Annotated in this window: 47 protein-coding genes, 1 pseudogene and 1 riboswitch; of the genes and pseudogenes, 38 read left to right on the top strand and 10 right to left on the bottom strand. The window is 74.1% G+C overall.

All coding sequences use genetic code 11. From position 1 onward, the window contains the following. Positions 1-421 precede the first annotated feature (421 nt). Positions 422-2,614, top strand: coding sequence for an elongation factor G (fusA, locus tag ACH4TG_RS25450; RefSeq protein ID WP_398244811.1), 2,193 nt, complete (start codon positions 422-424; stop codon positions 2,612-2,614). Between the two features lie 153 nt (positions 2,615-2,767). Here the strand turns inward: fusA and bldD are convergent, their stop codons facing one another. Then, a complete protein-coding gene (gene bldD / locus ACH4TG_RS25445) occupies positions 2,768-3,268 on the bottom strand; it encodes a transcriptional regulator BldD (protein ID WP_398244810.1) in 501 nt (166 codons plus the stop codon). Positions 3,269-3,465: 197 nt separating this feature from the next. Here bldD and pyrR point away from each other — a divergent pair, with 197 nt between their 5' ends. The 14 genes from pyrR (at position 3,466) to ACH4TG_RS25375 (ending at position 20,198) form a co-directional block, all read left to right on the top strand. Continuing rightward, positions 3,466-4,116, top strand: a complete 651-nt coding sequence (gene pyrR, locus ACH4TG_RS25440) for a bifunctional pyr operon transcriptional regulator/uracil phosphoribosyltransferase PyrR (protein WP_398244809.1) — start codon at positions 3,466-3,468, stop codon at positions 4,114-4,116. Between the two features lie 118 nt (positions 4,117-4,234). Then, on the top strand, positions 4,235-5,233 hold the full coding sequence (locus ACH4TG_RS25435; RefSeq protein ID WP_398244808.1) for an aspartate carbamoyltransferase catalytic subunit: 999 nt from the start codon (positions 4,235-4,237) through the stop codon (positions 5,231-5,233). A 2-nt stretch (positions 5,234-5,235) separates the two neighbouring features. Further along, the gene (locus ACH4TG_RS25430; protein WP_398244807.1) at positions 5,236-6,522 is read left to right on the top strand and encodes a dihydroorotase; all 1,287 of its coding nucleotides are present in this window, start codon (positions 5,236-5,238) and stop codon (positions 6,520-6,522) included. Beyond that, a complete protein-coding gene (locus tag ACH4TG_RS25425; protein ID WP_398244806.1) occupies positions 6,519-7,178 on the top strand; it encodes a hypothetical protein in 660 nt (219 codons plus the stop codon). Before ACH4TG_RS25430 ends, ACH4TG_RS25425 begins: the two co-directional genes overlap by 4 nt. Continuing rightward, the gene (gene carA, locus ACH4TG_RS25420; protein WP_398244805.1) at positions 7,175-8,317 is read left to right on the top strand and encodes a glutamine-hydrolyzing carbamoyl-phosphate synthase small subunit; all 1,143 of its coding nucleotides are present in this window, start codon (positions 7,175-7,177) and stop codon (positions 8,315-8,317) included. Before ACH4TG_RS25425 ends, carA begins: the two co-directional genes overlap by 4 nt. Next, positions 8,310-11,630 carry a carbamoyl-phosphate synthase large subunit gene (gene carB, locus ACH4TG_RS25415; protein ID WP_398244804.1) on the top strand — a complete coding sequence of 1,107 codons (3,321 nt, stop codon included), beginning with the start codon at positions 8,310-8,312 and terminating at the stop codon, positions 11,628-11,630. Before carA ends, carB begins: the two co-directional genes overlap by 8 nt. An 8-nt stretch (positions 11,631-11,638) precedes the next feature. Next, positions 11,639-12,751, top strand: coding sequence for a quinone-dependent dihydroorotate dehydrogenase (locus tag ACH4TG_RS25410; RefSeq protein WP_398244802.1), 1,113 nt, complete (start codon positions 11,639-11,641; stop codon positions 12,749-12,751). Further along, positions 12,748-13,581, top strand: a complete 834-nt coding sequence (gene pyrF, locus ACH4TG_RS25405; RefSeq protein WP_398244801.1) for an orotidine-5'-phosphate decarboxylase — start codon at positions 12,748-12,750, stop codon at positions 13,579-13,581. Before ACH4TG_RS25410 ends, pyrF begins: the two co-directional genes overlap by 4 nt. A 279-nt stretch (positions 13,582-13,860) precedes the next feature. Continuing rightward, on the top strand, positions 13,861-14,184 hold the full coding sequence (locus tag ACH4TG_RS25400; protein ID WP_031515413.1) for an integration host factor: 324 nt from the start codon (positions 13,861-13,863) through the stop codon (positions 14,182-14,184). A 38-nt stretch (positions 14,185-14,222) separates the two neighbouring features. After that, a complete protein-coding gene (gene gmk / locus ACH4TG_RS25395) occupies positions 14,223-14,786 on the top strand; it encodes a guanylate kinase (RefSeq protein ID WP_398244800.1) in 564 nt (187 codons plus the stop codon). A gap of 44 nt (positions 14,787-14,830) precedes the next feature. After that, positions 14,831-15,106, top strand: a complete 276-nt coding sequence (gene rpoZ, locus ACH4TG_RS25390) for a DNA-directed RNA polymerase subunit omega (RefSeq protein ID WP_398244799.1) — start codon at positions 14,831-14,833, stop codon at positions 15,104-15,106. Between the two features lie 118 nt (positions 15,107-15,224). Next, positions 15,225-16,460, top strand: a complete 1,236-nt coding sequence (coaBC, locus tag ACH4TG_RS25385; protein ID WP_398244798.1) for a bifunctional phosphopantothenoylcysteine decarboxylase/phosphopantothenate--cysteine ligase CoaBC — start codon at positions 15,225-15,227, stop codon at positions 16,458-16,460. Positions 16,461-16,667: 207 nt separating this feature from the next. Continuing rightward, positions 16,668-17,885, top strand: coding sequence for a methionine adenosyltransferase (gene metK, locus ACH4TG_RS25380; RefSeq protein ID WP_398244797.1), 1,218 nt, complete (start codon positions 16,668-16,670; stop codon positions 17,883-17,885). Between the two features lie 129 nt (positions 17,886-18,014). Next, positions 18,015-20,198: a primosomal protein N' gene (locus ACH4TG_RS25375; RefSeq protein WP_398244796.1), complete on the top strand. Its 2,184-nt coding sequence runs from the start codon at positions 18,015-18,017 to the stop codon at positions 20,196-20,198. A 357-nt stretch (positions 20,199-20,555) separates the two neighbouring features. Here the strand turns inward: ACH4TG_RS25375 and ACH4TG_RS25370 are convergent, their stop codons facing one another. Further along, positions 20,556-21,074, bottom strand: coding sequence for a hypothetical protein (locus ACH4TG_RS25370; protein WP_398244795.1), 519 nt, complete (start codon positions 21,072-21,074; stop codon positions 20,556-20,558). A gap of 226 nt (positions 21,075-21,300) precedes the next feature. Between ACH4TG_RS25370 and def the strand changes: the two genes are divergently transcribed. The 3 genes from def to ACH4TG_RS25355 all read left to right on the top strand — a co-directional run bounded on the left by def (position 21,301) and on the right by ACH4TG_RS25355 (position 24,595). Further along, on the top strand, positions 21,301-21,846 hold the full coding sequence (gene def / locus ACH4TG_RS25365) for a peptide deformylase (RefSeq protein ID WP_398244794.1): 546 nt from the start codon (positions 21,301-21,303) through the stop codon (positions 21,844-21,846). Between the two features lie 85 nt (positions 21,847-21,931). Beyond that, the gene (fmt, locus tag ACH4TG_RS25360) at positions 21,932-22,864 is read left to right on the top strand and encodes a methionyl-tRNA formyltransferase (protein ID WP_398244793.1); all 933 of its coding nucleotides are present in this window, start codon (positions 21,932-21,934) and stop codon (positions 22,862-22,864) included. Between the two features lie 288 nt (positions 22,865-23,152). After that, on the top strand, positions 23,153-24,595 hold the full coding sequence (locus ACH4TG_RS25355; RefSeq protein ID WP_398244792.1) for an RsmB/NOP family class I SAM-dependent RNA methyltransferase: 1,443 nt from the start codon (positions 23,153-23,155) through the stop codon (positions 24,593-24,595). Positions 24,596-24,790: 195 nt separating this feature from the next. Here ACH4TG_RS25355 and ACH4TG_RS25350 read toward each other — a convergent pair whose 3' ends face one another. Beyond that, on the bottom strand, positions 24,791-26,989 hold the full coding sequence (locus ACH4TG_RS25350) for an MMPL family transporter (RefSeq protein ID WP_398244791.1): 2,199 nt from the start codon (positions 26,987-26,989) through the stop codon (positions 24,791-24,793). Positions 26,990-27,281: 292 nt separating this feature from the next. On the opposite strand from ACH4TG_RS25350, the gene rpe reads away from it, so the two are divergent. Continuing rightward, positions 27,282-27,953, top strand: coding sequence for a ribulose-phosphate 3-epimerase (rpe, locus tag ACH4TG_RS25345; RefSeq protein WP_398244790.1), 672 nt, complete (start codon positions 27,282-27,284; stop codon positions 27,951-27,953). 144 nt (positions 27,954-28,097) lie between these two features. Then, positions 28,098-29,111, top strand: a complete 1,014-nt coding sequence (locus ACH4TG_RS25340) for a sugar-binding transcriptional regulator (protein ID WP_398244789.1) — start codon at positions 28,098-28,100, stop codon at positions 29,109-29,111. 97 nt (positions 29,112-29,208) lie between these two features. Here ACH4TG_RS25340 and ACH4TG_RS25335 read toward each other — a convergent pair whose 3' ends face one another. Together ACH4TG_RS25335 and ACH4TG_RS25330 are read right to left on the bottom strand one after the other, a co-directional pair. Further along, the gene (locus tag ACH4TG_RS25335; protein ID WP_398244788.1) at positions 29,209-30,363 is read right to left on the bottom strand and encodes a site-2 protease family protein; all 1,155 of its coding nucleotides are present in this window, start codon (positions 30,361-30,363) and stop codon (positions 29,209-29,211) included. A gap of 124 nt (positions 30,364-30,487) precedes the next feature. Next, on the bottom strand, positions 30,488-31,564 hold the full coding sequence (locus ACH4TG_RS25330) for an alcohol dehydrogenase catalytic domain-containing protein (RefSeq protein WP_398244787.1): 1,077 nt from the start codon (positions 31,562-31,564) through the stop codon (positions 30,488-30,490). 315 nt (positions 31,565-31,879) lie between these two features. Here ACH4TG_RS25330 and ACH4TG_RS25325 point away from each other — a divergent pair, with 315 nt between their 5' ends. The 5 genes from ACH4TG_RS25325 (at position 31,880) to ACH4TG_RS25305 (ending at position 38,019) form a co-directional block, all read left to right on the top strand. After that, positions 31,880-33,319 carry a GuaB1 family IMP dehydrogenase-related protein gene (locus ACH4TG_RS25325; protein ID WP_398244786.1) on the top strand — a complete coding sequence of 480 codons (1,440 nt, stop codon included), beginning with the start codon at positions 31,880-31,882 and terminating at the stop codon, positions 33,317-33,319. 89 nt (positions 33,320-33,408) lie between these two features. Further along, positions 33,409-33,864: an Lrp/AsnC family transcriptional regulator gene (locus ACH4TG_RS25320; RefSeq protein WP_398244785.1), complete on the top strand. Its 456-nt coding sequence runs from the start codon at positions 33,409-33,411 to the stop codon at positions 33,862-33,864. A 172-nt stretch (positions 33,865-34,036) separates the two neighbouring features. Next, on the top strand, positions 34,037-35,119 hold the full coding sequence (locus ACH4TG_RS25315; RefSeq protein ID WP_398244784.1) for a PRC and DUF2382 domain-containing protein: 1,083 nt from the start codon (positions 34,037-34,039) through the stop codon (positions 35,117-35,119). Between the two features lie 303 nt (positions 35,120-35,422). Continuing rightward, entirely contained in the window at positions 35,423-36,229 is an 807-nt protein-coding gene (locus ACH4TG_RS25310) for a carbon-nitrogen hydrolase family protein (RefSeq protein ID WP_398244783.1), read from the top strand. Positions 36,230-36,315: 86 nt separating this feature from the next. Then, on the top strand, positions 36,316-38,019 hold the full coding sequence (locus ACH4TG_RS25305) for a flavin monoamine oxidase family protein (protein WP_398244782.1): 1,704 nt from the start codon (positions 36,316-36,318) through the stop codon (positions 38,017-38,019). Between the two features lie 98 nt (positions 38,020-38,117). Here the strand turns inward: ACH4TG_RS25305 and ACH4TG_RS25300 are convergent. Then, a pseudogene (locus ACH4TG_RS25300) lies at positions 38,118-38,807 on the bottom strand (DUF5995 family protein); the annotation flags it as partial. Positions 38,808-39,015: 208 nt separating this feature from the next. Then, positions 39,016-39,888 carry an NAD-dependent epimerase/dehydratase family protein gene (locus ACH4TG_RS25295; RefSeq protein ID WP_398244781.1) on the bottom strand — a complete coding sequence of 291 codons (873 nt, stop codon included), beginning with the start codon at positions 39,886-39,888 and terminating at the stop codon, positions 39,016-39,018. A 164-nt stretch (positions 39,889-40,052) separates the two neighbouring features. Between ACH4TG_RS25295 and ACH4TG_RS25290 the strand changes: the two genes are divergently transcribed. Then, positions 40,053-40,895: a helix-turn-helix transcriptional regulator gene (locus ACH4TG_RS25290; protein WP_398244780.1), complete on the top strand. Its 843-nt coding sequence runs from the start codon at positions 40,053-40,055 to the stop codon at positions 40,893-40,895. 430 nt (positions 40,896-41,325) lie between these two features. Further along, entirely contained in the window at positions 41,326-42,612 is a 1,287-nt protein-coding gene (locus ACH4TG_RS25285; RefSeq protein WP_398244779.1) for an alginate lyase family protein, read from the top strand. Positions 42,613-42,740: 128 nt separating this feature from the next. On the opposite strand, the gene ACH4TG_RS25280 is transcribed toward ACH4TG_RS25285, so the two are convergent. After that, complete coding sequence (locus ACH4TG_RS25280; RefSeq protein WP_398244778.1) at positions 42,741-43,979, bottom strand: MFS transporter; 1,239 nt, start codon at positions 43,977-43,979, stop codon at positions 42,741-42,743. Positions 43,980-44,109: 130 nt separating this feature from the next. Between ACH4TG_RS25280 and ACH4TG_RS25275 the strand changes: the two genes are divergently transcribed. The 11 genes from ACH4TG_RS25275 to ACH4TG_RS25225 all read left to right on the top strand — a co-directional run bounded on the left by ACH4TG_RS25275 (position 44,110) and on the right by ACH4TG_RS25225 (position 54,553). After that, a complete protein-coding gene (locus tag ACH4TG_RS25275) occupies positions 44,110-45,354 on the top strand; it encodes an ROK family protein (protein ID WP_398244777.1) in 1,245 nt (414 codons plus the stop codon). A 157-nt stretch (positions 45,355-45,511) separates the two neighbouring features. After that, a riboswitch (FMN riboswitch) is annotated at positions 45,512-45,642 on the top strand. Positions 45,643-45,808: 166 nt separating this feature from the next. After that, positions 45,809-46,891 (top strand): bifunctional diaminohydroxyphosphoribosylaminopyrimidine deaminase/5-amino-6-(5-phosphoribosylamino)uracil reductase RibD, encoded by a 1,083-nt coding sequence (gene ribD, locus ACH4TG_RS25270; RefSeq protein WP_398244977.1) that lies wholly within the window; start codon positions 45,809-45,811, stop codon positions 46,889-46,891. Positions 46,892-46,893: 2 nt separating this feature from the next. After that, positions 46,894-47,511: a riboflavin synthase gene (locus tag ACH4TG_RS25265; protein WP_398244776.1), complete on the top strand. Its 618-nt coding sequence runs from the start codon at positions 46,894-46,896 to the stop codon at positions 47,509-47,511. Then, positions 47,508-48,185, top strand: a complete 678-nt coding sequence (locus tag ACH4TG_RS25260) for a nicotinamide riboside transporter PnuC (protein ID WP_398244775.1) — start codon at positions 47,508-47,510, stop codon at positions 48,183-48,185. Before ACH4TG_RS25265 ends, ACH4TG_RS25260 begins: the two co-directional genes overlap by 4 nt. Beyond that, entirely contained in the window at positions 48,182-49,456 is a 1,275-nt protein-coding gene (locus ACH4TG_RS25255; protein ID WP_398244774.1) for a bifunctional 3,4-dihydroxy-2-butanone-4-phosphate synthase/GTP cyclohydrolase II, read from the top strand. Before ACH4TG_RS25260 ends, ACH4TG_RS25255 begins: the two co-directional genes overlap by 4 nt. 101 nt (positions 49,457-49,557) lie before the next feature. After that, positions 49,558-50,043, top strand: a complete 486-nt coding sequence (ribH, locus tag ACH4TG_RS25250) for a 6,7-dimethyl-8-ribityllumazine synthase (RefSeq protein ID WP_398244773.1) — start codon at positions 49,558-49,560, stop codon at positions 50,041-50,043. 33 nt (positions 50,044-50,076) lie between these two features. Further along, positions 50,077-50,349 (top strand): phosphoribosyl-ATP diphosphatase, encoded by a 273-nt coding sequence (locus ACH4TG_RS25245; RefSeq protein WP_398244772.1) that lies wholly within the window; start codon positions 50,077-50,079, stop codon positions 50,347-50,349. Positions 50,350-50,474: 125 nt separating this feature from the next. Next, complete coding sequence (gene hisG, locus ACH4TG_RS25240) at positions 50,475-51,323, top strand: ATP phosphoribosyltransferase (protein WP_398244771.1); 849 nt, start codon at positions 50,475-50,477, stop codon at positions 51,321-51,323. Between the two features lie 65 nt (positions 51,324-51,388). Beyond that, positions 51,389-51,850, top strand: coding sequence for a PH domain-containing protein (locus ACH4TG_RS25235; protein WP_398244976.1), 462 nt, complete (start codon positions 51,389-51,391; stop codon positions 51,848-51,850). Positions 51,851-52,088: 238 nt separating this feature from the next. Beyond that, entirely contained in the window at positions 52,089-53,456 is a 1,368-nt protein-coding gene (locus ACH4TG_RS25230; RefSeq protein ID WP_398244770.1) for a hemolysin family protein, read from the top strand. Beyond that, positions 53,453-54,553: a hemolysin family protein gene (locus ACH4TG_RS25225; RefSeq protein WP_398244769.1), complete on the top strand. Its 1,101-nt coding sequence runs from the start codon at positions 53,453-53,455 to the stop codon at positions 54,551-54,553. Before ACH4TG_RS25230 ends, ACH4TG_RS25225 begins: the two co-directional genes overlap by 4 nt. 42 nt (positions 54,554-54,595) lie before the next feature. Here the strand turns inward: ACH4TG_RS25225 and ACH4TG_RS25220 are convergent, their stop codons facing one another. Together ACH4TG_RS25220 and ACH4TG_RS25215 are read right to left on the bottom strand one after the other, a co-directional pair. Beyond that, a complete protein-coding gene (locus tag ACH4TG_RS25220; RefSeq protein WP_398244768.1) occupies positions 54,596-56,491 on the bottom strand; it encodes an AAA family ATPase in 1,896 nt (631 codons plus the stop codon). 459 nt (positions 56,492-56,950) lie between these two features. Further along, positions 56,951-57,565, bottom strand: coding sequence for a uridine kinase (locus tag ACH4TG_RS25215; protein WP_398244767.1), 615 nt, complete (start codon positions 57,563-57,565; stop codon positions 56,951-56,953). Between the last annotated feature and the right edge of the window lie 106 nt (positions 57,566-57,671).

Here is a 57,671-nt window from a genome sequence, read left to right as displayed (position 1 = left end):
GCCTTCTGGTGAACCCCCCACGTGGTCAAGGCCGTTGAAAACCCGGTGCGGCCCGCGCGCCGCGCTGCCTACACTCGCCGGGTGACCGCGCGCCGCCCGTCAGGCGGCGCGCTCGGACGATCGGACGCGAGAAGGGAGCCGGGCCATGCGTGACCGCGCTCCCGCCGCTGTTCCCTCGTCGCTGCACCGGGTGATCCTGGTGTCCCGGTCCGTCCGGCGCCGGCTGCGCGGCCGGCCCCGGACCCGCTGACGAGTCAACCCCCCTTCCGCACACCCCACTTCGGCGACGGGCCGGCGGCCCGCCGCGGGGCCGAGGTGTGCCCGGAAGGGCCCGCGGGCCGCCGACGGCCCGCCCTCGTCCGGGAATCGCGCCGCCCGCTTTCCAGGATCCGCCGGGATCCCCACCGAAAGGCCACCGGCCGTGCGCAGCACCCTGAGACACCCCGCCGACCATGTCATCGGCACCGTCCGCAACCTGGGCATCCTCGCCCACGTCGACGCGGGCAAGACCACCCTGACCGAACGCGTCCTGTACCTGACCGGCGCGACCCACAAGCGCGGCGAGGTCCACGACGGCACCACCGTCACGGACTTCGACCCCCAGGAGCGCGACCGCGGCATCACCATCTTCGCCGCCGCCGTCAGCTGCGACTGGGCCGGCCACCGGATCAACCTCATCGACACCCCGGGCCACGTCGACTTCGCCGACGAGGTCGAGCGGTCGCTGCACGTCCTCGACGGCGCCGTGGTGGTGTTCGACGCGGTCGCCGGGGTCGAGCCGCAGAGCGAGTCGGTGTGGCGCCAGGCGGACCGGCACGGCGTGCCCCGGATCGCCTTCGTCAACAAGCTGGACCGCCCGGGCGCGGACCTGGACGCCGCGGTGCGCTCGATCCGCACCCGGCTCGGGGCCGTCGCGCTCGCCGTGCAGCTGCCCATCGGGCGCGAGCACGCCTTCACCGGCGTGGTCGACCTGGTCGGCATGCGCGCGCTGGTCTGGGACGGTGCCGAGCCGGGCGCGCCCGGCGCCGGCTGCACCGAGGGCCCGGTGCCGGAGGCGCTGCGGGAGGAGGCGGAACGGCGCCGGCGGGCGCTGGAGGAGGCGGTCGCCGAACTCCACCCCGCGGCCCTGGAGGACTACTGCGCGCACGGACGGCTCACCGCCCCCGTGCTGGCCGCGGCGCTGCGCGACCTGACCCGCGGCGGCGAGGCCGTGGTGGTGCTGTGCGGCTCGGCGTACCGCAACCGCGGGGTCGAGCCGCTGCTCGACGCGGTCGCCGCCTACCTGCCGTCACCGCTGGACGTCCCGCCGGTGCGGGGCGCCGCCGGCGACCGGACCCAGGCGCGGCCGGCCGATCCGGCGGCGCCGTTCGCCGGGCTGGTCTTCAAGGTGACCGCCGCCGCCAGCGGGCGGCTGACCTGCGTACGGGTGTACTCGGGAACGATCGCGAAGGGGGACACGGTGCTCGACGCCGGAACGGGACGCACGGAACGCGTCGCCCGGATCCTGCGGCTCCAGGCGGACCGGCACTTCGAGCTGGACCGCGCGGTGGCCGGCGACATCGTGGCGCTGATCGGGCCCAAGGCGGCCCGTGCGGGGGCGACCCTGTGCACGCCGGCGGCCCCGCTCGTGCTGGAGCCGCCGTCCGTCGCCGCGCCCGTGGTGTCGGTCGCGGTGGAGGCCCGCAGGAACGCCGACACCCAGCGGCTGGTGGAGGCGCTGGCCCGGCTGGCCGAGGAGGAGCCCTCGCTCGCCGTCGGCACCGACGCCGAGACCGGCCAGACCGTGCTGGCCGGCATGGGCGAGCTGCACCTGGAGGTGGCGGTGGAGAAGATCCGCCGGGCGCTGGGGGTGGAGGTCGTCGTCGGCCGGCCGCGGGTCGCCTACCGCGAGACGGTGGTCGGCGGGGTGTCGGGGCTGGTGTACCGGCACGCCAAGCAGGACGGCGGCGCCGGGCAGTTCGCGCAGGTGGTGCTGGACGTGGCGCCGCTCGACGGGGCCGAGGGGGGCTCCGAGGGCGGGCCCGGCGACGGCACCGCGGGCGGCGTGTCCGGTTTCGTCTTCCGGTCCGCCGTCACCGGCGGGCGGGTGCCGCGCGAGTACGTCAGGGCGGTCGAGGACGGCTGCCGGGACGCGCTGGCCGAGGGCCCGCTCGGCGGCCATCCGGTGACCGGCGTGCTGGTGACGCTGACCGACGGCGCCACGCACGTCCGCGACTCCTCGGAGCTCGCGTTCCGGGCCGCCGGACGGCTCGCCCTGCGGCAGGCGCTGCGGGCCGCGCGGATGCAGCTGCTGGAACCGGTGGCCGAGGTCACCGTGACGGTGCCGGACGACGCCGTGGGCGCCGTGCTGGGCGATCTGGCGGCCCGGCGCGGCCGCGTGCACGGTTCCGCCGCCCAGGACGGGACGGCCGCCGGAGCGCCGGCGCAGGGCCAGGGAGCGGGACGTGCGGCCGGGACGGTGGTCACCGCGACGGTGCCGCTGGCCGAGCTGTTCGGCTACGCCACGCGGCTGCGCAGCCGCACCCAGGGCCGGGGCACGTTCACCAGCCGCCCGGCCGGCTACGCCCCGGCCCCGGCCCCGGCCGGGGACCAGGCCCCTGCCGGGCCGCGGTAGCGGCCCGCCCGGGCAGCAGGGGGCCCGGGCAGCAGGCGGTCGCGCGACCGGCCCCGCCAGGCGCGCGGCCGCCCGCCGAACAGAGCCGCCCGGGGCGCCCCCGACGGGGACGCCCCGGGCGGGACGTTTCTGCAGAAGTGGGGCGAACCGCCCTCAGGCCTCTTCGTGCTGGACCGCGCGGCGCGCGTCGGCGTCGAGCACACCCCAGGAGATGAGCTGCTCGGTGAGGACCGAGGGGGACTGGTCGTAGATGACGGCGAGGGTGCGCAGGTCGTCCTGGCGGATCGACAGCACCTTGCCGTTGTAGTCGCCGCGCTGGCTCTGGATGGTCGCGGCGTAACGCTGCAGCGGACCGGCCTTCTCCGGCGGCACCTGGGACAGGCGCTCCAGGTCGAGGACCAGCTTCGGCGGAGGCTCGGCCGCGCCGCCGGGCGTGGTGCCCGGGAGCAGCTCCTGGACCGGCACGCCGTAGAAGTCGGCGAGCTCGGCGAGGCGCTGCACGGTCACGGCACGGTCGCCGCGCTCGTACGAGCCCACGACCACTGCCTTCCAGCGGCCCTGGGACTTCTCCTCGACGCCGTGCAGGGACAGGCCCTGCTGCGTGCGGATGGCCCGGAGTTTGGCTCCGAGCTGCTTGGCGTAATCGCTGGACATATGGCTCCCCGGACGGAAACTCGGTGACTCACTGTGAGGTTACGCAGCGTAATCCGGCGTCGTCAAGCCGAAAGGGGCCGACCGGCTTCTGACCTGGGCGGTCCGGGGCCCCTGACGGCCACCTGATAGGGTCGTCCCGTACCCCTGACGTCCTTTAATGCCCGTCCCGTGAGGCGGGGAAGGAGGTCTGACGACCCATGGTCGACGACCGCACCACCACCGCGCCGGCGGCACCCGCGCCGCCCGCCCGTCCGGTGCTCGAAGCCCCGGACATCGCGCGGGTCCTCACCCGCATCGCCCACGAGATCGTCGAACGCGCCAAGGGCGCCGACGACGTGGTGCTCCTCGGCATTCCCACCCGCGGGGTCTTCCTGGCCCGCCGGCTGGCCGACAAGCTCGCCGAGATCACCGGCCGCAGCACCGCGGTCGGCTCCCTCGACATCACGATGTACCGCGACGACCTGCGGCTGCACCCGCCGCGCGCGCTCGCCCGCACCGAGATCCCCGGTGACGGCGTCGACGGCCGGCTCGTCGTCCTGGTGGACGACGTGCTCTTCTCCGGGCGCACCATCAGGGCCGCACTCGACGCGCTGGGCGACATCGGCCGCCCGCGCGCGGTCCAGCTCGCGGTACTGGTCGACCGCGGCCACCGGGAGCTGCCCATCCGGGCCGACTACGTCGGCAAGAACCTGCCCACCTCGCTGCGCGAGACCGTCAAGGTCCTGCTGACCGAGGAGGACGGCCGCGACAGCGTGCTGCTGGGCCAGCGCCGCACCAACGGCGCCCCCGGCGGCGACAGCACCGAAAGCGCCGACGGCACCGGCACGGCGCCGCCCGCGGACCAGTAGCGTCCCCGCGACCGGACCCGCACCCACCGGGTCCGGCGCTCCCGCGCGCCCTCCTGCCCATCCCCAGGACCGCACCGGCCCGCCCCGAAACGGCCCGCACGCACCACGGAGTGACCCTGTGAAGCGCCATCTCATCTCGGCCGCCGACCTCACCCGCGACGACGCCCTCCTCGTGCTCGACACCGCAGAGGAGATGGCCCGCGTCGCCGACCGGCCCATCAAGAAGCTGCCCACCCTGCGCGGCCGCACCGTCGTGAACCTGTTCTTCGAGGACTCGACGCGCACCCGCATCTCCTTCGAGGCGGCGGCCAAGCGGCTGTCCGCCGACGTCATCAACTTCTCCGCCAAGGGCTCCTCGGTCTCCAAGGGCGAGTCCCTGAAGGACACCGCGCTGACCCTGGAGGCGATGGGCGCCGACGCGGTCGTCGTGCGCCACCACTCCTCCGGCGCGCCGCAGCGCCTGGCCACCTCCGGCTGGATCAACGCCTCGGTGGTCAACGCGGGCGACGGCACCCACGAGCACCCCACGCAGGCGCTGCTCGACGCGTTCACCATGCGCCGCCACCTGTCCGGCGTCGGCCGCGACCTGTCCGGCCGGCGGATCACCATCGTCGGCGACATCCTGCACAGCCGGGTCGCCCGCTCCAACGTCCTGCTGCTCACCACGCTCGGCGCCGAGGTCACCCTGGTCGCGCCGCCCACCCTGCTGCCCATCGGCGTCGAGCAGTGGCCCTGCCAGGTCGCCTACGACCTGGACGCGGTGCTCGCCAAGTCCGACGCGGTGATGCTGCTGCGGGTCCAGCGGGAGCGGATGAACGCCGCGTTCTTCCCCACCGAGCGCGAGTACTCCCGCCGCTACGGCCTGGACGGGACCCGGATGGCCGCGCTGCCCGAGCACGCCATCGTGATGCACCCCGGGCCGATGAACCGGGGCATGGAGATCACCGCCGAGGTCGCCGACTCGCCGCGCTGCACCGCGGTCGAGCAGGTCGCCAACGGCGTCAGCACCCGGATGGCCGTGCTCTACCTGCTGCTCGGCGGCTCCGAGCCGGCCATCGCCACCGCACGATCCGAAGACGCCCGCACCGAGGACGCCCGCACCGAGGAGAGCAAGTAACCATGAGCACGATCCTGATCCGCGGCGCGAAGGTCCTCGGCGGCGAGGTCCGCGACGTCCTGATCGACGGCGAGACGATCACCGCGGTCGGCACCGGCCTGGCCGCCGACGGCGCCCAGGTCGTCGAGGCCGACGGGACGATCCTGCTGCCCGGCCTGGTCGACCTGCACACCCACCTGCGCGAGCCCGGCCGCGAGGACTCCGAGACGGTGCTCACCGGCACCCGCGCCGCCGCGGCCGGCGGCTACACGGCCGTCCACGCGATGGCCAACACCTTCCCCGTCGCGGACACCGCCGGCGTCGTCGAGCAGGTCTGGCGGCTGGGCCGCGAGTACGGCTACTGCGACGTGCAGCCGGTCGGTGCGGTCACCGTCGGCCTGGAGGGCAAGAAGCTCGCCGAGCTGGGCGCCATGGCCGACTCCGCCGCCCAGGTGCGGGTCTTCTCCGACGACGGCAAGTGCGTCGACGACGCGGTGATCATGCGCCGCGCCCTGGAGTACGTGAAGGCGTTCGACGGCGTCGTCGCCCAGCACGCCCAGGAGCCCCGGCTCACCGAGGGCGCGCAGATGAACGAGGGCACCGTCTCCGGCGAGCTGGGCCTGACCGGCTGGCCGGCGGTCGCCGAGGAGTCGATCATCGCCCGCGACGTGCTGCTCGCCGCGCACGTCGGCTCCCGGGTGCACATCTGCCACCTGTCGACCGCGGGCTCGGTGGAGATCGTGCGCTGGGCCAAGTCCAAGGGCTGGGACGTCACCGCCGAGGTGACCCCGCACCACCTGCTGCTCACCGACGAGCTGGTCCGCTCGTACAACCCGGTCTACAAGGTCAACCCGCCGCTGCGCACCGAGGCGGACGTGCTCGCGCTGCGCGAGGCGCTCGCCGACGGCACCATCGACTGCGTGGCCACCGATCACGCGCCGCACCCGCACGAGGACAAGGACTGCGAGTGGGCCGCGGCCGCCATGGGCATGGTGGGCCTGGAGACGGCCCTGTCCGTGGTGCAGCACACCATGGTCGACACCGGGCTGCTGGACTGGGCCGGCGTCGCCGACCGGATGTCCGCCCGACCCGCCGTCATCGGCCGGCTCGCCGGGCACGGCCGGCCGATCGCCGAGGGCGAGCCGGCGAACCTGGTGCTGCTCGATCCCGCATACCGTGGTGTCGTCAATCCCGCGGGCTTCGCCTCGCGCAGCCGCAACACCCCGTACGAGGGCCGCGAACTGCCGGGCCGGGTGATGGCGACCTTCCTGCGGGGCCGCGCCACGGTCATGGACGGGAAGCTCACGTGACGACTCCTCTCACCCTCCTCGCGGTCGTGACCGCGCAGAGCGACCAGCACTCCGCGACGGTCACCCACTGGACCGACCGGATCGGCTGGGTCGTCGGGCTCGCGCTGTTCGTCGGGCTGGTGTACTGGCTGATGCGCCAGGGCTGGCAGTGGCGGCGCACCCTCCAGGGCGGGCTGCCGGAACTGCCGCAGGCCCCGCAGGACGCCGGCGCGCCGCTGCTGGAGGCCGAGGGCCGCTACCACGGCAGCACCACCGCCGGGCAGTGGCTGGACCGGATCGTCGCCCACGGCCTGGGCGTGCGCAGCAAGGCCCGGCTGACCCTGACCGAGCAGGGCCTGGACGTCGACCGCACCGGCGCCCCCGGAATCTTCGTCCCGGTGGACGCGCTCCGCGGCGCCCGGCTCGACCGGGCCATCGCCGGCAAGGTGCTCCCCGAGGGCGGCCTGCTCGTCGTCACCTGGGAGCACGGCGGCACCCTCGTCGACACCGGGTTCCGCTTCGACCACGCCGCCGACCACTCCACGTGGGTGCGGCGGATCAACGACCTCAGCGGTGAGGCGGCCGCCGCCGCCGACCCCCTCGCCGAGGGGGGCCTGCCCGCCCCGCGCGTGCAGCAGCACGCCACCGCACCGCACGACCAGAAAGGCGCACAATGACGACCTCCACCCGGGCGGCCAAAGCGCCCGCCGTGCTCGTCCTGGAGGACGGCCGCACCTTCCGCGGCCGCGCCTACGGGGCGGTGGGGGAGACCTTCGGCGAGGCCGTGTTCTCCACCGGCATGACCGGCTACCAGGAGACGCTGACCGACCCCTCCTACCACCGCCAGGTGGTCGTCATGACCGCCCCGCACGTCGGCAACACCGGCGTCAACGACGAGGACCCGGAGTCGTCCCGCATCTGGGTGTCCGGCTACGTCGTCCGCGACCCCGCCCGCGTCCCCTCCAACTGGCGCTCCCGGCGCTCGCTGGACGACGAGCTGGCCGCCCAGGGCGTCGTCGGCATCAGCGGCATCGACACCCGCGCCCTGACCCGGCACCTGCGCGAGCGCGGCGCGATGCGGGTCGGCATCTTCTCCGGCAACGCGCTCGCCGACGACGGCACGCTGCTCGCCCGGGTGCGCCAGGCGCCGGAGATGACCGGCGCCGACCTGTCCGCCGACGTCGCCACTGCGCAGCCCTACGTCGTGCCGGCGATCGGCACCCGCCGGTTCACCGTGGCCGCCCTGGACCTGGGCATCAAGGGCATGACCCCGCACCGGATGGCCGAGCGCGGCATCGAGGTGCACGTGCTGCCCGCGACCGCCGGCGTCGAGGACGTCTACGCGGTGGATCCGGACGGCGTGTTCCTGTCCAACGGCCCCGGCGACCCCGCCACCGCCGACCTCACGGTCATCAAGGAGGTGCTGGAGCGCGGCACCCCGCTGTTCGGCATCTGCTTCGGCAACCAGCTCCTCGGCCGGGCCCTGGGCTTCGGCACCTACAAGCTCAAGTACGGCCACCGCGGGATCAACCAGCCCGTCCAGGACCGCGCCACCGGCAAGGTCGAGGTGACCGCCCACAACCACGGATTCGCCGTGGACGCCCCGCTCGACGCGGTCAGCGACACCCCCTACGGCCGCGCCGAGGTCAGCCATGTGTGCCTGAACGACAACGTGGTCGAGGGCCTGCGGCTGCTGGACCGCCCGGCCTTCAGCGTGCAGTACCACCCCGAGGCGGCCGCCGGCCCGCACGACGCCGCGTACCTCTTCGACCGCTTCGTCCAGCTCATGGCAGAACAGGGAGCCCAGCGTGCCTAAGCGCACCGATATCCAGTCCGTCCTGGTCATCGGCTCCGGTCCGATCGTCATCGGCCAGGCAGCCGAGTTCGACTACTCCGGCACCCAGGCCTGCCGGGTGCTCAAGGCCGAGGGCCTGCGCGTGGTCCTGGTCAACTCCAACCCGGCCACGATCATGACCGACCCGGAGATCGCCGACGCCACCTACGTCGAGCCGATCACCCCCGAGTTCGTCGAGAAGATCATCGCCAAGGAGCGCCCCGACGCGCTGCTCCCCACTCTGGGCGGCCAGACCGCGCTCAACACCGCGATCGCCCTGCACGAGAACGGTGTGCTGGCCGAGTACGGCGTCGAGCTGATCGGCGCCAACGTCGCCGCCATCCACAAGGGCGAGGACCGCAACCAGTTCAAGACCGTGGTCGAGGCGGTGCGCAGCCGCATCGGGCACGGCGAGTCCGCCCGGTCGGTCATCTGCCACACCATGGACGACGTGCTGGCCGGCGTCGAGACGCTCGGCGGCTACCCGGTCGTGGTCCGCCCGTCGTTCACCATGGGCGGCGCCGGCTCGGGCTTCGCCCACGACGAGGACGAGCTGCGCCGCATCGCCGGCCAGGGCCTGACCCTGTCGCCGACCACCGAGGTGCTCCTGGAGGAGTCCATCCTCGGCTGGAAGGAGTACGAGCTGGAGCTGATGCGCGACAAGCACGACAACGTCGTGGTCGTCTGCTCCATCGAGAACTTCGACCCGATGGGCGTGCACACCGGCGACTCGATCACCGTCGCGCCGGCCATGACGCTCACCGACCGCGAGTACCAGATCCTGCGGGACATCGGCATCGCGGTCATCCGCGAGGTCGGCGTCGACACCGGCGGCTGCAACATCCAGTTCGCCGTCAACCCCGAGGACGGCCGGGTCATCGTCATCGAGATGAACCCGAGGGTCTCCCGGTCCTCGGCGCTGGCGTCCAAGGCCACCGGCTTCCCGATCGCCAAGATCGCCGCGCGGCTGGCCGTCGGCTACACGCTGGACGAGATCCCCAACGACATCACCGAGCAGACCCCGGCGTCCTTCGAGCCGACGCTCGACTACGTCGTGGTCAAGGTGCCGCGGTTCGCCTTCGAGAAGTTCCCGGCCGCCGACGCCACGCTCACCACCACCATGAAGTCGGTCGGCGAGGCCATGGCCATCGGCCGAAACTTCACCGAGGCGCTCAACAAGGCCCTGCGGTCGCTGGAGAAGAAGGGCTCGCAGTTCGACTTCGTCAGCGCCCCCGCCGACTCCGGAACCAAGGAGGAGCTGCTGGCCCGCGCCGCGGTCCCCACCGACGGCCGGATCAACACCGTGATGCTGGCGATCCGCGCCGGCGCCACGCCCGAGGAGATCTTCGAGTCCACCCGGATCGACCCCTGGTTCGTCGACCAGCTCTTCCTGATCAAGGAGATCGCCGACGAGCTGGCCGCCGCCGACCACCTCGCGCCCGACCTGCTGGCCGAGGCCAAGCGGCACGGCTTCTCCGACGCGCAGATCGCCGGCATCCGCGGCCTGCGCGAGGAGGTCGTCCGCGAGGTGCGGCACGCGCTGGACATCCGGCCGGTCTACAAGACGGTGGACACCTGCGCGGCCGAGTTCGCCGCCCGCACGCCGTACTTCTACTCCTCCTACGACGAGGAGAGCGAGGTCGCGCCGCGCACCCGCCCGGCGGTGATCATCCTCGGCTCCGGTCCCAACCGCATCGGGCAGGGCATCGAATTCGACTACTCCTGCGTCCACGCCTCCTTCGCGCTGCACGACGCCGGGTACGAGACCGTGATGGTCAACTGCAACCCGGAGACCGTCTCCACCGACTACGACACCTCCGACCGGCTGTACTTCGAGCCGCTCACCCTGGAGGACGTGCTGGAGATCGTGCACGCCGAGACCCAGGCGGGACCGGTTGCCGGCGTCATCGTGCAGCTCGGCGGCCAGACCCCGCTCGGCCTGGCCCAGGCGCTGAAGGACAACGGCGTGCCGGTCGTCGGCACCTCGCCGGAGGCCATCCACCTCGCCGAGGACCGCGGCGCCTTCGGGCGGGTGCTCGCCGAGGCCGGCCTGCCCGCGCCCAAGCACGGCACCGCCACCTCCTTCCCCGGCGCCAAGGCCATCGCCGACGAGATCGGCTACCCCGTGCTGGTCCGGCCGTCCTACGTGCTCGGCGGGCGCGGCATGGAGATCGTGTACGAGGAGGCCCGCCTCGCCTCGTACATCGCCGAGTCCACCGAGATCAGCGCCGACCGCCCGGTGCTGGTCGACCGGTTCCTCGACGACGCGATCGAGATCGACGTCGACGCCCTCTACGACGGCCACGAGCTGTACCTGGGCGGCGTCATGGAGCACATCGAGGAGGCCGGCATCCACTCCGGCGACTCGGCGTGCGCGCTGCCGCCGATCACCCTCGGCGGCCACGACATCAAGCGGCTGCGCGCCTCCACCGAGGCCATCGCCCGCGGGGTGGGCGTGCGCGGCCTGATCAACATCCAGTTCGCGCTGGCCGGGGACATCCTCTACGTGCTGGAGGCCAACCCGCGCGCCTCCCGGACGGTGCCCTTCACCTCCAAGGCCACCGCGGTGCCGCTCGCCAAGGCCGCCGCCCGGATCTCGCTCGGCGCGACCGTCGCCGAGCTGCGCGCCGAGGGCCTGCTGCCGGCGACCGGCGACGGCGGTGAACTCCCGCTGGACGCGCCGATCTCGGTGAAGGAGGCGGTGCTGCCGTGGAGCCGGTTCCGCGACCCGCAGGGCCGCGGCGTCGACACCGTGCTCGGCCCGGAGATGCGTTCCACCGGCGAGGTCATGGGCATCGACGCCGTGTTCGGCACCGCGTACGCCAAGTCGCAGGCCGGCGCGTACGGAGCGCTGCCCACCAAGGGCCGGGCGTTCATCTCGGTCGCCAACCGCGACAAGCGGGCGCTGATCTTCCCGGCCCGCGCGCTGATCGAGCACGGCTTCGAGCTGCTCGCCACCTCCGGCACCGCCGAGGTGCTCAAGCGCAACGGCATCGAGGCGCGCGTGGTGCGCAAGCAGAGCGAGGGCGTGGGTCCGCACGGCGAGCCGACCGTCGTCACCCTCATCCACGAGGGCGAGGTCGACCTGATCGTCAACACGCCGTTCGGCACCGGTGGCCGGCTCGACGGCTACGACATCCGGACCGCGGCGGTCGCCCGCGGCGTCCCGTGCCTGACCACCGTCCAGGCGCTGGCCGCGGCCGTCCAGGGCATCGACGCCCTGGTCCGCGGCGAGATCTCGGTCGGCTCGCTGCAGGAGCACGCGGAGCACCTGACAGCGGCCCGGGAAGGCTGAGGACCGGCGTGTACACACTGTTCTTCCGCGTGTTCTTCCGGCGGATGGACCCCGAGCGGGCCCACCACCTGGCCTTCCGGTGGATCCGGCTGGCCGCCGCCGTCCCCGGGCTGCGCGCCCTGGCCGCCGCGGTGCTCGCGCCGCAGCGGCCGGCCCTGCACACCGAGGCGTTCGGGCTGCGGATGCCCGGCCCGTTCGGCCTGGCCGCCGGCTTCGACAAGAACGCGGTGGCCGTCGACGGGCTCGCCATGCTCGGCTTCGACCACGTCGAGGTCGGCACGGTCACCGCGCAGGCGCAGCCCGGCAACCCGCCCAAGCGGCTGTTCCGGCTGGTCGCCGACCGCGCGCTGATCAACCGCATGGGCTTCAACAACGACGGCTCGGCGGCGGTCGCCGCCCGGCTGGCCGCCCGCAAGGCGGTCTTCCGCACCACCGTCGGCGTCAACATCGGCAAGACCAAGGTCGTCCCCGAGGAGGAGGCGGTCGCCGACTACGTCCGCTCCGCCGAGCGGCTGGCCGTGCACGCCGACTACCTGGTGGTCAACGTCTCCTCACCGAACACCCCCGGCCTGCGCAACCTCCAGGCGACCGCCGCGCTGCGCCCGCTGCTCACCGCGGTCCGCGAGGCGGCCGACCGCACGGTGCCCGGTCGCCGGGTGCCGCTGCTGGTGAAGATCGCCCCCGACCTTGCCGACGAGGACGTCGACGCGGTCGCCGACCTCGCGGTCGCCCTCGGCCTGGACGGCATCATCGCCACCAACACCACCATCGCCCGCGAGGGCCTGGGCCTGCGCTCCGAGCCGGGCCTGGTGCAGGAGACCGGCGGCCTGTCCGGGGCGCCGCTGAAGGAGCGCTCCCTGGAGGTGCTGCGCCGGCTCTACGCCAGGGTCGGCGACCGGCTCGTGCTGGTCGGCGTCGGCGGCATCGAGGACGCCGAGGACGCCTGGCAGCGGATCCTGGCCGGCGCCACGCTGGTCCAGGGCTACAGCGCCTTCATCTACCAGGGCCCGTTCTGGATGCGGACCGTGCACCAGGGCCTGGCCGCCCGGCTGGCCGCCAGCCCGTACGAGACCCTCGCCGACGCGGTCGGCGCCGACACCCGGAAGGTGACCGCCCGATGACCGAGCCCTTCGGCGCCCGGCTGCGCCGGTCCATGGACGACCGCGGGCCGCTGTGCGTGGGCATCGACCCGCACGCCTCGCTGCTCACCGCGTGGGGCCTGAACGACGACGTGGCCGGCCTGGAGCGGTTCTCGCTGACCGTGGTGGAGGCGCTGGCCGGCACCACCGCCGTCCTCAAGCCGCAGTCCGCGTTCTTCGAGCGCTTCGGCTCGCGCGGCGTCGCCGTGCTGGAGCGCACCGTCGCGCAGGCGCGGGAGGCCGGCGCCCTGGTGCTGATGGACGCCAAGCGCGGCGACATCGGCTCGACGATGGCCGCCTACGCGTCCGCCTTCCTGGACAAGGACTCCCCGCTCTTCTCCGACGCGGTCACCGTCAGCCCCTACCTGGGCTTCGGCTCGCTGCGCCCGGCCCTGGACGCGGCGGAGGCCTCCGGCGCGGGTGTCTTCGTGCTGGCGCTGACCTCCAACCCCGAGGGCGCCGAGGTGCAGCGCGCCACCGCGGCCGGCGGCGGATCCGTCGCGCAGACGATGCTCGACCACATCGCGGCCGAGAACGCCGGGGCGCGGCCGCTGGGCTCGGTCGGCGCGGTGGTCGGCGCCACCCTGGGCGAGGCCGGGGCCGACCTGGCGGTGAACGGCCCGCTGCTGGCGCCCGGTGTCGGTGCCCAGGGCGCGACGCCCGAGGACCTGCCCCGGGTGTTCGGCGCGGCCCTGCCGAACGTGCTGCCGAGCGTCAGCCGGGACGTGCTGCGGCACGGTCCGGACACCGCGGCACTGCGGAATGCCGCCCAGGCATATGCCGACGCGGTGCGGGCCATCCAGACCCGCTGAATACGGTCTGATTAACGGTCGCGAAAACGGCTCAAAAAAGGGCCGGATTCAACAACCGGCCCCATTGACCCCGAATCCTGTTCCGGTTTGCCCCATATATCCCGCTGGATCGAGTCTGACCAGGACTTTTCGTCTGTTCTCGCTGACTTGGGCCGTCGGGACCGCTAGTCTCCGACTGGAGCGAGCCGCACAGTTGCGGTGCTCTTCGCCCTGCAGTTCAGGGCGAGTACGTTCCACACGGTCCATATCCGATTGCTCTACATCCGAGGTGACGTAGGCGTGGCTCTTCCGCCCCTTACCCCTGAACAGCGCGCTGCCGCGCTCGAAAAGGCCGCTGCGGCTCGCCGGGAGCGCGCCGAGGTCAAGAACCGGCTCAAGCACTCCGGCGCTTCCCTGCACGAGGTCATCAAGCAGGGCCAGGAGAACGATGTCATCGGCAAGATGAAGGTCTCCGCCCTGCTCGAGTCGCTTCCCGGCGTCGGCAAGGTGCGCGCCAAGCAGATCATGGAGCGGCTCGGCATCTCCGAGAGTCGCCGCGTCCGTGGTCTCGGCTCGAACCAGATCGCCTCTCTCGAGCGCGAGTTCGGCGGCACGGCCGCCTGACGGTCCCGGCACTGCCGGGAAGCAGGGATAATCACTGCATGAGCCCTGCAGCACAACCGCGGCTGACCGTGCTCTCCGGCCCCTCAGGGGTCGGTAAGAGCACGGTCGTCGCCCATCTGCGCCAGGTACACCCCGAGGTCTGGCTCTCGGTGTCGGCCACCACGCGCAAGCCCCGCCCCGGCGAGCAGCACGGGGTCCAGTACTACTTCGTCGAGGACGACGAGTTCGACAAGCTCGTCGCCAACGGGGAACTCCTGGAGTGGGCCGAGTTCGCGGGCAACCGCTACGGCACCCCGCGCCAGGCGGTCCTGGACAAGCTCGCCGCGGGCGAGCCGGTGCTGCTCGAGATCGACCTGCAGGGTGCACGGCTGGTCCGCGCCTCCATGCCGGAGGCGCGGCTGGTCTTCCTCGCGCCGCCGAGCTGGGACGAGCTGGTCCGCCGGCTCACCGGGCGCGGCACCGAGTCGCCCGACGTGATCGAGAAGCGGCTGGCCGCCGCCCGGGTCGAGCTCGCCGCCGAATCCGAGTTCGACGAGACCCTTGTCAACACCTCCGTCGAGGCGGTAGCGGGCGAGCTGCTAGCCTTGATGCGGATTGCCTGATCCACATCGCAATCTTCCGTCTTCCACGAGTAGGTAGGTAGAGCGTGTCCTCTTCCATCACCACGCCCGAGGGCATCATCAACCCGCCGATCGACGAGCTGCTCGAGGCCACCGACTCGAAGTACAGCCTGGTGATCTACGCGGCCAAGCGTGCCCGCCAGATCAACGCGTACTACTCCCAGCTCGGCGAGGGCCTGCTGGAGTACGTCGGCCCGCTGGTGGACACCCACGTCCACGAGAAGCCGCTGTCGATCGCGCTGCGCGAGATCAACGCCGGACTGCTGACCTCCGAGGCCGTCGAGGCGCCGCCCGCCGCCTGACCGTCACCGGTCGGTGCGCAGGCACACCACGCATCACCACCACGGGCCCGGCGGCACGACCGCCGGGCCCGTGGTGTGTCATGGGGACAGCGGAACCGGACCCGGAGGTGGAGTGACGATGGGCAAGCCACAGGTCGTGCTGGGCGTCAGCGGCGGCATCGCGGCCTACAAGGCGTGCGAGCTGCTGCGCCGGCTCACCGAGTCGGGGCACGACGTGCGCGTGGTGCCCACCGACTCGGCCCTGCACTTCGTCGGCGAGGCCACCTGGGCCGCGCTGTCCGGCCACCCCGTCGCCACCCGGGTCTGGGACGACGTCCACGAGGTCCCGCACGTGCGGATCGGCCAGCACGCCGACCTGGTGGTGGTGGCGCCCGCAACCGCCGACACGCTGGCCAGGGCCGCCCACGGGCTGGCCGACGACCTGCTCACCAACACGCTGCTCACCGCCCGCTGCCCGGTGGTCTTCGCGCCCGCCATGCACACCGAGATGTGGGAGCACCCCGCCACCCAGGAGAACGTCGCCACCCTGCGCCGCCGCGGCGCGGTGGTCATCGAGCCCGCCGTCGGGCGGCTCACCGGCGTGGACACCGGCAAGGGCCGGCTGCCCGACCCGGCCGAGATCTTCGAGGTGTGCCGCGGCGTGCTGGCCCGCGGTGCCGCGGACCGCGACCTGGCGGGCCGCCACGTGGTGATCAGCGCCGGCGGCACCCGCGAACCGCTGGACCCGGTCCGCTTCCTCGGCAACCGCTCGTCGGGCAAGCAGGGCTACGCGCTGGCCCGCACCGCGATCGCCCGCGGCGCCCGGGTCACGCTGGTCGCCGCCAACACCGGCCTGGCCGACCCGGCCGGCGCCGACGTGGTCACCGCCGGCACCGCAGAGCAGCTGCGCGAGCAGGTGGTCAAGGCCGCCGCGGACGCCGACGTGGTGGTGATGGCCGCGGCCGTGGCCGATTTCCGCCCTGCCGCGTACGCCCAGGGCAAGATCAAGAAGAAGGACGGCGAGGAGCCGCCGCCCCTCGCCCTGGTCCGCAACCCCGACATCCTCGCCGAGATCTCCGCGCACCGCGCCCGCCCCGGGCAGCTGGTCGTGGGCTTCGCCGCCGAGACCGACGACGTGCTGGCCCACGGCCGCGCCAAGCTCGCCCGCAAGGGCTGCGACCTGCTGGTCGTCAACGAGGTGGGGGAGGGCAAGGCGTTCGGCACCGAGGAGAACGAGGCCGTGGTGCTCGGCGCCGACGGCAGCGAGACGCACGTCCCGTACGGCCCCAAGGAGGCCCTCGCCGACCGGGTCTGGGACCTGGTCGCCGCCCGACTGGCCCAGGGCCCGCCGTCCGACCCGGAAACCGGCCGGTGACCCCGGGAAACGCCCGGGAACGGCGGGGTGGCCGGATGCCCTGCGTCCGGCCGGCGCCCGGTGCCGCGGGCCCCGTTGCATCCAAAGAGCGAGATCACACGTCCGCGGTCGGTGCGCGAACGTTAAACTGACCTCCGAGGTGCCGGGCGCAGCCCCGTGCGCCTCGACCAGATTCAGCCAGCAGCCGCTGCAACCCCAGGGAGCGATGTGTCCCGCCGCCTGTTCACCTCGGAGTCCGTCACCGAGGGCCACCCCGACAAGATCGCTGACCAGATCAGCGACACGATCCTCGACGCGCTCCTCGCCGCCGACCCCACGTCCCGGGTCGCCGTGGAGACGCTGATCACCACCGGCCAGGTGCACATCGCGGGCGAGGTGACCACCACCGCCTACGCGGACATCGCCACCCTGGTGCGCAACAAGATCCTCGACATCGGGTACGACTCGTCCAAGAAGGGCTTCGACGGCGCCTCCTGCGGCGTGTCGGTGTCCATCGGCTCGCAGTCCCCGGACATCGCGCAGGGCGTCGACACCGCGTACGAGAACCGGGTCCACGGCGCCCACCCGGACGACGACGAGCTGAACAAGCAGGGCGCGGGCGACCAGGGCCTGATGTTCGGCTACGCCTCGGACGAGACGCCCGAGCTGATGCCGCTGCCGATCACGCTGGCGCACCGCTTCTCCCGCCGGCTGACCGAGGTCCGCAAGAACGGGACCATCCCGTACCTGCGCCCGGACGGCAAGACCCAGGTCACCATCGAGTACGACGGCGACAAGGCGGTCCGGCTGGACACCGTCGTGGTGTCCTCGCAGCACGCCTCCGACATCGACCTGGACTCGCTGCTGGCCCCCGACATCCGGGAGTTCGTGGTCGAGGTCGAGCTCAAGGCCCTGCTGGAGGACGGCATCAAGCTGGACACCGAGGGCTACAAGCTGCTGGTGAACCCGACCGGGCGGTTCGAGATCGGCGGCCCGATGGGCGACGCGGGTCTGACCGGGCGGAAGATCATCATCGACACGTACGGCGGCATGGCCCGTCACGGTGGTGGTGCGTTCTCCGGGAAGGACCCGTCCAAGGTGGACCGGTCGGCGGCGTACGCGATGCGCTGGGTGGCCAAGAACGTGGTGGCCGCGGGTCTTGCGGCGCGCTGCGAGGTGCAGGTGGCGTACGCGATCGGCAAGGCCGAGCCGGTGGGTCTGTTCGTGGAGACCTTCGGTACCGCGAACGTGGACGCGGAGAAGATCGAGCAGGCCATCTCGCAGGTGTTCGACCTGCGTCCGGCCGCGATCATCCGGGACCTGGACCTGCTGCGCCCGATCTACGCCCAGACCGCGGCGTACGGCCACTTCGGGCGTGAGCTGGCGGACTTCACCTGGGAGCGCACCGACCGCGTCGACGCCCTCAAGGCCGCCGTCGGCCTCTGACGGCCGGCCTTCGCCGCACAGGCTCCGGAACCCGCGCCCCCACGGGGGCGCGGGTTCCGTGCGTCGTGCGGTGTCGGCGCACGTCGGCGGGGCAGGAGCGGTGTCGGTGCGGTCTGGTAGGAAATGAGCGTGAGCGGCGAGAACGGGCAGGACGAGCAGCACCCGGACGCCCCCGACGGCGGGGCGCAGGGAGGAGAGCAACTCGCCCTGATCCGCGACACCGTGCGCAAGAACCGGGCCAAGCCGCGCACCTGGCGCGGAGCGGCCCTCGCCGAGGGGCTGCCGGTCGCCCGCGTCCTGGTCGACAAGGGACTCGTCCACCTCGACCAGTACTTCGACTACGCGGTGCCCGCCGCCATGGACGAGGAGGCCCGGCCCGGCGTCCGGGTCCGGGTGCGGTTCGGGGCCCGCGTCGTCAAGGGCCGCCGCGAGGGCGGCACCCTGCACGACGGCTTCATCGTCGAGCGCCGGGCCGACACCGACTTCCGCGGCCCGCTGGCCCCGCTCGCCCAGGTACTGTCCGCGGAACCCGTGCTCACCCCGGCCCTGCTCGCGCTCTGCCGCCAGGTCGCCGACCGGTACGCGGGCTCGCTCGCCGACGTCGTCCAGCTCGCCGTACCGCCCCGGATGGCCCGCGCGGAACGCGACGCGTCACCGCCGCCGCGCTCCGACCCGCCGATGCCCGCACCCGGCAGCTGGGAGCGGTACGCCACCGGGCCCGCCTACCTCGCGGCCCTCGCCCGCGGCGACACCCCGCGCGCGGTGTGGCTGGCGCTGCCGGGACCGCACTGGCCCGGCGAGCTCGCCACCGCCATGGCCACCGCGCTGGCCGCGGGCCGCGGCGCGCTCGCAGTACTGCCCGACGGGCGGGCCGCCGCCCGCGTCGACCAGGCCCTCACCGCGCTGCTCGGCGAGGGGCGCCATGTGCTGCTCACCGCCGACGCCGGCCCCGAGGAGCGCTACCGGCGCTGGCTGGCGGTCAGCCGCGGCACGGTGAAGGCGGTCGTCGGCACCCGCGCCGCGATGTTCGCCCCGGTCGCCGACCTCGGACTCGTCGCGCTGTGGGACGACGGCGACTCCAGCCACGCCGAGCAGCACGCGCCGCAGCCGCACGCCCGGGAGGTGCTGCTGCTGCGGGCCCGCGAGGAGCGCACCGCGTTCCTGCTCGGCGGTGTCACCAGCACCGTCGAGGGGGCGCAACTCGTGGAGAGCGGATGGGCGCTGCCGCTCGCCGCCTCGCGCGCGCAGGTACGGGCCGCGGCCCCGCTGATCCGCACCGTCTCCGACGCCGACCAGGCCCGTGACGAGGCGGCCCGCGCCGCGCGGCTGCCGTCGCTCGCCTGGCAGGTCACCCGGGACGCGCTGACCCGCGGCCCGGTGCTGGTCCAGGTGCCGCGCCGCGGCTACCTGCCCAAGCTCGCCTGCGACCGCTGCCGCGAACCCGCCCGGTGCGCGGCCTGCGCGGGGCCGCTGGAACTGCGCGACCAGTCCGGCACACCGGTCTGCGGCTGGTGCGGGCGGCCCGCCGCCGACTGGCACTGCGCCGAGTGCGGCGGCACGCGGCTGCGCGCCCGGGTGGTCGGGGCGCGGCGCACCGCGGAGGAGCTCGGCCGGGTGTTCCCCAGCGTGCCCGTCCGCGCCTCGGGCCGGGACACCGTGCTCGCCTCGGTCGGCGACGCGCCCGCGCTGGTGGTCGCCACCCCCGGAGCGGAACCGGTCGCCGACGGCCCCGGGTACGCGGCCGCGCTGCTGCTGGACGGGTGGGCGCTGCTCAACCGGCCCGACCTGCGGGCGGGCGAGGAGGCGCTGCGGCGCTGGGCGCTGGCCGCCGCCCTCGTGCGGCCCGCCGCGGAGCAGGGCACCGTCGTGGTGCTGGCCGAGCCGACGCTGCGGCCGGTGCAGGCGCTGGTGCGGTGGGATCCGGCCGGGCACGCGCTGCGGGAGCTCTCCGAGCGGGCCGAGCTGAGGTTCCCGCCGGTGGCGCGGATGGCGTCGGTCATCGGGTCGCCGGCCGCGATCGCCGACGTCGTCGACACGCTGCGGCTGCCGCCGGGGGCGGATCTGCTGGGGCCCGTGCCGTTGCCCTCCGGGCCGGGGGCGCGGGAGCGGCGCGGCCGCGGCGGCGGGCAGGGCGAGCGCGGCGGCGCTCCTGCGCAGGGGGACCGGGAGCCGCGGGAGCGGCTGCTCATCCGGGTGCCGCCCGGGTCGGGGGCGGCGCTGGCCGCCGCGCTCAAGGAGGCGCGGGTGGCGCGGGCCGCGCGGGGGGCGGCGGAGCCGGCGCTCATGCGGATGGATCCGCTGGACATCGGCTAGCAACGTCCGTTGCGGGGTGGCTGGCGCCGCCTGGGGGGCTCGGGCTGGGGTGCCCTGGGCGCTCGGGCTGGGGTGCGTCGCCGGGTGCACGTCCGTGCGGGGTGGCTGGCGCCGCCTGGGGGGCTCGGGCTGTGGTGCGTCGGCGGGGTGCACCTCCGTGCGGGGTTGCGCGCGCCTGCGGCGCGCTGGTGTTCCCACCCGCACCACCCGATCTGTCTCGATCCCGGGTGGTGGTGGCCCCTGCCGTGGCTGAGGGCCGTCGGCGGCTGCCGGTGGGTGGTCCGGGTCCGCGCCGTCGGCGGCTGCGCGGTGTCGGCATGACGGGCAGACGCCGAGGGCGGGGGAGGTGGGGGAGGGTCAGCCGTTGCGCGGGGAGGGGAGGGCGGCGCTCTGGACGGGCTCCTCGCGGAGCGGCCCGGGCATCGAGCGGGCCGCGGGCACGGACGCCTGGCGGACCAGTGCCGGCTCGTCGGCGATGCCGGTGGACGTCCCCGGCGCGGAGCCGGAGCCGGACACCGTGGGGGCGGGCGCCCGCCGGCCGCCGTAGCGGCGGTGCACCGCCTGCTTGGTGACGCCGAGCGCCGAGCCCACCGCGTCCCAGGAGAAGCCCAGCGAGCGGTCGAAGTCCACCGCCGCGGTGACCAGCGACTCCACGCTGTCGCGCAGCTCCTGCGCCAGCCGCACCGTCGGCGCGGGCGCCCGCCCGTAGACGACGAATCCGGCGCTGGGGCCGCTGCGGCGCGGGCGGTACACGTTGCCCAGTTGGGCGGTCAGCGTCCGCAGCGCGTCCACCTGGCGGCGAACCCTCTCGATGTCGCGCACCAGCAGGTGCAGGGTGGCCCGTGCCTGGGCGTCAGGAGTTGCGTGGTCGGGCATCAACAAGCCTCTCCAACCGGCGTTGCATGGAACGGGCCGTGCGGTGTCGTGTGCATTGACCCGATTTCGGTCAAACTCTCTTGACCAACGCGCCACCTCCCCCAGGGGTCACGCCCGCAGGGGCGCAGCCGTCGCGCCGGGGGGCGCGCGGCCAGGCGTGCACCCCCGGCACGCGCCGAACTAGACTTGGCCCCTCACCCGTGCCCTCGCACCAGGAGACCCGCCCGTGTCCGTCAAGCCCATCCGCCTGTTCGGCGATCCGGTGCTGCGCATGACGGCGCAGCCCGTGACCACCTTCGACCGCGAACTGCGCACCCTGGTCAAGGACTTGACGGACACCATGAGGGACGCCCCGGGCGCCGGCCTGGCCGCGCCCCAACTCGGCGTCTCCCTGAGGGTGTTCACGTACCTCGTGGAGGGCGAGCTGGGCCACCTGATCAATCCGGACCTCAGCCTCAGCGAGGAGGAGCAGGACGGCCCGGAGGGCTGCCTGTCCCTGCCCGGGCTGACCTACGACTGCCGGCGGGCGTACGGGGTGGTCGCCCGGGGCTTCAACATGTACGGCGATCCGGTGACCGTCGAGGGCACGGAGCGTCTCGCCCGCTGCATCCAGCACGAGACCGACCACCTCGACGGCGTCATCTTCATCGACCGGCTCGACACCGAGCAGCGCAAGGCCGCGCTGAAGGCGATCCGCGAGGCCGAGTGGGCGGACGGTGCCGCCCCGCCGGTCAAGGTCTCCCCGCACAGCACCTTCGGCCGGGCGCTGTAACCGGGTACGGCCGCCCGCGCCGCCGGGCGGCCCGCACCCGCGCCCGGCTCCTCCACCGCGTCAACCGAGAGGCACACCCCGCACGATGAGGCTCGTCTTCGCCGGCACCCCCGAGGTCGCCGTTCCCGCCCTGGACGCCCTGCTCGCCTCGCCGCGGCACGAGGTCGTCGCCGTCGTCACCCGACCCGACGCGACCGCGGGCCGCGGGCGCCGGATGGTGGCCAGCCCGGTCGCGCAGCGCGCCGAGGAGGCCGGCATCGAGGTGCTCAAGCCGCAGCGGCCGCGGGACGAGGACTTCCTGGACCGGCTGCGGGCCATCGCCCCGGACTGCTGCCCGGTCGTGGCCTACGGCGCGCTGCTGCCCAAGGCCGCGCTGGAGGTCCCGGCCAGGGGCTGGGTGAACCTGCACTTCTCGCTGCTGCCCGCCTGGCGCGGCGCCGCCCCCGTGCAGCACGCGGTGATGGCCGGCGACGAGGTCACCGGCGCCTCCACCTTCCTGATCGAGCAGGGCCTCGACTCCGGCCCGGTGTACGGGGTGATCACCGAGGGGATCCGCCCCACCGACACCAGCGGCGACCTGCTCACCCGCCTCGCGCACAGCGGCGCCGGCCTGCTGGCGGCCACCATGGACGGCATCGAGAGCGGCGAGCTGGTGGCGCGGCCGCAGCCGGCCGACGGCATCACCGTCGCCCCGAAGATCACCGTGGAGGACGCGGCCGTCGACTGGACCGCGCCGGCCCTGCGCGTCGACCGCCTGATCCGCGGCTGCACCCCGGCGCCCGGCGCGTGGACGCTGAGCGAGGGCGAGCGCCTCAAGCTCGGACCGGTCACCCTCGCGCCGGACGTCACCGACCTGGCGCCCGGCGAGATCGCCGTCGCCAAGAACGCCCTCCACGTGGGCACCGGGAGCCACGCGGTGCGGCTCGGAGAGGTGCAGGCCGTCGGCAAGAAGCGGATGGCCGCCGCCGACTGGGCCCGCGGCACCCGCATCGCCTCCGGCGCCCGCCTGGGCGTCTGAGCCCGCGGGCCCGGCGGCCCGCAGCGACCGAGCCATCAGACCCGCAGGCCGGAAGGCCCGCAGCGACCGAGCCATCAGGCCCGAAGGCCCGAAGGCCCGCAGGCCCGTGCAGGCCACCGGGCCTTCAGGCCACCGAGCCGGCAGGCCGGCGGGCCGTCGCGCCCGCGGGCCCCACACCCCGTCCCGCCGGTCCCGCGGTGCCGGCCGCCCTCCGCCGGGGGCGCAACCGCGGGCACCCCGTACGCTGGACGGCGACCGCGCACCACGGACATCCGGAGCACCTTTCACGTGAACGACCAGCCGCGCCGCCCGCAGGGCAAGCCGTACCGGCGACCGCAGCGCGACCCCGTCAGGATCCTGGCGTTCGAGGCGCTGCGCGCGGTGGGGGAGCGGGACGCCTACGCCAACCTCGTGCTGCCGGCGCTGCTGCGCAACGCCGAGGAGGAGGCCGCGCGCAAGGGCCGCGTCTTCGACCGCAGGGACGCCGCGCTGGCGACCGAGCTGGTCTACGGCACCCTGCGCCACCAGGGCACCTACGACGCGATCATCGCCGCCTGCGTGGACCGGCCGCTGCGCGACGTCGACCCGCCGGTGCTCGACGTGCTCGCGCTCGGCGCGCACCAGCTGCTCGCCACCCGCATCCCCCCGCACGCCGCCGTCTCGGCGACCGTCGAGCTGGCCCGGGTGGTGCTCGGCGACGGCCGGGCGAAGTTCGTCAACGCCGTGCTGCGCCGGATCAGCGCCCACGATCTCGACGCGTGGCTGGAGCAGGTCGCGCCGCCGTACGACGAGGACCCCGAGGACCACCTCGCCGTGGTCCACGCCCACCCCCGGTGGATCGTCGGGGCGCTCTGGGACGCGCTGGGCGGCAGCCGGGCCGGCATCGAGGACCTGCTCGAGGCCGACAACGCGCGGCCCGAGGTGACGCTGGTGGCCCGGCCCGGCCGTTCCACGCCGGACGAGATCGCCGGGGCGCTGCCGGAGGGCGCGACCGAGCCCGGCCGCTGGTCGCCGTACGCGCTGCGGCTCGCGGAGGGCGGCGACCCGGCCGCCATCGACGCGGTCCGCGAGGGCCGGGCCGGCGTGCAGGACGAGGGCAGCCAGCTGGTGGCCGCCGCGCTCGCCGCGGCCCCACTGGAGGGCCCCGACAGCCGCTGGCTGGACGGCTGCGCCGGCCCCGGCGGCAAGGCCGCGCTGCTCGCGGCGCTGGCCGCAGAACGCGGCGCGGCGCTGGTCGCCGCCGAGAAGCAGCCGCACCGCGCCGGACTGGTCCGCCGCGCTCTCGCCGGCAGCCCCGGCACCCACCAGGTCGTGGTGGCCGACGGCACGCGCCCGGTCTGGGCGCCGGGCTCCTTCGACCGGGTGCTGGTGGATGTGCCGTGCACCGGGCTCGGCGCGCTGCGCCGCCGTCCCGAGGCCCGCTGGCGGCGGCGCCCCGAGGACGTCGCCGGGTTCGGCCCGCTGCAGCGCTCGCTGCTCACCGAGGCGCTGAACTCCGTGCGGGTCGGCGGCGTCGTCGGCTACGCCACCTGCTCCCCGCACCTGGCCGAGACCCGCGCCGTGGTGGAGGACGTGCTGCGCGCCGAACGCGCCCCCGCCGCCGAACTCCTCGACGCCAGGCCGCTGTTCCGGGGCGTGCCCGAGCTGGGCGACGGGCCCGACGTCCAGCTGTGGCCGCACCTGCACGGCACCGACGCGATGTACCTGGCGCTGCTGCGCCGCACAGCCTGACCCGCCGCACAGCCTGATCCGCCGCACCGCCTGATCCGCCGCACCGCCTGACCCGCCACGCGGCCACCGCCGGTCCGGGCCGCGACCCGCGCCCCGGTCGGTTCGGGCGCCCGGCCCCCGACGGACGAGCGGCCGGCACCCGCCCCCTGGAGGGCTGGTGCCGGCCGCCTGCCGCCTGGCGATGGTGGGCCGGAGCTACGGGTGCTCGGCCGTCACCTCCTCGCGCGGCGCCTCGAGCGGCTCGGTCGGGCGCGACGAGGACAGCCGGCCCGGCCACCACACCTTGTCCCCGATGTCGAGGGTCAGCGCGGAGACCAGCACCGAGCGCACCACGAAGGTGTCGAGCAGCACGCCGAAGGCGACCGCGAAGCCGATCTCGGCGAACCCGACCACGGGCAGGGTGCCCAGCACCGCGAACGTGCCCGCGAGCACCAGGCCGGCCGAGGTGATCACGCCGCCGGTCGCCGCCAGGCCGATCCGGACGCCGTCCCGGGTGCCGTGCACCGCGCTCTCCTCGCGGATCCGGGTCATCAGGAAGATGTTGTAGTCGATGCCCAGGGCCACCAGGAACACGAAGACGAACAGCGGGAACGACGTGTCCTGGCCGGCGTAGCCGAAGAGGTGCTTGAAGGCCAGCGCGCTCACGCCGAGGGCCGCGGCGAACGACAGCACCACGGTGCCGATCAGCAGCAGCGGTGCGATCACCGACCGCAGGAGCACGCCGAGGATCAGCAGCACCACCAGCAGGATGAGCGGGATGAGCAGCTTGTCGTCATGCGTGGACGCCTCGGAGGTGTCCTTGATGACGGCCGCCCCGCCGCCCACCTTCGCGTCCGCGTTCGGGATCGCGTGCAGGGTGGTGCGCGCCTGGTCCACCGCGGTCTTGGCGGCGTCGCTGTCGGGCCGGTCGGCGAGCGTGGCCTCCAGGTAGGCCCGCCCGTTCTTGACCGGGGTGACGCCCGGCGGTGTGCCGACCGAGGCGGGCACCACGCCCTTCACCCCGGTCAGCGCGGCCTTGACCTGGGACTCCGAGCCGGCCTTGGAGATGATGACGAGCGGCTGGCCGCCGCCGGCCGGGAAGTACTTCACCTGCACCTTCTGGCCGACCACCGAGTCGGGCGTGTCGGTGAAGCTGTCCGCCTGCGCCAGACCCGAGGCGTTCAGCGCGAACAGGCCGAAGGCGAGCGCGCCGAGCACCGCCACGGTCGTCGCCCACACCGTGCGCGGCCGGCGGCTGACCCGGTCGCCGATCCGCGACCACAGGCCGGTCCTGGTCGGCTCCGGGGTGCCGACGTGCGGGACGGACGGCCAGAACACCCAGCGGCCGAAGATCACCAGCAGCGCGGGGAAGAGCGTCACCATCGCGAGCAGGCCGACCGCGACGCCGACCGCCGCCACCGGGCCCAGCCCGGAGGTGGAGTTCATCTGCGCGGCCAGCAGCACCAGCATGCTCAGCGCCACGGTCGCGGCACTGGCGATGATGGCCGGTCCCGCGCGGTGCAGCGCCAGCGCCATCGCCTCGTGCCGGTCCTCGTGGCGGCGCAGCTCCTCCCGGTAGCGGGCCACCAGGAGCAGTGCGTAGTCCGTTCCGGCGCCGAACACGAGCACGGTGAGGATGCCGGCGCTCTGCGCGTTCACCACCAGCCCGCCGTGCTTGGCCAGCAGGTAGATCGCCGCCTCGGCGGTGAACAGCGCGCCGACCACCGAGAGCACCGGGAGCAGCAGCAGGCTCAGACTGCGGTAGGTGATGAGCAGGATGATGATCACCACGGCCAGCGCCGAGTACAGCAGGGTGCCGTCGATGCCGGCGAACGCCTCGTTGGAGTCGGAGGCGAAGCCGCCCGGCCCGGTGATGTGCACCTGCAGGCCGCTGCTGCTCTTGCCGGTGGTGGCTCTGATCTCCTTCACCGCGTCCGACAGCGAGGTCCAGCCGCTCGCGTCCATGACGATGGGGACGATGAACTGCGCGGCCACCGGGCTCTGCTGCGCGTTGAACTGCGGGCCGACCAGCCGGCTGCCGATGATGCCGTGGTCGGTCATCGCCTTGACCGCGGCCGCGTCCTTGTCGATCTTCGCGGTGTCGGCAGCGGTCAGCCCGCCGCTCCTGCTGTACACCACGACCGCCGGGGCCGACTCCGGCACGAAGTCCTTCTGCAGGTTGAGCACCTGCGTGGACTCGGCGTTGCCCGGCAGCCAGCTCGCCGCGTCGTTCTTCTGCGCGTCCGTCAGCTTCTGCGCGAGCGGCGACACCACCACCAGCACGATGATCCACAGGGCGAGGACCACCCACTTGCTGCGCCGCCCGCATACGAGGTGCGCGATGCCGCCCGGCACCGCCACTTTGCTGCTGCCGGCCGTATCGCCGTTGCCGGCTCCACCCGTTCCGCCCGCCATGCCCGCAATCCCCCAGCTCTCACTCGTGTTTACTCGAGACGACCCCCGTATCCCGCCGTACAGGTGTACGGCGGCCGGGGCGGAACCAGCATGGCATTGCGGGCGGCGTTTCGCCCGCAGGTTCCTGTGAACGCCGGGCGGCTGTCGAGCGACGCCGTAGCGGAGCTGCCGTGTCCGTGCCGCGGCCGCGGATGCGGCGGGCGCGGGCGGCGGCGTGCCGACGTGGACCGACGCGCCCGGACAGGCCGGTCAGGCGGTCCCGCACGGGCGGCGGATCTGGTTTGCTGGGCATATGAGCGTGCAGATCAACCCCAGCATCCTTTCCGCCGACTTCGCCCGACTCGCCGAGGAGGCGCAGGCGGTCGAGGGTGCCGACTGGCTCCATGTCGACGTGATGGACAACCACTTCGTACCCAACCTCACGCTGGGGGTCCCGGTCGTCGAGTCGCTGCGGAAGGCCACCGGAATTCCGCTCGACTGCCACTTGATGATCGAGCAGCCGGACCGCTGGGCGCCCGCCTACGTGGAGGCCGGCGCCGGATCGGTCACCTTCCACGTGGAGGCGGCGGCTGCCCCGGTCCGGCTGGCCCGGGAGATCCGCGCGAAGGGCGCCAGGGCGTCGATGGCGCTCAGGCCCGCCACGCCGATCGAGCCGTACGAGGACCTGCTGCCGGAACTCGACATGCTGCTCGTCATGACGGTCGAGCCGGGCTTCGGCGGGCAGGCGTTCCTGGACATCATGCTGCCCAAGATCCGCCGCACCCGGGCCCTGATCGAACGGCACGGCCTGCAGATGTGGCTGCAGGTCGACGGCGGGGTCTCGGCGGAGACCATCGAGCGCTGCGCGGAGGCCGGCGCGGACGTGTTCGTGGCCGGCTCCGCGGTCTACGGGGCCGACGATCCGGCCGCCGCGGTCAAGGCGCTCCGCGAGCAGGCGGCAGGAGCGTCGGGCTGCGCCCACTGAGGGCGTGCGGCTGACGGGAGCACGGACTTCTTGGTGGTGCCCGGTGAATGTATGCGGACCAACGGAAGGCTACGCGCCCGTAACTGCGGGCGTCTGCGAGGATGAGCGCGAAGTGGATCAGATGGGGTACTGGGGAGTGGCGACGTGAGCACAGGCCGCACACAGGTGCGCATGGGCCCCGGCGAGATGGTCCAGGCAGCGGCGATGGCGCGTCGCTTCTACCTGGAGGGCAAGTCGAAGATCCAGATCGCCGAGGAGTTCGGGGTCAGCCGGTTCAAGGTGGCGCGCGTCCTGGAGACCGCGCTCGAACGCGACCTGGTGCGGATCGAGATCCGGGTGCCGGCCGAACTCGACGCCGAACGCTCGGACGCCCTGCGCGCGCACTACGGGCTGCGGCACGCGGTCGTCGTCGAGACGCCGCCGGACCAGGCGGACGCCCCCGACCCGGAGAACCTCGGCGCGGTCGCCGCCGACCTGCTCGGTGAACTCGTCAGCGACGGCGACGTGCTGGGCCTGGCCTGGGGCCGCTCCATCATCACCATGGCCAATGCGCTGGACCGCCTCGCGCCGTGCACCGTCGTGCAGTTGACGGGTGTGTACGACGTGGGCACCGCGGAGCGCGGCTCGGTGGAGGCGGTACGGACCGCGGCCGCGGTCTCCGGCGGCGAGGCGCACCCGCTGTACGCGCCGATGGTGCTCGCCGACCCGGCGACCGCCGCGGCACTGCGCGCGCAGAGCCAGATCGCCGCGGCCATGGGCTACTTCGACAAGGTCACCGTCGCCGTGGTGTCGATCGGATCGTGGGAGGCCGGCATCTCCACCGTCCACGACGCGCTCAGCGAGGAGGAGCGGGAGCACTACGCCGGGCTCGGCGTGGCGGCCGAGATGTCCTCGCACCTGTTCGACGCGCAGGGCCGCAGGGTCGGCCGCGACCTGGGCGAACGCTGCATCACGATCGAGGCGGACCGGCTGCGCCGGATCCCCGAGGTGCTGGCCATCGCCGGCGGCATGCGCAAGGCCGCCGCGATCGACGCCGTGCTGCGCTCCGGCCTGGTCACCAGCCTGGTCACCGACACCGCGGCCGCCGACCACCTGCTAAACGCCACCGGCCCGGCGCCCCGCCCGGCCCTCGACCGCGCGGACCCCGACGGCTCCTGAGCCGTCCCCCGTACTGGTCCGGCCCGGCTGAGCGTGCCCGTCCGGCACGGCCCCGAAATCCGCGGGCCGAACGCCGCGGCGCGAGGGCCGTGCGGACCTACCGCCAGCGGGGAGGGGCCGCGGCGCCGCCCGCCGTGCGGCGGACGGTGCGGCGCTCGAAGGTCCGCGTCAGGTCGTGCGGCGTCACGATGCCCACCAGGCGGCGCGCCTCCACGACCAGGATGTGCAGCCCGACCTGTGTGCGGACGCCGTCCACCACGTCGTTGAGCAGGTCGTCCGGCGCGGCCACGGTGCACTGCGACAGCGGCACGGCCAGGTCGCGCATCCGGACCTCCGCCCGCCGCTCCACCGGGACCATGGCGATGCTGCGCAGCTGCACGATGCCGGTCGGGCTCCCGTTGAGGTCGGTCAGCGGCAGTACGGAGTGGCCGGCCCGCCCGCCGCCGTCCTCGATGAAGCGGTCGACCGTCAGCCAGTCGGAGACGGTCGTCACCGGCGCGGACATGGCGTCGCCCACCCGGACACCGCGCAGCGCCGCGCTGATCGCGGCCCGCCGGCGTTCCACTCCCGCGGTGAACGTGATGAACAGGCCGATCACCGCCAGCCACAGACCGCCGGGCGCCCCGCGCAGGATCATGAACCAGCCGGCCGCCACGATCAGCGCGCCGATGATCTGGCCGCCGCGGTCGGCCGCCAGCTCCGAGCGGTCGCGGTCCTTGGTGGCCATCCAGATCACCGCGTGCAGCACCCGCCCGCCGTCCAGCGGCACCGCGGGCAGCAGGTTGAAGACCCCGAGCAGCAGGTTCGCCCAGCCGAGCCAGGCCAGCAGCGCCGCGTACAGCGCCCAGCCCGACGCCGCGTGCAGGCCGATGCCGGCACCCAGGGCCGCCGCGCCGAAGACCAGGCTGGTCAGCGGCCCGATGACGGCCACCCACAGGGCGACGCCCGCGCTGCGCGGCCGTCCCATCCGCGTCACGCCGCCCAGCGCCCACAGCGTCACGTCCTCGACGTCGATGCCGCTCCTGCGGGCGGCGACCGCGTGCGCCGCCTCGTGCAGCAGCAGGCTGACCGCCAGCAGCACCGCGCCCAGCACCGCGGCCGTCGCGTACACCGTGGAGGAGCGGTCCGGGACCCAGGCGGGCAGCGTGTTGCGCCCCAGCCCGAAGCCGATCACCAGCACCAGCACCGGCACGCTCCAGTGCAGCCGCAGCGGCACACCGAAGATCCGCCCGATCCTGAACGACCCGGTCATCTGCGTCCTTCTTCCGGCGCCCGGGACGCCGTGCCGCAGGTCGGGCGGCACGGCCCGGTGCTTCCAGCCTCCCTCGCTCCCGGCCGCGGGGCCAGCGGCGTCAGGCGGCCGGTCATGCGGCCGGTCAGGCGGCCGCCGCCGCCCGCAACGTCAGCTCGTCGTGCTGCGGTTCGCCGAGGACGACCTTGAGGGCTCCGGTGTCGGCGGCCCGGGAGAAGACGTCGTAGGCGGCCTCCATCTGCCCCAGCTCGAAGGTGTGGGTGACCAGCCCGGCGGCCGGCAGCCTGCGGTCGGTGAGCATGCCCAGCAGGGTGGGGGTGGAGAAGGTGTCGACCAGCCCGGTGGTGAGCGTCAGGTTCCTGATCCACAGATCCTCCAGGTGCAGCGTCGCCGGCGCGCCGTGGACCCCGACGTTGGCCAGGTGGCCGCCGGGGCGCACCATGCGGGCGCACAGCTCGAAGCTGGCCGCCTGGCCCACCGCCTCGATGACCACGTCCGCGCCGAGCCCGCCGGTCAGGTCCGCGACCAGGGCCTCGCTCTCGGCCGCGGTGGCGATGGCGTCGGCGCCGATCTGCTTGGCGGCCTCCAGCCGGATGGGGGCGAGGTCCACCGCGACGATCCGGCCCGGCGAGAACAGCTGCGCGGTGGCGATCGCGGCCAGCCCGACCGGTCCGGCGCCGACCACCACGACGGTGTCGCCGGGGCGCACCCGGCCGTTGAGCACGCCCACCTCGTAGCCGGTCGGGAAGATGTCGGACAGCAGCACCGCCTCCTTGGCCGGCACCGCCTCCGGCAGCGAGTGCAGCGACATCTCCGCGAAGGGCACCCGCACGAACTCGGCCTGGGTGCCGTCGACGAGGTGGCCGAGGATCCAGCCGCCGCCCCCGGTGCACTGGCCGTAGGCGGCCTCGCGGCAGTACCGGCAGTGCCCGCAGGCGCTGATGCAGGAGACCAGCACCCGGTCGCCGGGCCGCACGCCGCGCACCGCGCTGCCCACCTCCACCACCCGGCCCACCGCCTCGTGCCCGAGCACCGTGCCGGGCGGTACGTCGGGCACGTCGCCCGCCAGGATGTGCAGGTCGGTGCCGCAGATGGTGGTCGCCTCGACCCGCACGATCGCGTCGGTCGGTTCCTGGATTCCGGGGTCGCGGGCCTCCTGCCAGGCCGCGCGGTCCGGACCGTTGAAGACGAGTGCTTTCATGGCGATCCTCTCGTCGCTCCCACGGATGGCTCTGCTTCCAGCCTCCTCGCGGACGGGCGCCCTCGCACGGGCAGCCGCGTCCCGCGCCCGTCCGCACTCGTCCGCGCCCCGGTCGGGGGCGGCCGGGGCGCGGACGCTGGACGAAACGACAGGACGGCCGGCGCCGGGCTGGGGAAACCTCCAGACATCCGCCACGGCTGTGCAGGAACGCCGTCCGTCCAGGATGATGGCGTAGGAGCCACAGTTCGGCGTCATGCGGCTTCAGGACTGACTCCCCGCCCGCTGTCTGATGTTTTCGCAGGTGAGAGAGTCAAGATGCGTTTCCTGAATGATGTGCAGCCCGCGTACGACCTGACGTACGACGACGTGTTCATGGTGCCGAGCCGCAGCGCGGTCGGCTCCCGCCAGGGTGTGGACCTTCGGTCCCCCGACGGCACGGGCACCACCATCCCGCTCGTGGTGGCCAACATGACCGCGATCGCGGGCCGCCGGATGGCCGAGACCGTCGCGCGCCGCGGGGGCCTGGTGGTGATCCCGCAGGACATCCCGATCGACGTGGTCACCGATGTCGTCGGGTACGTCAAGCAGCGCCACCTGGTGCTCGACACGCCCATCACCCTGGCCCCCTCCCAGACCGTCGCCGACGCGCTGGCGCTGCTGCCCAAGCGGGCGCACGGCGCCGGGGTGGTCGTCGAGGACGGGCGGCCGGTCGGCGTGGTCACCGAGTCGGACCTGACCGGTGTGGACCGGTTCACCCAGCTCTCCCAGGTGATGTCCACCGACCTGCTGCTGCTCGACGCCGGCATCGACCCGCGGGACGCCTTCAACCGGCTGGAGGACGCGCACCGCAAGCTCGCCCCCGCGGTGGACGCCGACGGGCGGCTGGCCGGCATCCTCACCCGCACCGCCGCGCTGCGCGCGACCCTGTACGACCCGGCGGTCGACGCCCAGGGGCGGCTGCGGATCGCCGCGGCCGTCGGCATCAACGGCGACGTGGCGGGCAAGGCCAAGCAGCTGCTGGACGCCGGCGTGGACACCCTCGTGGTGGACACCGCGCACGGCCACCAGGAGTCGATGCTCAGCGCGGTGCGCGCGGTGCGCGACCTGGACCCGCACGTGCCGGTGGCCGCCGGCAACGTGGTCGCCGCCGAGGGCGTGCGCGACCTGATCGAGGCGGGCGCCGACATCGTCAAGGTCGGCGTCGGGCCCGGCGCGATGTGCACCACCCGCATGATGACCGGCGTCGGCCGCCCGCAGTTCTCCGCGGTGCTCGAGTGCGCCGCCGAGGCCCGCAGGCACGGCAAGCACGTCTGGGCCGACGGCGGCGTGCGGCACCCGCGGGACGTGGCGATGGCGCTGGCCGCCGGGGCGTCCAACGTGATGATCGGCTCCTGGTTCGCCGGCACCCACGAGTCGCCCGGCGACCTGCAGCAGACCGCGGACGGCCGGCTGTACAAGGAGTCGTTCGGCATGGCCTCCGCGCGCGCGGTGCGCAACCGCACCAGCGAGGAGTCGGGGTACGACCGGGCCCGCAAGGCGCTGTTCGAGGAGGGCATCTCGACGTCGCGGATGTTCCTCGACCCGGTGCGGCCGGGCGTGGAGGACCTGATCGACTCGATCGTGGCGGGCGTGCGCAGCTCCTGCACCTACGCGGGCGCCGGCTCGCTGGCGGAGTTCGCCGAGCGGGCCGTGGTCGGGGTGCAGAGCGCCGCCGGCTACGCCGAGGGCCAGCCGCTGCACGCCAGCTGGCAGTAGCCGCCGCCGGGCACCCGCCGGGTGCCCGGGCACCCGGCGCGCGGGGCGCCCGGAGGACCGGGGGCGGGCCTCCGTGCGACACTCCCGACGTGCCGCTGAACGAACTCGACGAACGCATCGTCCACGCCCTGGCCGCCGACGCGCGCCGCTCCTACGCCGACATCGGCGCGGAGGTCGGGCTGTCCGCGCCGGCCGTCAAGCGCCGCGTCGACCGGCTGCTGGCCGCCGGCGCGATCACCGGGTTCACGGTGCGGGTCGACCCCGCGGCACTGGGCTGGCAGACCGAGGCGCTGGTCGAGCTGTACTGCCGGCACAACACCTCGCCCTCCGACATCCGGCGCGGCCTCGCCCGGTACCCGGAGGTCGCCTCCGCCTCGACCGTCACCGGCGAGGCCGACGCCGTGGTCCAGGTCTTCGCCTCCGACGTCCGCCACTTCGAGCGGGTGCTGGAGAAGATCGCCGGCGAGCCCTTCGTGACCCGGACCAAGTCGGTCCTGGTGCTGTCCCCGCTGCTGCGCCGCTACGGGGCGGGCAGCCCGGACTGACGCCCCGGCGCCGGGCCCGGCCCCGCTCCGCAGCCCCGCGGCACGGCAGGCGATCGTTGTCAAATGTCGTGATTGTCCGTGAACATGATGTTTTGACCCGCCGGTTGGGGTAACGCGCTGTGGTGAGGTCCGATCGGAGATCGGCCACGGCAGTCCCTCGAGGAGGCGACACATGATCACGCGCGAGCAGATATCCCAGGTCGTGGGCCATCCGGTCCACGACTCCTCGGGACGGAAGATCGGCGACGCCAAGCACATGTACCTGGACGACGCCACCGGCAATCCCGAGTGGGTCACGGTGAAGACCGGTCTCTTCGGCAACAGCGAGACCTTCGTGCCGACCCGCTCCGCCCGGCTGGTCCAGGACCACCTGGAGATCCCGTACGACAAGGACAAGGTGAAGGGCGCGCCGAACGTCGACGTCGACTCGGGCGGACACCTCTCGGTGGAGGAGGAACGGCACCTCTACCGCTACTACGGACTGGAGTCCTCGGGAGCCGCGGCCGGTGAGAAGGCGGCAGCCGCGGGGGCCGCGGGAACGGCCGCGAGCTCCGGCAGGCACGCCAAGCCGGGCGGTGAGCAGGGCCGGGGCACCTCGGCCGGCATCGACGAGGGAACGGGCATGGGCGCCGACGCCGGTATGGACCGCGGTCCCAAGGCCGGCACCTCCGCCGGCATGCGCGAGGGCATGAGCGGCTCCGGCGAGAAGACCGCGGGCGGCGCGGACACCGGGATGTCCGGCAGCGAGGCCGGCACCGGGACCGGGACCGGCTACGCGGCCGAGCGCGCCGCGGCCGGCGAGCGCTCCGCGCAGAGCGGCAGGAGCGGACTCACCGAGGGCGAGGCGATGACCCGCTCCGAGGAGGAGATGGTCGTCAACGTCGAGCGGCACGCCACCGGCCGGGCCCGGATGCACAAGTACGTGGAGGTCGAGGAGGTCGAGAAGACCGTGCCGATCCGGCACGAGGAGGTGCGGCTGGAGCGCGAGCCGATCACCGAGGCCACCCGCGCCGGGATGAACCCGGAGATCTCCGAGGACGACCAGTACATCACCCTCCACGAGGAGGAGGCGATCATCGACACCCGGGTGGTGCCCAAGGAACGCGTGCGGATGCGCGTGGAGGAGCACACCGAGCAGAAGACGGTCCACGGACGGCTGCGCAAGGAGCGCATCGAGTCCGACATGAACGTCGAGGAGAGCGGCAAGGGAACCCGGGAACTCGGCCAGGAGGGCAAGGACCAGCGCTTCCGGTGACCGCCGGGCGCTGACCGCCCACGCGGCCTGTCGACGGCGGGCGCCCGTACCCCGACCAGGGGTGCGGGCGCCCGCCGTCGCCTGCGGGTGCGCGGGGCCGTACGGCGGGCCGTACCCGGTGCCGCTCCGCCGAGGAGCACGCCGGGGGCGACGGATGGGCGCAACGAATCGCCGGATCGCCCGGAAAAGACGCAACGGATCGCCTCATCCGATGCAATGTTCGCGCCTTCCGTTCGCACGGCCTGGCCACGTACCGTCGAACCAGTGCTTGCACACCCCACCTGACCAGGCGAAAGAGGCCCCATGGCGCCGTTGCGCACCGCCCTGCTCCAAGGCCCGCCCGGCGTTCCCGGCAGCGTCGCGGACAGCCTGCGGGCCCTGGACGAGGCCGCCGCGCGGGCGGCCGCGCAGGGCGCCCGGCTGCTGGCGACCAGCGAGCTGTTCCTCACCGGTTACGCCCTCGGCGACCGCGTCGCCGGCCTCGCGGAGCCCGCCGACGGCCCGTCGGCCGCGCGGGTCGACGCGATCGCGGCCCGGCACGGCCTGGCGATCGCCTACGGCTTCCCGGAGCGGGGGAGCGGCCCCGGCACGGTGTTCAACTCGGTGCGCCTGGTCGGCCCGGACGGCACCGGCCTGGCCGTCTACCGCAAGGCGCACCTTTTCGGAGACTACGAGCGCGCGGTGTTCACCCCCGGCGACCGGCCGCTGGTGCAGGCCACCGTCGACGGCGTCCGGATCGGCCTGCTCATCTGCTACGACGTGGAGTTCCCCGAGGCCGTGCGGGTGCACGCGCTCGCCGGTACCGAACTGCTGGTCGTGCCCACCGCCCTGATGCGGCCCTACGAGTTCGTCCCGCAGGTCCTCGTACCGGCCAGGGCGTACGAGAACGGCATGCACGTCGCCTACGCCAACCGCTGCGGTCCGGAAGGGGAGTTCGACTTCGCCGGGCTCAGCTGCCTGGCCGGCCCCGACGGCGCGGTGCGCGCCCGGGCCGGCGCCGGGCCCGAACTGCTCGTCGCCGAGGCCGACCCCGAGGTGCTCCGCGCGGCACGCGCCGAGACGCCCTATCTGGCCGACCGCAGGCCGGAGTTGTACCGCGGCCTGACCTGACCTGACCTGACCTGACCCGCTCCCGCCGCCGCCCCGTTCCCCTCTCTCCGCACCGCCGGACCCGCACGACCCAGGAGACCCGCCCCATGACGTCCGTGCCCACCGCCGTCCACGACGAGCAGCACATCGAGGCGCAGGCGCAGCCGCCCATCACGATGTTCGGCCCCGACTTCCCCTACGCCTACGACGACTTCCTCGCCCACCCGGCGGGCCTGGGGTCCGTGCCGGCGACCGAGCACGGTACCGAGGTGGCGGTGATCGGCGGCGGCCTGTCCGGCATCGTCGCCGCCTACGAGCTGATGAAGATGGGCCTGAAGCCGGTGGTGTACGAGGCCGACCGGATCGGTGGCCGGCTGCGCACGGTCGGGTTCGACGGCTGCGACCCCGCGCTGACCGCGGAGATGGGCGCGATGCGCTTCCCGCCGTCGTCGACCGCCTTCCAGCACTACGTCGACCTGGTGGGGCTGGAGACCCGGCCGTTCCCCAACCCGCTCGCGCCGGGCACCCCTTCAACCGTCGTCGACCTCAAGGGCGAGTCGCACTACGCCACGTCGCTGGAGGACCTGCCCGACGTCTACCGGCAGGTGATGCACGCCTGGAACACCTGCCTGGAGGAGGGCGCGGACTTCGCCGCGATGCAGCGCGCCCTGCGCACCCGCGACATACCCGCGATCCGGGCGATCTGGTCCGCGCTCGTGGAGAAGCTCGACAGCCAGACCTTCTACGGATTCCTCTGCGACTCGCCGGCGTTCGCCTCGTTCCGGCACCGCGAGATCTTCGGCCAGGTCGGCTTCGGCACCGGCGGCTGGGACACCGACTTCCCCAACTCGATCCTGGAGATCCTGCGGGTCGTCTACACCGGTGCCGACGACGACCACCGCGGCATCGTCGGCGGCAGCCAGCAACTGCCGCTGCGGCTGTGGGAACGCGAGCCGGACAAGCTGCTGCACTGGCCGCGCGGCACCTCGCTGCGCTCGCTGCACGGCGGCGACCCGCGCCCCGCGGTCACCGGGCTGCACCGCACCGCGGGCAACCGGATCACCGTCACCGACGCCTCCGGCGACATCCGCACCTATCGCGCGGCGGTCTTCACCGCGCAGAGCTGGATGCTGCTGTCGAAGATCGCCTGCGACGACTCGCTCTTCCCGATCGACCACTGGACGGCCATCGAGCGCACCCACTACATGGAGTCCAGCAAGCTGTTCGTGCCCGTCGACCGGCCGTTCTGGCTCGACCAGGACCCGCGGACCGGGCGGGACACGATGTCGATGACGCTCACCGACCGGATGACCCGCGGCACCTATCTGCTCGACGACGGCCCGGACCGGCCGGCCGCGATCTGCCTGTCCTACACCTGGTGCGACGACAGCCTGAAGTGGCTGCCGCTGAGCGCGCACGAGCGGATGGAGGTCATGCTCAAGTCGCTCGGCGAGATCTACCCCGGGGTCGACATCAGGAAGCACATCATCGGCAACCCGGTGACCGTCTCCTGGGAGAACGAGCCCTACTTCATGGGCGCGTTCAAGGCCAACCTGCCCGGCCACTACCGCTACCAGCGGCGGCTGTTCACCCACTTCATGCAGGACGCGCTGCCGGCCGACAAGCGCGGCATCTTCCTGGCCGGCGACGACATCTCGTGGACCGCGGGCTGGGCCGAGGGCGCGGTGCAGACCGCGCTGAACGCGGTGTGGGGCGTGATGCACCACCTCGGCGGCAGCACCGACCCGCTCAACCCCGGCCCCGGCGACGTCTACGACGAGATCGCGCCGGTGCTGCTGCCGGAGGACTGAGGCACCAGGCGCGGCGAGCGGCGGCGACCGGCCTGCGGCGCCGCCGGCCGCGGCGGTGCGGGTGAGGGGGGAAGGGCCGGGCCGGCCGCGTGCAGCGGCAGCGGTGCGAGCAGCAGGCGGCCGGCCAGCGCGACCGTCGCGTCCAGCAGTTCCACGCACTCCCCGGCGGCGTCCCCGTGCCGCCGCAGCATCCACAGCAGGCGGGCCGCACCCCAGGCGCCGTCCCTGGCCCGGGCCAGGGACCAGGCCCCGGCGAGATGGGTGAGCGGCTCGGCCGCCTCCAGCAGGTCGGGGCCCGGCATCAGCTGCTCGCGCACCCGGGTCTCGATGAGCTCCAGCACCTGGCCGACGTGGTCGAAGTCGCCGCGCAGAGACGGCAGCGGGCAGCCGAGCGCCCGGCCGGTGTCGACCACCGCGAGCGGCAGGTCGTGGCCGACGTGCGCGTTGATGCCGGCCAGCGCGAACTGCAGCGGGTGCAGGGCGCGGTCGGCGCGGCGCCGCAGCAGGACCCGCCAGCAGTCCGGCGGGCGCCGGGCGCCCGGGCCGCCGTCCACCGCGTCGAGGTAGCGTCCGGCGAACCGCACGGCCAGTCCGGCCGCGGTGCGCGGGTCGGCGAACTCGCCCGCGGCCAGCCGGCGGGCGATCTCCTCGGTGACGGCCAGGTAGACGCCGTTGAACACGGCCACGCCGTCGTGCGCCGGGAGCGCGTCCGCCAGTCCCCGCATCCGGCGCAGCACGCCGTCCAGGGCCGCCGCCGGACGTGCCGCTCGTGCAGGTCCCGTGATCATGCCCCCAAGGCTGGTGACCGCCGGGCCCCACCGCCCCGCGCCACGCGCGGGCCCCGCGCCACGCCACCCGTGCGGGCGCCGCGCCGTCAGCGGGAGCGGGCCAGCGGGGGGCAAGCCGGCGGGTGCCCGTGTGGCGGTCAGCGGGCGCCGGTCGCAGCGGGCCCGTCAGCGGGTGCCGGCCGGAGGCCGCCGACCAGCACCAGGCGGTTCAGAGCGCTCCGGCGTCGCGGGCCGTCCAGACCGAGGGGTACAGGGGGCGGAACCCCAGCTCGTCGCGGAGGCGCAGCGGGGAGACGATGCCGTCCCACGGGTCCGGCAGCGGCCGGTCCGCCAGGTCGGCTGGTACCGGGACACCGTTGAGCTGGTGCAGCTCCACCGCGGTGACCGGCGCGTCGTCGGCGATGTTGTACGTGCGGCCGGCCGCGTCCGCGGAGTACAGCACCCGCAGCAGCCCCTGTGCGACGTCCGCGTGGTGGACCATGTGCAGCCGGTGGTGGGCCGCCCAGTCGCCGGCCCACCGCATGGCCGACGCCAGGTGCGGGTCGCCCTCGCCGTACACGAACGCCAGGCGGGCGATCCGCAGGTCGAGGCCGTGCGCGGGGGCCAGCGCGGCCAGCCCCGCCTCGGCCTCCGCCTTCGACGCCGGATAGGCGCCCCACGGCCCGGGCCCGGCCGCCGGCTCGTCGTCCTCCACGCAGGGCCTGCCGCGCCCCGCGCCGTACACCAGGTTCGTGCTGACCTGCACGAACCTGGTGACGCCGGCGTCGACCGCGGCCTGGCCGAGGGCGAGCGCGGCGTCCCGGTTGACCGCCCACGCCTCCTCGTCGGGCACGCCGCGGAAGGACGCGGCGATGTTCAGCACGGTGTCGACGCCCTCGACCGCCTTGCGGACGTCCGCGGCGTCGCGCAGTTCGCCCGTCACGGCCTGCGCGCCGAGCCGGACGAACGGCTCCGCGCGCGCCCCGTCGCGGACCAGCACCCGTACCGTGTCGCCGCTGCCGGACGTCGCCGCCCGCTGCAGCAGCCGCGGGACGAACCGGCGGCCGACCTGGCCGGTGGCTCCGGTGACCAGGATCCTCATGATGTCGCTCCTCACTGCCGCCGCTCCGCCCGGCCGGGCGTCGGGTGGCTCCTGCGGCTTCCACGACCCAGCCTGTGCGGGCCGGCGGCCGGGCGGGAGAGACCTTCCGATCCGGGGACCGGCACTCCCTGGATACCGCGCGCGTGCCGCCGCATCCTGGAACCGTGGACAGAACAGAACTGGCCGACTTCCTCCGCCGTTGCCGCACCCGCCTGGCCCCCGCCGACGTGGGCCTGTCCGAGGGCGCGCGGCGCCGCACCCCCGGGCTGCGCCGCGAGGAGGTGGCCCAGCTCGCCGGCATGTCGGTGGACTACTACACGCGCCTGGAGCAGGCCCGCGGCCCGCACCCGTCGCGGCAGATGCTCACCGCGGTCGGCCGCGCGCTGCGGCTGACCGCCGACGAGCGCGACCATCTGTTCCACCTGGCGGGGGAGGAGCCGCCGCGTGAGACCGGCAGCAGCGGGCACGTGCGGCCCGGGCTGCTGCTCATCCTCGACCGGCTGCACGACACGCCCGCGATGGTGATCAGCGACATCGGCGACGTCCTGGCGCAGAACACCATGGCGGCGGCGCTGTCCGGCGACGTCTTCGCGCGGCCGCCGCACCTGCGCAACGTGATCCGCCGGATGTTCACCGACCCCGACGCGCTCTCGCTGTTCCCCGAGGAGGACCACGAGACGCTGGCCCGCAGCCATGTGGCGAACCTGCGGGCGATCCTGGCGTCCCGGCCCGACGATCCGCGGGCGGCCGCGCTGGCGGCCGAACTGCGCGCGGCCAGCCCGCTGTTCGCCCGGCTGTGGGCGGAGCACCAGGTGGCCGTACGGCGTTCCGACACCAAGCGGTTCCGGCACCCGGTGGTCGGCGACCTGGAACTGAACTGCGAGGTGCTGCTGAGCGCCGGGCACGACCAGCAGCTGATCGTCTACACCGCGCGGCCCGGCTCCGAGTCCTACCAGCGGCTGCAACTGCTGCGGGTGGTCGGGCTGCAGGACCTGACCGCCGGCTGACGTCGCCGTCACCTGCGGCGTCAACTCCCGTGCCTCGTAAGGGTGATCGCGGCGCGCCCCTGCCATGGCGTATTCGCGCGGCATGAATTGATGCCTCAGGCGCCCAACATCCCCGAGGGGGCCGCTACCGTGGAGTCACGGTCCGGCGGGCTCGATTCCCCCGTGCGCGCCCGCCGGACCCCTGACCTCCTGCTGCGTGCCGTCCGCCGCCGGGAGGTCGCGGTGTTTCCGACCCACCTGCGCGCACCCCTCCGCCCGCCTGCCGCCGCGCCGCCGGATGCCCGGGTCCCGCGTGCAGCCCGCTGAACTCCATCGCGTAGCAGGGAAGTTGTTCGGTCCAGGCCATTGCCCTCGTACGCGGCCCACCCTACCCTCCATCAGGTCGTAGGACTGAACATCGTTCACATACATGAGTAGTTGGGAGCGTGAGATGAGGAGAGGGCTCACCGCCCTGCTCGCGGCCGGCTGCACGCTGGCCGCGCTGCTGCTGTCGAACTCACCGGCCGGCGCGGCCGACCGCCACGGCGACTTCCGCCCGCCGGTCCGTCCGGCCCCGCACACCGTGGTGCTCGACGGGACCCGGCTGCAGCGGGCCAGCATCGCGCTGCACCGCGGCGACCCGGCGCTCACGGCCACCCTCGCCCGGCTGACCGCCCAGGCCGACGGCTGGCTCACCAAGGGCCCCTGGACCGTGACCTCCAAGCCGCAGACGCCGCCCGGCGGCGACAAGCACGACTACCTCAGCCAGGCGCCCTACTGGTGGCCCACCCAGCCCAAGACCGCGGACAACCCCTGGGGCTGCCCGTACGTGCAGAAGGACGGGGTGCGCAACCCCGACGTCGACACCATCACCGACCACGACGGCCGCGGCCAGATGTTCGCCTCCGTCTACACGCTCAGCCTCGCCTGGTACTACACCGGCAGGGCCGCCTACGCCGAGCACGCCGCGACGATCCTGCGGACCTGGTTCACCGACCCGGCGACCCGGATGAACCCGAACCTGGACCACGGCCAGATCATCCCCTGCAAGACCGACGGCCGGGCGATCGGCATCATCGACTTCTCGCAGCAGTTCACCGACGTGCTGGACGCCACCGCGATCCTCGACATCGGCGCCCCCGGCTGGTCGCGCGCCGACCACCAGGGCATGCAGGGCTGGTACGCGGACTTCACCACCTGGCTCGGCGGCACCTTCGCCGCGGCCGAGGCCGACGCCGACAACAACCACGGCACGTTCTTCGACATGCAGCTCGCCGCGCTCCAACTGGCCACCGGCCACGGCGACCTGGCCCGGCAGACGGTGCTGGCCGCGGAGCCGAAGCGGATCGACTCGCAGGTCGCCGCGGGCGGCGGCCTGCCGCAGGAGCTGGCCCGCACCCGCAGCTGGCACTACTCCACCTTCGACCTGGTCGCGCTGACCCGGCTCGCCCAGATCGGCCGGCACGTCGGCGTCGACCTGTGGAGCTACCGGAACCCGGCCGGCGCGAGCATCGCCGACGCCGTCGACTTCCTGCTGCCCGCGGCGACCGGCGCCGCCGCGTGGACCTACCCGGAGCTGGAGTTCCAGCGGTTCGCGGCGAGCGACGTCGTCAGGGCCGCGGCCAACGCGGGGGACGCCAAGGCGCGGGCCGCGGTGCCGCTGCTGGAGGAGCCGCCCGGCGGCGACCTGTGGACGCTGCGCCCGGCCACCGAGCAACTGGACCCCATCTCCAGCTGAACCCGCACTGAACCGGCACTGCACCGGGCCGCCGGCCCCGGACCGTGCGGGGCCGGGACCGGCGGCCCGGCCGGTGCTGACCGGGTCCCGGCTCGGCCTCCCACAACCGAGCCGAGACCCGGGGTCTGTCACTCCACGCGGGTCGCGGGGGCCGCCTTGTCGAGCGGCACGGGCCGGCCGCCGGCCGCCGCGACCGTCGTGCCGCGGCCCGGTCCGACCACGCCCGCGCCGGCCACCAGCCCGAGCGTCAGCACGGTCACCAGGACGAACGACGCGGTCAGCGACGTCGCCCCGGCGATCCCGCCGATGGCGGCCGGCGCGACCAGGCCCGAGGTGTAGGTCACGGTGGCCACGCCCGCGATGGCCTGGCTGGGCACCGGACCGCGCCGCCCGGCCGCGGCGAAGCACAGCGGCACCACCACGGAGATGCCCACGCCCAGCAGGGCGAAGCCCGCGATGGCCGGGGCCGGGCTGTGCGCGAGGACCACCAGGAGACCGCCGACCGTGGCCACCACGCCGCCCGACCGCACGGCGGTCACCGCCCCCAGCTGCCGGACCGCGAAGTCGCCCAGCAGCCGGGCGACCGCCATGGTGCAGGAGAACGCGGTGTACGCCAGGGCGGCGATCGCGGGGGAGGCGTGCGCAATGTCCCGCAGGTAGACCGCGCACCAGTCGGAGCTGCCGCCCTCGGCGAACACCGCGCAGAATCCGACCGCGCCGATCACCAGTGCGGAGCGCGGCGGCAGCGAGAACCGCGGCGGCGCGTCCTCGTCCGGGGCCGGCTGCACGTCGGGGGCGTACCGGCACACCACCACGGCGATCGCGGCCAGCGCGGCGGCCATCACGCCCAGGTGGATCCGCCCGTCGAGGCCGGCGTGTGCCGCGGGCACGCCGATGGCCGCGCCGATCAGGGTGCCGACGCTCCACATCCCGTGCAGGCCCGACATGATCGACTTGCCCTTGCGCTCCTCGACGGCCACGCCCAGCGCGTTCATCACCACGTCCGCGGTGCCCGCGAAGGAGCCGAAGGCGAGCAGGGCCAGGCAGAGCCAGGGCAGGCCGGGCATCGCCGCGGGCAGGGCCAGCGCGGCGCACCACAGGCCGAGCAGCAGCCGCAGCGAGGCGCGCCCGCCGAGCCGGTGCATCAGCCGTCCGGCCACCGGCATCAGCAGCGACGAGCCGATCGCCGGGCACACCAGGGCGAGGCCCAACTGGCCCGCGCCTAGGTGGAGATGGTCCTTGATCCAGGGGATGCGGGTGGCGAACGTACCGCTCACCGCGCCGTGCAGTGCGAAGGCGGTGGCGATCGTCAGGTGGGCCCGGCGCACCGCGCGGGGAGCGCGGTCGAGGGCGTCGGAGCTCTGCATGCGGGGTAAACTATCAGGAAGCCTGCCTGAAAGTTAAGAGAGAGGCCGCGACGAGAAGCGGAACCCGCGCTTCGGGCGTCCGGCGGTCTCGCCGGCCCGCCCGACCGGCCCGTCTGGAAGGATCGCCCGCATGACCGCCACCCGCCTGCCGACCGGGCGGGGCGCCTCGCCCCGGATCGCCCGCGCCATCAACGACCGGCTCGCACTGCGCCTGCTCCAGCAGGAAGGGCCGCTCACCGCAGGGCAGTTGAAGGAGCTCACCGGGATGTCCCGGCCCAGCGTGGCCGACCTCGTGGAGCGGCTTCAGGACTCCGGGCTGATCGAGGTGGTCGGCGAGAGCGGCGCCGCCCGGCGCGGCCCGAACGCCCGGGTGTACGGCATCGTTGCGAGCCGCGCCCACGTGGCCGGGCTCGACGTCCGGATCGAGAGCATCGCGGTGGAGATCGCCGACCTGCTCGGCCGCACCGTGGCCCGCCGCGAACTCCCGGTGCCCGCGCAGGCGGCCCCGGCCCGGATCGTCGAGGACGGCATCGACCTGCTCCAGGACACCGCACGCGCCGCCGGCGTGGACCGGCTGCACACCCTGGCGTTCGGCGCGCCCGGCCTGGTCGACCCGGTCACCGGCCGGCTCAGCCCCACCGGGGCGCTGCCCTCCTGGCACGGCGACCTGGTGGACGAGGCGCGCAAGCGCCTCGGCGTGCCGGTCCTGCTGGAGAACGAGGTCAACCTGGCGGCGGTCGCCGAGCAGCGCACCGGCGGCGCCGCCGACGGCGACGACGCGACCTTCGTCCTGCTGTGGCTCGGCAGCGGGGTGGGCGCCGCGCTGATGCTCGACGGGCGGCTGCGCCGCGGCATCTCCGGCGGCGCGGGCGAGGTCGGATTCCTGCCGCTGTCCACCACCGGCGAACTGCCCACCGCCACCGACTGCGACAACGGCTTCCACGGCATGGCCGGCAGCCGCGGCGTGTGCGCGCTGGCCCGGGAGCACGGCCTGGCCGTCACCGCCGACGACGCGCGGGCCGCGGCCGACGCGGTACGGGAGGCGGCCGAGGCCGTGCGGGAGGCGGCCGCCGGCGCCCCGCCCGGTGCGACCGGACGCGCCGCCGGGTTCCTCGACGCGCTGGCCGCCCGGATCGCGGTCGGCGTCGCGTCGATCGTCGCGGTGATCGACCCCGGGAGGGTCGTGCTGGCCGGCGAGGTCGGCCAGGCCGGCGGCCACGCGCTGGCCGACCGGGTCGCCGGGCGGCTCGCCCGGCTCTCCCCGCTGCGCACCGCCGTACAGCCCACCGCCGTGGAGGGCGCGGCCATCCTGCGCGGCGCCGTCATCACGGCGATGGACGCCGCCCAGGACACCCTGTTCACCCCTCCCGAGTGAGGCCTCGAACCGGCGAGTCGACGCCCGCCGCGGACCCGTCGGGACAGGAGGGCGGGCAGGCCGCGGGCCCCTGGCGCGGACTGGGTGTGAGGGAGGGCACACCCGGGGGCTGGAGGCCGCGGAAGCGGGCGTGGCAGACTTAAGGCAGAAGTGACGTTCGCGCACTCCGGGGTCGGTGTAATTCCGAACCGGCGGTTACAGTCCGCGACCCGGCCGCAGCCAGCGGCCGGTTGACCAGGTGAAATTCCTGGACCGACGGTGAAAGTCCGGATGGGAGGCAGTGCGCGGCGGGCGTTCACTCAGGTGCACCGCCGTTTTCGGCGGAGCCGCGCGAGGCGCGGTCCCGTGATGGCGGTGCCCGGAGGAGACGGCGTTCCCGCTGAGTCCCACGCCCCGGAGTCCGTGCCCGATGAGGCAGGAGGACCCGGTGGCCACCACCACGGAAACCGACGCGATGCGCCGTGCGATCGCGTTGTCCGCACGCGCCCTCGGCGCCACCGCGCCCAACCCCGTCGTCGGGGCGGTCGTGCTCGACGCGTCCGGCGCCGTGGCCGGCGAGGGCTGGCACCAGCGGGCCGGCGGCCCGCACGCCGAGGTGCACGCGCTGCGTGCCGCCGGCGACCGGGCCAGGGGCGGCACCGCCGTGGTCACCCTCGAACCCTGCAACCACACCGGCCGCACCGGGCCCTGTGCCCAGGCCCTGATCGAGGCCGGCGTGGCCCGCGTCGTGTTCGCCGTCGCCGACCCCAGCCCGAACGCCGCCGGCGGCGGCGCCACGCTGCGCGCGGCCGGCATCGAGGTGGAGAGCGGCCTGCTCGCCGCCGAGGCCGAGGACGTCAACATCGCCTGGCTGACCTCCGTCCGGCGCGGCCGCCCCTACGTGCGCTGGAAGTACGCGGCCACCCTCGACGGCCGGATCGCCGCGGCCGACGGCACCAGCCGCTGGATCAGCTCCGCCGAGTCCCGGGCCGACGTGCACCGGCTGCGGGCCGAGGCGGACGCGGTCGTGGTCGGCTCCGGCACGCTGACCGCCGACGACCCGCACCTGGCCGTCCGCGGCATCGACGGCGCCACCCAGCCGCTGCGGGTCGTCGTCGACACCCGCGCCCGGATCACCCCGGCCGCCCCCGTCCTCGACGACGCCGCGCCCACCCTGGTCGCGGTCGGCAAGGACGCGGACACCGGCCACCTGCCCGGCGTCGACGTCGTCCGCCTGCCGTACGCCGGCCCCGATGCCGGGGGCGGGCCGGCCGGTCTCGACATCCAGGCGCTGCTCGCCGAGCTGTTCACCCGCGGGGTGCGCTCGGTGCTGCTGGAGGGCGGGCCGACGCTCGCCGGCGCGTTCGTCGCCGCCGGGGCCGTCGACTCCGTCGTCGCCTACCTCGCACCCGCCCTGCTCGGCGCCGGGCCGCACGCCCTGGCCGACGCAGGAATCACCACCATCGCGCAGGCGTTGCGGCTCGACGTGACCGACGTCGCACGCTTCGGACCCGATGTGCGCGTCACCGCCGTCCCCACCGCACTCCAGGAGAGCTGATCGTGTTCACCGGAATCGTCGAAGAGCTGGGCGAGATCACCGCGGTCGAGGACCTCGGCGACGCCTCCCGATTCACCGTCCGCGGCCCGGTGGTGACCGAGGACGCGAAGCACGGCGACTCCATCGCCGTCAACGGCGTGTGCCTGACCGTCGTGGAGTTCGGCGACGGCGCCTTCACCGCCGACGTGATGGCCGAGACCCTGGACCGCTCCAGCCTCGGCGCCCTCGCCCCCGGCTCCCGCGTCAACCTGGAGCGCCCGATGGCGCTCGGCGGCCGGCTCGGCGGGCACCTGGTGCAGGGGCACGTGGACGGCACCGGCACCGTGCTGGCACGCGAGCCCGCCGAGCACTGGGAGATCGTGAAGGTCGCGCTGCCCGCCGAACTCGCCCGCTACGTGGTGGAGAAGGGCTCGATCACCGTCGACGGGATCAGCCTCACCGTCGTGGAGGCGGCCGCGGACTGGTTCACCGTCAGCCTCATCCCGACCACTCTCGCGCTGACCACGCTCGGCATCAAGCAGCCCGGCGACCCGGTCAACCTGGAGGTGGACGTCATCGCCAAGTACGTCGAGCGGATGCTCGGCGGGCGGGACGCGACGCCGGAGGAGGCCGCCGGATGAGCGCCCTGCACTGGCTGAACAGCGAGGCGTTCACCGCCGTCGGCCAGCACGTGATGTGGTCCGACATGATCGGCAACCTGCTGGGCCTTGCCGCGCTCGCCCTCGGCTGGCGCCGCGCGATGCTCACCTGGCCGGTGCAGCTGCTGTCCGGGGTGGTGCTGGTCGCCGCGTTCTGGAGCGCACACCTGGGCGGCGGCGTCGGCAAGCAGTTCGTGGTGATCACGGTCGCCGTCTGGGGCTGGTACCAGTGGCGGCGCGGGCGCACCGGCAGCGGCCGGGTCGACGTCCGGTTCGCGACCTGGCGGGAGCGGGCGGTGCTGGTCGCCGCCACAGGTCTGGGCACCGTCGCGGTCGCCTCGCTCTTCCTGGCCTACCCGTCCCTGTCCTGGAACCCCTGGCCCGACGCCTACATCTTCACCGGCACCCTCGCCGCGATGTTCGCCCAGGCCCGCGGCTGGGTGGAGTTCTGGTTCGCCTGGCTGGCCGTCGACCTGGTCGGCGTCCCGCTGAACTTCCACAGCGGCCTGCCCTTCTCCGGGCTGGTCTACATCATCTACTTCGTCCTGGTCATCGCCGGGATGTACGCCTGGTGGCAGCAGACGCGCACCCCCGCGGCCGGTGGCCGCGGATCCACCCCGAGCACCACCACCGTCGCGGAAGGAGTGACGGCATGAGCGCCGTGACCGCACTGCAGGACGACTGGTACGACGAGACCGTGCTCGTGCTCGACCCGATCGAGCGGGCCATCGCCGACATCGCCGCCGGGCGTCCGGTGGTGGTCGTCGACGACGAGAACCGGGAGAACGAGGGCGACGTCATCGTCGCCGCCGAGAAGATCACCCCCGAGATCGTCGCGTTCATGATGAACGAGTGCCGCGGCCTGATCTGCGTCCCGATGGAGGGCCCGGAGCTGGACCGGCTGGAACTGCCGCAGATGGTCGAGGCGAACACCGAGTCGATGCGCACCGCGTTCACCGTCTCGGTGGACGCGGGCGCGGCGCACGGCGTGACCACCGGCATCTCCGCCGCCGACCGCGCCACCACCATCCGCCTGCTCGCCGAACCGGCCTCGGTGGCAGGGGACTTCGTGCGCCCCGGCCATGTCTTCCCGCTGCGCGCCCGGCCCGGCGGGGTGCTGGTGCGCCCCGGTCACACCGAGGCCGGCGTCGACCTGGCCCGGCTGGCCGGGCTGCGGCCCGCCGCGGCCATCGTCGAGATCGCCCGCGAGGACGGCACGATGGCCCGGCTGCCCGAACTGGTGCCGTTCGCCCGCAAGCACGGCCTGGCGATCATCTCCATCGAGGACCTCATCGCCTACCGCCGGTCCGCCGAGCCGACCGTGCGCCGCGAGGCCGACACCGCGCTGCCCACCGCGTTCGGCGACTTCCACGCCTACGGCTACCGCAGCGTCGCCGACGGCGTGGAGCACATCGCGCTGGTCGCCGGCGAGATCGGGGACGGCGCGGACGTGCTGGTGCGGGTCCACTCCGAGTGCCTGACCGGTGACGTCTTCGGCTCCCAGCGCTGCGACTGCGGCCCCCAGCTGCAGGCCGCGCTGCGCGCGGTCGCCGAGGCCGGCCGCGGCGTGGTGCTCTACCTGCGCGGGCACGAGGGCCGCGGCATCGGCCTGATGTCCAAGCTGCGCGCCTACGAACTCCAGGAGCGCGGCCGCGACACCCTCGACGCCAACCTGGAACTCGGCCTGCCCGCCGACGCGCGCGACTACGGCGCCGCCGCGGACGTCCTCGCCGACCTGGGAGTGCGCTCGCTGCGGCTGATGACCAACAACCCGGACAAGACCGGGGCGCTGGTCCGGCACGGCCTGGACGTGCTCGGCCGGGTGCCGATGCCGGTCGCCGCCGGGAAGCACAACCTGCGCTACCTGCGCACCAAGCGCGACCGGATGGGCCACGACCTGCCGTGGCTCGACGCCGCCCACAACTGACCTGTACCACCGGCCCGTCGACAGGTCGCCACCTCGACACGTCGACACTGTGATCACCTGCGACGCGTTCCGACGCGAGCACCGAAGCACCGAGGAGAGAAGTGAGCGGTAAGGGCGCCCCCGAGCTGACCGTGAAGAACTGCGAGGACCTGCGGGTCGCGGTCATCGCCGCGCAGTGGCACACCCAGGTGATGGACGGCCTCGTCGACGGGGCCGTGCGCGCCCTGCACGACCTGGGCATCGACGAGCCGACCCTGCTGCGGGTGCCGGGCAGCTTCGAACTGCCGGTGGTCGCCAAGGTGCTGGCCGGCCGCGGGTACGACGCGATCGTCGCGCTCGGGGTGATCATCCGCGGCGGCACCCCGCACTTCGAGTACGTCTCGCAGGGCGTCACCGCCGGACTCACCCAGGTCGCCGTCGACTCCGGCGTCCCGGTCGGCTTCGGCGTGCTCACCTGCGACACCGAGGAGCAGGCGCTGGACCGGGCCGGACTGCCCGGCTCGACCGAGGACAAGGGCCACGAGGCGGTCACCGCCGCGGTGGCCACCGCGACCATCCTGCGTTCAGTATCCGAACCGTGGCGGTGAGCGGGGCCGGCTTCCCCGTACGCTAGGACCACCATGGCGAACAAGACATTCGAGGAGCTCTTCGCCGAGCTCCGGCACAAGGCCGCCAACGGCGACCCCAGCACGTCCCGCACCGCCGAGCTGGTGGGCAAGGGCGTGCATGCGATCGGCAAGAAGGTGGTCGAGGAGGCCGCCGAGGTGTGGATGGCCGCCGAGTACGAGGGCGCCGACGCCACCGCCGAGGAGATCTCGCAGCTGCTGTACCACGTCCAGGTGATGATGGTCGCCCGGGGAATCTCCCTGGACGACGTCTACGCCCACCTGTAGCGGCCCGCCGCAGCCCGGCTGCGGCGGCCCGCCACGGCCGCACGGCCGGCCGCCCCACCCGGCGGCCGGCCACCCCACCCGCACCAGATCCCGCGTCACGACCGAAGGAAAAGGAACCCGCCCCCATGCTGCGCATCGCCGTCCCGAACAAGGGCTCGCTCTCCGGACCCGCGTCGGCCATGCTCCATGAGGCCGGATACCGCCAGCGCAAGGAGTCCAAGGAGCTCGTCCTCGTCGACAGCGCCAACGACGTCGAGTTCTTCTACCTGCGCCCGCGCGACATCGCGATCTACGTCAGCTCCGGCCGGCTCGACATCGGCATCACCGGCCGCGACCTGCTGCTGGACTCCGGCGCCAGCGCCGAGGAGATCCTCCAGCTCGGCTTCGCCCGCTCCACCTTCCGCTACGCCGCCCGCCCGGGCACCGCGGGTGCCGTCGAGGACCTCGGCGGCATGACCGTCGCCACCTCCTACGAGGGCGTGGTCGCCAAGCACCTGGCCGACCACGGCGTGGACGCCGAGGTGGTGCACCTGGACGGCGCGGTGGAGACCGCGATCCAGCTGGGCGTCGCCCAGGTCATCGCGGACGTCGTGGAGACCGGCACCTCGCTGCGCAACGCCGGCCTGGAGACCTTCGGCGAGCCGCTGATGGAGTCCGAGGCCGTGGTCATCCGCCGGGTCGGCGCCGACCCGGACGAGCACAAGGTCCAGCAGTTCCTGCGCCGGCTGCAGGGCGTCCTGGTCGCCCGCCGCTACGTGATGATGGACTACGACATCCGCGTCGAGCAGGTCGAGAAGGCCGTCGCCCTCACCCCCGGCCTGGAGTCGCCGACCGTCTCCCCGCTGCACCACGAGGGGTGGGTCGCGGTCCGCGCGATGGTGCCCACCGCCGACGCGCAGCGGATCATGGACCAGCTGTACGAGCTGGGCGCCCGCGCCATCCTGACCACCGGCATCCACGCCGCACGCCTGTGAACGACGCCCGGAGCGCCGCCGCCGGCGAGGGTGCCGGCGGCGGCACCGGCGAACGCACCGCCGACCTGCTGCCGCTGACGTTCCGCCCGGTGGTCACCCGGGCGTTGCTGCTGTGCCTGGGCATCGCCCTGGTCGCCGTGCTCACCACCGTCGCGGTGCTGATGCCGCACGAGGGGGCCGCGCCGTGGACCACCGGCGACCGGATCACCGTGGTGGTCACCGGGCTGGTCTTCTGCTCGGTGCTGGTCCTGCTCAGCCGGCCCAAGGCGGTCGCCGAGCCGGGGGGCCTGACCGTGATCAACCTCACCGTCAAGCGGCGGCTGGCCTGGGCCGAGGTCGTGGGCGTGAACCTGCGGCCCGGTGACGCCTGGGTGCACCTGGACCTGGCCGACGGCACCACCCTCGCCGTGATGGGCATCCAGCCCGGAATCGCCAGGCAGCAGGCCCTCCGGGACGCCCGGCGGCTGCGCGACCTGGTGCAGGAGCTGGGGGAGGCGCGCGGCACCGAGGCCACCGGGCTGCGCTGAGCCGCCCGCCACCGTGCCGCCCCCGTCCGGCCGATCCGGCGTCCGCCGTCCTTCGCGTGCCCGGCCGCAATGACTACTCTGGAGCGAAGCCGCATCGCCGTGCTCGCCCCACACCCCTCCCACCGCACCACCCGTGGGGTACCGACCAGCCAAGGAGTGACACTCACACCCCGATGGACGCACCGTCCGGTAGTACCAGCGCCGCCCCTTCCTCCGGGAAACCGGGAGCGGCGGCCTCATGAGCACCTCCCTGCTGCTGCTCGCGGCAGCCCTCGTCCTGATCGTCGCCAACGGCTTCTTCGTCGCCGCCGAGTTCGGCCTGGTGACGGTGGAGCGCCCCGCCGCGGAACGTGCCGCGGCCGGCGGTGACCGCCGCGCGCACAGCGTGGTGGCCGCCCTGCAGAAGCTCTCCTTCCAGCTCTCCGGCACCCAGCTCGGCATCACCATCACCTCCCTGGTGGTCGGCATGCTCGCCGAGCCGGCGCTCGCCGACCTGCTCACCGGCCCGCTGAGCGGGCTCGGGATACCGGACGGCGCGGCCCCCGGCATCGCCGTCGTCCTCGGCATGATGCTCGCCTCGGCGGTGCAGATGGTCATCGGCGAGCTGGTCCCGAAGAACTGGGCGGTGTCCCGGCCGCTGGCCGTGGCCCGGATCGTCGCCGGACCGCAGCGCGCCTTCTCGCGCGCGTTCCGCCCGGTCATCGAACTGCTGAACCGGGCGGCCAACCAGCTGGTGCGGATGCTCGGCGTGGAACCGGCCGACGAGCTGGCGTCCGCCCGCACCCCCACCGAACTGGTCTCCCTGGCCCGGCACTCGGCCTTGGCGGGGGCACTGGAGCAGGACACCGCGGACCTGTTCGTCCGCACCCTGTCGCTCGGCGACCTGATCGCGGAGAACGTGATGACCCCGCGGGTGCGGGTGAGCGCCCTGGAGGACACCGCGACCGCCGCGGACGTGCTCAACCTGACCCGCGCCACCGGGCTGTCCCGCTTCCCCGTGTACCGCGGGCGGCTGGACGACATCACGGGCATGGTCCACCTCAAGGACGCGCTCGCGGTGCCCGCCGCGGAACGCGACCGCACCCCGGTGGGCCGGATAGCGGTCGCCCCGCTGCTCGTCCCCGAGACCCTGCCCGGCCGGCGGCTGCTGGAACTGCTGCGCAGCCAGCAGCCGATGGCCGTCGTCGTCGACGAGTACGGCGGCACCGCGGGCGTGGTCACCCTGGAGGACATCGTCGAGGAGCTGGTCGGCGAGGTCCGCGACGAGCACGACGCCGCCGACCTGCCCGAACTCGCCCAGGCGCCGTCCGAGTCCGGGCACCCCGCCTGGGACGCCGACGGCGGCTGCCGGGTGGACACCCTGGCCCGGATAGGCCTGCACGCGCCCGAGGGGCCGTACGAGACGGTGGCCGGACTGGTCGCCGACCTGCTCGGCCGCATCCCCGAGGCCGGCGACACCGCGGAGCTGCCCGGCTGGCTGCTGCGGGTGGAGGACGTCGAGCACCACCGGGCCGAGCGGGTGCGGATCGTGCGCACCGGAGCGGACGCCGTTGACGCCGGGCACGCAGAGAACACAGTGAACGCCGGGGCGGAGGCCGGGCGATGAGCGCACTCCAACTCCTGTTCGCCGTGCTGCTGGTGCTCGGCAACGGCTTCTTCGTCGGCGCCGAGTTCGCCCTGGTCTCGGTCCGCCGCAGCCAGATCGAACCGCTCGCCGCGGAGCAGCGCCGGGCCAGGACCGTGCTGTACGGCCTGGAGCACCTGCCGCAGATGATGGCCGCGGCCCAGTTCGGTATCACCGTCTGCTCGCTGACCCTCGGCGCGGTCGCCGAACCCACCGTCGCCCACCTGCTGGAGCCGCTGTTCTCCGCGGTCCGCGTGCCGGACGGCCTGGTGCACCCGGTGGGGTACGTGATCGCGCTGGCCTTCGTGGTGTTCCTGCACCTGGTGATCGGCGAGATGGTGCCGAAGAACCTGGCGATGGCCGCGCCGGAGAAGACCGCGCTGTGGCTGAGCCCCGGACTCGTCGGCTTCGCCCGGGTGTTCCGCCCGGTCATCGCGGTGCTCGGCACGTGCGCCCGGCTGATCCTGCGGGCCTTCCGGGTCGAGCCCAAGGACGAGGTCGACGCGGTGTTCACCAGCGAGGAGCTGACCGTGCTGGTCGAGGACGCCCGGCAGGCGGGCCTGCTCGACCTCGACGAGCAGGAGCGGCTGGCGGACGCGCTGGAACTGGGCAGCCGCCCCGTCACCGAGGTGCTGCTCACGCCCGGTGAGCTGGTGACGCTCGCGCCGGCCGCGACGCCGCGGGAGATCGAGGAGCTGACGGTGCGCACCGGCTACTCCCGCTTCCCGGTGGCCGACCCCGGCGCGGACGGCCCCGGCTACGTCGGCTACCTCCACGTCAAGGACGTGCTCGACGTGGAGCAGCGCGACGAGCCGGTGCCGCAGCGGCTGTGGCGGCCGATCACCACGCTGCGGGCCGACCTGCCGCTTGACGACGCGCTGACCGCCATGCGGCGGGCCGCGTCCCACCTGGCGGCGGTGGCCGACCCGGCGGGCCGGGTGCTGGGGCTGGTCGCCCTGGAAGACGTGCTGGAGATGCTGGTGGGCGAGGTCCGCGACCCCGCGCACGACGTCGCCGCTGCCGGCGCGACGACCGCGACCGTGGTGCCCGGCCCCGCCTCGTCCGAACTCGTCCGCTGACCACCCTCCGGGACGGGCGCCCGCGCCCGTCCCGGAGCCGCGCTAATCGGCGGGGTCCTGAGGGGGCGTTCCCGGGCCGCGGCCGGAGAGGACCTCGCCGTAGGCCTGCATGAGGTCGGGCAGGCGCAGGGTCGCCAGGTCCTCCCGGGAGGGGGTGACCGGGTACTCCGAGAGCCGCAGGTCGCGGTAGGCGCAGCTCTTCTCGTACAGGGTGCGCAGCAGCCGGCCGTTGCCCAGCTCGTCGACCCAGCCCTGGTCGACGACGTGGCCGCTGATCGCGCGCAGCTCGTCGCGCGCCTCCTCGTCCCAGTGGTCGCCGTTCTCCGCGGCGAGCACCTCGCCGATGCGGGTCAGCTCCATCGGGCGGTAGCTGGGGAAGTCCACCCGGGTGGTGAAGCGCGAGCTGAGACCGGGGTTGGCGGCCAGCAGCCGGTCCATCCCCTCCGGGTAGCCGGCGAGGATCACCACCAGCCGGTCCCGGTTGTCCTCGGCCCGCTTCAGCAGCACCTGCAGCGCCTCGTCGCCGTACGCGTCGCCCTTGCTGTAGCCGGAGTTGGACAGCGCGTACGCCTCGTCGACGAACAGCACGCCGCCCAGCGCGGAGTCGATCAGCTCGTTGGCCTTCACCGCGGTCTGCCCCAGGTACTCGCCGACGAGGTCCGAGCGCTGGGCCTCGACCAGGTGGTCGCCGCCGAGCAGCCCCAGCGCGTAGAAGACCCGGCCCAGGATCCGGGCGACGGTGGTCTTGCCGGTGCCGGAGGGGCCGGAGAAGACGAAGTGGCGTTTCGGCGGCTGCACCGGAAGGCCCTGCCCGGCCCGCAGCCGGGCCATCCGCAGCTGCGCGGACAGCGCTTTGACCTGCCGCTTGACCGGCTCCAGGCCGACCATCCGGTCGAGTTCGGCCAGCGCCTGGGTGAGCAGCACCGGATCGGAGCCGCCCATCGGCACCTGCGGGTCGGCGCCCGCGGAGCCGTACGGCGCGGCGGACCGGTCGCGCAGGCCGTCGTCGTACGGTCCGCCCGCCAGCAGCGCGTCGTCCAGCTCCGGTCCCGCGCCGCCGCCGGCGGCCGGATCGGCGGCCAGCGGTGCCTCCAGGTCGGCGGCGCCCTCCGGGACCACGGAACCGGCGCCGGCCAGGGAGACCGCGGCCAGCCCGGCGCCCTCGTCCAGGCCGTCGTCGGTCTCGTGGATGGCCGCGAGGCGCGCGGCGGTGTCCATGAACGCCGGGTCGACCCGGTGCACCGCCCGGTACAGCGGTACCGCCGCCGCGGTACGGCCGGTGCCCTCGTAAGCGCGGGCCAGCCAGTAGCGCAGCTCCTTGCGCTGCGGCTGCTCGCTGCGGCAGCGCATCAGCGCCGCGGCCAGCAGCGGTTCCGCCTGCCCGCACATCTCCAGCCGCACCCGGGCCATGCCGCCGAACAGCCCGGCCTCGATGCCGAGTACCGGGTCGCCGAGCAGCGGTTCGGTGTGCCGCACCAGGTGCTCCCAGTCCTTGACCAGGTAGGCGCGGCAGGCGTGCAGGAAGCGGACCTGCGGATCGGTGTCGATCGGCGGGCAGCCGGCCAGCGCCTGGTCGAGTTCGGCGACATGGCGGCCGTCCAGCCAGTGCGAGGCGTGGGCGAGCAGCAGGTCACGGCTGGTCTCCAGCACCGGCTGCACCCACCAGCCCAGCCAGTACCAGGAGTTGAGGGTGCGGCGGTGGGCCGCGCGCTGCTCGCCGAAGCGGTCCCGGTGCCGGTACATCTGCAGCAGCGCGGTCGAGGTGTCGGCGCGCAGCGCGTGCAGGCCCAGCCAGGCGTCCGCCATGCCCGGGTCCATCCGGACCGCTGCCCGGAACTCCTCCTCGGCCTGCGCGTAGGCGCCCATGGTGTACGCGTCGACACCGCGGAGCCAGGCGAGATCGGCCGGGGAGCCCGGACGGTCGGTGCCGAAGTCCATCAAGTCCCCACCCATCCGTCCCCGCCGCGCTGACACACCCTCGGTCCCAACCCGAGGTCTGCGGGCCGGAGTTGAGCAGGCGGCGGCACTCCCCAGGACGCCTCCCGCTCCCGTTTCGCATCGTACCCGCGATGGTCTCGGGGCCGAAGGGTGCAGGGGCAAGCCGGGGGGCGGGGAGGGGTGAACCACGGCCCGCCGGGGCGCGCCGGCGGCCGTTCGACGGACGGATTCCACGGTGTGACGGTGCGTGAGGAGCGGCCCCTGGGAATCGGGCATTCCGGCACCCGGACAGGACGAAGCCCCCGGTCACGGGGGAACAACCGGGGGCTCCGCGTCTGTCGAAGCGGTCGTTTCCGGCCGCTTGTTGAAAACGTAAATGCTGGATACCCGGCCGGTCAAGCGATGTTGGAGCACCGGGTGGCGAGCGCCGGGCGCCCAGCGCGCCCCGCCGTCACGCGGTCACAGCCGGTCACCGGGGATGCCCGGCTCGGCGTGCCCGGCGGGCCCTTGAGCGGCCAGATACCCCCCCGCGGTCTGACGGACCAGCAGGTCCGCGAAGGGCCGCGAGGGGTCCGCGGCGAAGTGCGCGTCCTCGTCCCGGGTCCAGCCGGTCCAGAAGTGGGCCAGTTCGGGACCGTCCCGCCGCAGTCCGCGCCGCCGGGCCGTCCCCGGATCCACCTCCAGCCACAGCAGCAACGCCAGGTACGGGCGCAGGGCCGCGCGCCCGGTGCCGACGCCCTCCAGCAGCACCACCGGTGCGGGCGGCACCTCGCGGGATCCGGCGAACTCCCGCGCCACCCAGTCGTAGACCTCGTGCCGGGCCGTGCGGCCCCGGCTCAGCGGGCCCAGCACCTGCCCCGCCAGCCGCTCGGTCCAGCCGAACGGCTCCTCGTGGGTCGCCAGGTCGTCGGTGTGCACCACCGGTGCGCCGTCCAGCAGCGCGGCCAGCCGCGCGGTCAGGGTCGTCTTCCCGGCCCCCGCGTGTCCGTCCACCGCGACCACCCGGACCGGGCCGCAGGACGGGGCGAGCCCCGGGACGAGCGCGGCGAGCCGCGGCAGCGTGAGGTCGTTCATGGCTCCCGAGCCTAGAAGACTCATGAAGATCTTGGTGAGGGGCTGTCCGGTCGGAGGCTGGGCAGCCCCGGTTCGCTATGCGGTGGCCGGAGTGAGTTGCCAGCTG

The organism is Streptomyces sp. NPDC020917 (assembly GCF_044333795.1).
GTDB lineage: Bacteria > Actinomycetota > Actinomycetes > Streptomycetales > Streptomycetaceae > Actinacidiphila.
Note: the sequence above shows the minus strand (reverse complement) of the source record. Positions and strands in the feature narration are given on the sequence as shown.

What these genes read in the sequence shown, in the direction of transcription:
- ACH4TG_RS25295 (WP_398244781.1), bottom strand. Translation starts at nt 39,888, where the DNA reads ATGAGGATCCTGGTCACCGGAGCCACCGGCCAGGTCGGCCGCCGGTTC.
- ACH4TG_RS25275 (WP_398244777.1), top strand. Translation starts at nt 44,110, where the DNA reads ATGACCGCCACCCGCCTGCCGACCGGGCGGGGCGCCTCGCCCCGGATC.
- ACH4TG_RS25255 (WP_398244774.1), top strand. Translation starts at nt 48,182, where the DNA reads ATGAGCGCCGTGACCGCACTGCAGGACGACTGGTACGACGAGACCGTG.
- ACH4TG_RS25330 (WP_398244787.1), bottom strand. Translation starts at nt 31,564, where the DNA reads ATGAAAGCACTCGTCTTCAACGGTCCGGACCGCGCGGCCTGGCAGGAG.
- ACH4TG_RS25245 (WP_398244772.1), top strand. Translation starts at nt 50,077, where the DNA reads ATGGCGAACAAGACATTCGAGGAGCTCTTCGCCGAGCTCCGGCACAAG.
- ACH4TG_RS25350 (WP_398244791.1), bottom strand. Translation starts at nt 26,989, where the DNA reads ATGGCGGGCGGAACGGGTGGAGCCGGCAACGGCGATACGGCCGGCAGC.
- ACH4TG_RS25230 (WP_398244770.1), top strand. Translation starts at nt 52,089, where the DNA reads ATGAGCACCTCCCTGCTGCTGCTCGCGGCAGCCCTCGTCCTGATCGTC.
- ACH4TG_RS25220 (WP_398244768.1), bottom strand. Translation starts at nt 56,491, where the DNA reads ATGGACTTCGGCACCGACCGTCCGGGCTCCCCGGCCGATCTCGCCTGG.
- ACH4TG_RS25305 (WP_398244782.1), top strand. Translation starts at nt 36,316, where the DNA reads ATGACGTCCGTGCCCACCGCCGTCCACGACGAGCAGCACATCGAGGCG.
- ACH4TG_RS25280 (WP_398244778.1), bottom strand. Translation starts at nt 43,979, where the DNA reads ATGCAGAGCTCCGACGCCCTCGACCGCGCTCCCCGCGCGGTGCGCCGG.
- hisG (WP_398244771.1), top strand. Translation starts at nt 50,475, where the DNA reads ATGCTGCGCATCGCCGTCCCGAACAAGGGCTCGCTCTCCGGACCCGCG.
- pyrR (WP_398244809.1), top strand. Translation starts at nt 3,466, where the DNA reads ATGGTCGACGACCGCACCACCACCGCGCCGGCGGCACCCGCGCCGCCC.
- ACH4TG_RS25285 (WP_398244779.1), top strand. Translation starts at nt 41,326, where the DNA reads ATGAGGAGAGGGCTCACCGCCCTGCTCGCGGCCGGCTGCACGCTGGCC.
- ACH4TG_RS25315 (WP_398244784.1), top strand. Translation starts at nt 34,037, where the DNA reads ATGATCACGCGCGAGCAGATATCCCAGGTCGTGGGCCATCCGGTCCAC.
- ACH4TG_RS25215 (WP_398244767.1), bottom strand. Translation starts at nt 57,565, where the DNA reads ATGAACGACCTCACGCTGCCGCGGCTCGCCGCGCTCGTCCCGGGGCTC.
- fmt (WP_398244793.1), top strand. Translation starts at nt 21,932, where the DNA reads ATGAGGCTCGTCTTCGCCGGCACCCCCGAGGTCGCCGTTCCCGCCCTG.
- ACH4TG_RS25430 (WP_398244807.1), top strand. Translation starts at nt 5,236, where the DNA reads ATGAGCACGATCCTGATCCGCGGCGCGAAGGTCCTCGGCGGCGAGGTC.
- ACH4TG_RS25325 (WP_398244786.1), top strand. Translation starts at nt 31,880, where the DNA reads ATGCGTTTCCTGAATGATGTGCAGCCCGCGTACGACCTGACGTACGAC.
- bldD (WP_398244810.1), bottom strand. Translation starts at nt 3,268, where the DNA reads ATGTCCAGCGATTACGCCAAGCAGCTCGGAGCCAAACTCCGGGCCATC.
- ACH4TG_RS25310 (WP_398244783.1), top strand. Translation starts at nt 35,423, where the DNA reads ATGGCGCCGTTGCGCACCGCCCTGCTCCAAGGCCCGCCCGGCGTTCCC.
- ACH4TG_RS25260 (WP_398244775.1), top strand. Translation starts at nt 47,508, where the DNA reads ATGAGCGCCCTGCACTGGCTGAACAGCGAGGCGTTCACCGCCGTCGGC.
- gmk (WP_398244800.1), top strand. Translation starts at nt 14,223, where the DNA reads ATGAGCCCTGCAGCACAACCGCGGCTGACCGTGCTCTCCGGCCCCTCA.
- pyrF (WP_398244801.1), top strand. Translation starts at nt 12,748, where the DNA reads ATGACCGAGCCCTTCGGCGCCCGGCTGCGCCGGTCCATGGACGACCGC.
- ribD (WP_398244977.1), top strand. Translation starts at nt 45,809, where the DNA reads ATGCGCCGTGCGATCGCGTTGTCCGCACGCGCCCTCGGCGCCACCGCG.
- ACH4TG_RS25225 (WP_398244769.1), top strand. Translation starts at nt 53,453, where the DNA reads ATGAGCGCACTCCAACTCCTGTTCGCCGTGCTGCTGGTGCTCGGCAAC.
- ACH4TG_RS25370 (WP_398244795.1), bottom strand. Translation starts at nt 21,074, where the DNA reads ATGCCCGACCACGCAACTCCTGACGCCCAGGCACGGGCCACCCTGCAC.
- ACH4TG_RS25335 (WP_398244788.1), bottom strand. Translation starts at nt 30,363, where the DNA reads ATGACCGGGTCGTTCAGGATCGGGCGGATCTTCGGTGTGCCGCTGCGG.
- coaBC (WP_398244798.1), top strand. Translation starts at nt 15,225, where the DNA reads ATGGGCAAGCCACAGGTCGTGCTGGGCGTCAGCGGCGGCATCGCGGCC.
- carA (WP_398244805.1), top strand. Translation starts at nt 7,175, where the DNA reads ATGACGACCTCCACCCGGGCGGCCAAAGCGCCCGCCGTGCTCGTCCTG.
- rpe (WP_398244790.1), top strand. Translation starts at nt 27,282, where the DNA reads ATGAGCGTGCAGATCAACCCCAGCATCCTTTCCGCCGACTTCGCCCGA.